The organism is Streptomyces sp. NPDC003032, assembly GCF_053591415.1.
In genome coordinates, this window is the sequence record NZ_JBSFTT010000007.1 from 282,796 (window position 1) to 332,481 (window position 49,686).

General features: G+C 72.5%; 43 protein-coding genes (1 of these 43 only partly in view). 27 read left to right on the forward strand and 16 right to left on the reverse strand.

Annotated features, from left to right (window positions below; translation table 11 throughout):
- Positions 1–636 carry the 3' portion of an SGNH/GDSL hydrolase family protein gene (locus ACWDZ7_RS13100; protein WP_451796740.1) on the forward strand. Its footprint begins 270 nt before the window's first position, so the window shows 636 of its 906 coding nt (coding positions 271–906); its start codon lies beyond the left edge, outside the window; it ends in the stop codon at positions 634–636.
- Here the strand turns inward: ACWDZ7_RS13100 and ACWDZ7_RS13105 are convergent.
- Positions 633–3,140 (reverse strand): beta-glucosidase H, encoded by a 2,508-nt coding sequence (locus ACWDZ7_RS13105; protein WP_451796741.1) that lies wholly within the window; start codon positions 3,138–3,140, stop codon positions 633–635. The genes ACWDZ7_RS13100 and ACWDZ7_RS13105 overlap by 4 nt on opposite strands.
- A gap of 194 nt (positions 3,141–3,334) precedes the next feature.
- Here ACWDZ7_RS13105 and ACWDZ7_RS13110 point away from each other — a divergent pair, with 194 nt between their 5' ends.
- Entirely contained in the window at positions 3,335–3,958 is a 624-nt protein-coding gene (locus tag ACWDZ7_RS13110) for a TetR/AcrR family transcriptional regulator (RefSeq protein WP_451796742.1), read from the forward strand.
- A gap of 34 nt (positions 3,959–3,992) precedes the next feature.
- Here ACWDZ7_RS13110 and ACWDZ7_RS13115 read toward each other — a convergent pair whose 3' ends face one another.
- Complete coding sequence (locus ACWDZ7_RS13115; protein ID WP_451796743.1) at positions 3,993–5,138, reverse strand: agmatine deiminase family protein; 1,146 nt, start codon at positions 5,136–5,138, stop codon at positions 3,993–3,995.
- A 127-nt stretch (positions 5,139–5,265) separates the two neighbouring features.
- Between ACWDZ7_RS13115 and ACWDZ7_RS13120 the strand changes: the two genes are divergently transcribed.
- The 3 genes from ACWDZ7_RS13120 (at position 5,266) to ACWDZ7_RS13130 (ending at position 7,470) form a co-directional block, all read left to right on the forward strand.
- Positions 5,266–5,841 (forward strand): TetR/AcrR family transcriptional regulator, encoded by a 576-nt coding sequence (locus ACWDZ7_RS13120; protein WP_451796797.1) that lies wholly within the window; start codon positions 5,266–5,268, stop codon positions 5,839–5,841.
- An 82-nt stretch (positions 5,842–5,923) separates the two neighbouring features.
- Entirely contained in the window at positions 5,924–6,061 is a 138-nt protein-coding gene (locus ACWDZ7_RS13125) for a hypothetical protein (protein ID WP_451796744.1), read from the forward strand.
- Positions 6,062–6,201: 140 nt separating this feature from the next.
- On the forward strand, positions 6,202–7,470 hold the full coding sequence (locus tag ACWDZ7_RS13130) for a pyroglutamyl peptidase (protein WP_451796745.1): 1,269 nt from the start codon (positions 6,202–6,204) through the stop codon (positions 7,468–7,470).
- On the opposite strand, the gene ACWDZ7_RS13135 is transcribed toward ACWDZ7_RS13130, so the two are convergent.
- On the reverse strand, positions 7,428–8,267 hold the full coding sequence (locus ACWDZ7_RS13135) for an EI24 domain-containing protein (protein WP_451796746.1): 840 nt from the start codon (positions 8,265–8,267) through the stop codon (positions 7,428–7,430). The genes ACWDZ7_RS13130 and ACWDZ7_RS13135 overlap by 43 nt on opposite strands.
- Positions 8,268–8,411: 144 nt before the next feature.
- Here ACWDZ7_RS13135 and ACWDZ7_RS13140 point away from each other — a divergent pair, with 144 nt between their 5' ends.
- Positions 8,412–11,027: a M14 family zinc carboxypeptidase gene (locus ACWDZ7_RS13140; RefSeq protein WP_451796747.1), complete on the forward strand. Its 2,616-nt coding sequence runs from the start codon at positions 8,412–8,414 to the stop codon at positions 11,025–11,027.
- Between the two features lie 43 nt (positions 11,028–11,070).
- Positions 11,071–12,231, forward strand: a complete 1,161-nt coding sequence (locus ACWDZ7_RS13145; protein ID WP_451796748.1) for a serine hydrolase domain-containing protein — start codon at positions 11,071–11,073, stop codon at positions 12,229–12,231.
- A 107-nt stretch (positions 12,232–12,338) separates the two neighbouring features.
- Here ACWDZ7_RS13145 and ACWDZ7_RS13150 read toward each other — a convergent pair whose 3' ends face one another.
- Both ACWDZ7_RS13150 and ACWDZ7_RS13155 read right to left on the reverse strand, forming a co-directional pair.
- A complete protein-coding gene (locus tag ACWDZ7_RS13150) occupies positions 12,339–12,767 on the reverse strand; it encodes an organic hydroperoxide resistance protein (RefSeq protein WP_219690957.1) in 429 nt (142 codons plus the stop codon).
- A 100-nt stretch (positions 12,768–12,867) separates the two neighbouring features.
- Positions 12,868–13,899: an NADP-dependent oxidoreductase gene (locus ACWDZ7_RS13155; protein ID WP_451796749.1), complete on the reverse strand. Its 1,032-nt coding sequence runs from the start codon at positions 13,897–13,899 to the stop codon at positions 12,868–12,870.
- A 122-nt stretch (positions 13,900–14,021) separates the two neighbouring features.
- On the opposite strand from ACWDZ7_RS13155, the gene ACWDZ7_RS13160 reads away from it, so the two are divergent.
- Positions 14,022–14,474, forward strand: a complete 453-nt coding sequence (locus tag ACWDZ7_RS13160) for a MarR family winged helix-turn-helix transcriptional regulator (protein WP_451796750.1) — start codon at positions 14,022–14,024, stop codon at positions 14,472–14,474.
- Between the two features lie 221 nt (positions 14,475–14,695).
- A complete protein-coding gene (locus tag ACWDZ7_RS13165) occupies positions 14,696–15,265 on the forward strand; it encodes a DUF4232 domain-containing protein (protein ID WP_451796751.1) in 570 nt (189 codons plus the stop codon).
- Between the two features lie 27 nt (positions 15,266–15,292).
- On the opposite strand, the gene ACWDZ7_RS13170 is transcribed toward ACWDZ7_RS13165, so the two are convergent.
- A complete protein-coding gene (locus ACWDZ7_RS13170) occupies positions 15,293–15,991 on the reverse strand; it encodes an SCO2400 family protein (RefSeq protein ID WP_451796752.1) in 699 nt (232 codons plus the stop codon).
- Positions 15,992–16,130: 139 nt separating this feature from the next.
- Here ACWDZ7_RS13170 and ACWDZ7_RS13175 point away from each other — a divergent pair, with 139 nt between their 5' ends.
- Positions 16,131–16,997 carry a YwqG family protein gene (locus ACWDZ7_RS13175; protein ID WP_451796753.1) on the forward strand — a complete coding sequence of 289 codons (867 nt, stop codon included), beginning with the start codon at positions 16,131–16,133 and terminating at the stop codon, positions 16,995–16,997.
- A gap of 35 nt (positions 16,998–17,032) precedes the next feature.
- Here the strand turns inward: ACWDZ7_RS13175 and ACWDZ7_RS13180 are convergent, their stop codons facing one another.
- On the reverse strand, positions 17,033–18,364 hold the full coding sequence (locus tag ACWDZ7_RS13180) for a PucR family transcriptional regulator (RefSeq protein WP_451796754.1): 1,332 nt from the start codon (positions 18,362–18,364) through the stop codon (positions 17,033–17,035).
- 6 nt (positions 18,365–18,370) lie between these two features.
- The gene (locus ACWDZ7_RS13185; protein ID WP_451512990.1) at positions 18,371–18,523 is read right to left on the reverse strand and encodes a hypothetical protein; all 153 of its coding nucleotides are present in this window, start codon (positions 18,521–18,523) and stop codon (positions 18,371–18,373) included.
- 189 nt (positions 18,524–18,712) lie between these two features.
- On the opposite strand from ACWDZ7_RS13185, the gene ACWDZ7_RS13190 reads away from it, so the two are divergent.
- The 10 genes from ACWDZ7_RS13190 (at position 18,713) to ACWDZ7_RS13235 (ending at position 31,092) form a co-directional block, all read left to right on the forward strand.
- A complete protein-coding gene (locus ACWDZ7_RS13190) occupies positions 18,713–19,747 on the forward strand; it encodes a DUF3068 domain-containing protein (protein ID WP_451796755.1) in 1,035 nt (344 codons plus the stop codon).
- Positions 19,748–20,047: 300 nt separating this feature from the next.
- A complete protein-coding gene (locus ACWDZ7_RS13195) occupies positions 20,048–21,232 on the forward strand; it encodes a glycosyltransferase family 4 protein (protein WP_451796756.1) in 1,185 nt (394 codons plus the stop codon).
- Positions 21,229–21,957: a class I SAM-dependent methyltransferase gene (locus ACWDZ7_RS13200; RefSeq protein ID WP_451796757.1), complete on the forward strand. Its 729-nt coding sequence runs from the start codon at positions 21,229–21,231 to the stop codon at positions 21,955–21,957. The genes ACWDZ7_RS13195 and ACWDZ7_RS13200 overlap by 4 nt, the downstream gene beginning before the upstream one ends.
- Positions 21,954–26,288, forward strand: a complete 4,335-nt coding sequence (locus tag ACWDZ7_RS13205) for an alpha-(1->3)-arabinofuranosyltransferase domain-containing protein (protein WP_451796798.1) — start codon at positions 21,954–21,956, stop codon at positions 26,286–26,288. Before ACWDZ7_RS13200 ends, ACWDZ7_RS13205 begins: the two co-directional genes overlap by 4 nt.
- Positions 26,285–27,721, forward strand: a complete 1,437-nt coding sequence (locus ACWDZ7_RS13210) for a condensation protein (protein ID WP_451796758.1) — start codon at positions 26,285–26,287, stop codon at positions 27,719–27,721. Before ACWDZ7_RS13205 ends, ACWDZ7_RS13210 begins: the two co-directional genes overlap by 4 nt.
- Complete coding sequence (locus ACWDZ7_RS13215; RefSeq protein WP_451796759.1) at positions 27,718–28,455, forward strand: class I SAM-dependent methyltransferase; 738 nt, start codon at positions 27,718–27,720, stop codon at positions 28,453–28,455. Before ACWDZ7_RS13210 ends, ACWDZ7_RS13215 begins: the two co-directional genes overlap by 4 nt.
- A gap of 17 nt (positions 28,456–28,472) precedes the next feature.
- Positions 28,473–29,381, forward strand: a complete 909-nt coding sequence (locus tag ACWDZ7_RS13220; RefSeq protein ID WP_451796799.1) for a hypothetical protein — start codon at positions 28,473–28,475, stop codon at positions 29,379–29,381.
- Positions 29,378–29,605, forward strand: a complete 228-nt coding sequence (locus ACWDZ7_RS13225) for a Trm112 family protein (RefSeq protein WP_451796760.1) — start codon at positions 29,378–29,380, stop codon at positions 29,603–29,605. Before ACWDZ7_RS13220 ends, ACWDZ7_RS13225 begins: the two co-directional genes overlap by 4 nt.
- A 13-nt stretch (positions 29,606–29,618) precedes the next feature.
- The gene (locus ACWDZ7_RS13230) at positions 29,619–30,422 is read left to right on the forward strand and encodes an FkbM family methyltransferase (RefSeq protein ID WP_451796761.1); all 804 of its coding nucleotides are present in this window, start codon (positions 29,619–29,621) and stop codon (positions 30,420–30,422) included.
- Positions 30,403–31,092 carry a hypothetical protein gene (locus ACWDZ7_RS13235; RefSeq protein WP_451796762.1) on the forward strand — a complete coding sequence of 230 codons (690 nt, stop codon included), beginning with the start codon at positions 30,403–30,405 and terminating at the stop codon, positions 31,090–31,092. The genes ACWDZ7_RS13230 and ACWDZ7_RS13235 overlap by 20 nt, the downstream gene beginning before the upstream one ends.
- On the opposite strand, the gene ACWDZ7_RS13240 is transcribed toward ACWDZ7_RS13235, so the two are convergent.
- A complete protein-coding gene (locus ACWDZ7_RS13240; RefSeq protein ID WP_451796763.1) occupies positions 31,076–31,954 on the reverse strand; it encodes an ATP-grasp domain-containing protein in 879 nt (292 codons plus the stop codon). The genes ACWDZ7_RS13235 and ACWDZ7_RS13240 overlap by 17 nt on opposite strands.
- Before the next feature lie 139 nt (positions 31,955–32,093).
- Here ACWDZ7_RS13240 and ACWDZ7_RS13245 point away from each other — a divergent pair, with 139 nt between their 5' ends.
- From ACWDZ7_RS13245 to ACWDZ7_RS13260, 4 genes are all read left to right on the forward strand, one after another.
- Positions 32,094–32,999 (forward strand): LysR family transcriptional regulator, encoded by a 906-nt coding sequence (locus ACWDZ7_RS13245; protein ID WP_451513001.1) that lies wholly within the window; start codon positions 32,094–32,096, stop codon positions 32,997–32,999.
- A gap of 138 nt (positions 33,000–33,137) precedes the next feature.
- Positions 33,138–33,707: a cysteine dioxygenase gene (locus tag ACWDZ7_RS13250; protein ID WP_451796764.1), complete on the forward strand. Its 570-nt coding sequence runs from the start codon at positions 33,138–33,140 to the stop codon at positions 33,705–33,707.
- Positions 33,707–34,789, forward strand: coding sequence for a YeiH family protein (locus tag ACWDZ7_RS13255; RefSeq protein ID WP_451796765.1), 1,083 nt, complete (start codon positions 33,707–33,709; stop codon positions 34,787–34,789). The genes ACWDZ7_RS13250 and ACWDZ7_RS13255 overlap by 1 nt, the downstream gene beginning before the upstream one ends.
- A 128-nt stretch (positions 34,790–34,917) precedes the next feature.
- Positions 34,918–36,429 (forward strand): acyl-CoA synthetase, encoded by a 1,512-nt coding sequence (locus ACWDZ7_RS13260; RefSeq protein WP_451796766.1) that lies wholly within the window; start codon positions 34,918–34,920, stop codon positions 36,427–36,429.
- 76 nt (positions 36,430–36,505) lie between these two features.
- Here ACWDZ7_RS13260 and ACWDZ7_RS13265 read toward each other — a convergent pair whose 3' ends face one another.
- A complete protein-coding gene (locus tag ACWDZ7_RS13265) occupies positions 36,506–40,189 on the reverse strand; it encodes a S8 family serine peptidase (protein WP_451796767.1) in 3,684 nt (1,227 codons plus the stop codon).
- A 344-nt stretch (positions 40,190–40,533) separates the two neighbouring features.
- Between ACWDZ7_RS13265 and ACWDZ7_RS13270 the strand changes: the two genes are divergently transcribed.
- Together ACWDZ7_RS13270 and ACWDZ7_RS13275 are read left to right on the forward strand one after the other, a co-directional pair.
- Positions 40,534–41,571 carry a rod shape-determining protein gene (locus ACWDZ7_RS13270; RefSeq protein WP_451796768.1) on the forward strand — a complete coding sequence of 346 codons (1,038 nt, stop codon included), beginning with the start codon at positions 40,534–40,536 and terminating at the stop codon, positions 41,569–41,571.
- A 67-nt stretch (positions 41,572–41,638) separates the two neighbouring features.
- On the forward strand, positions 41,639–43,237 hold the full coding sequence (locus ACWDZ7_RS13275; protein WP_451796769.1) for a sensor histidine kinase: 1,599 nt from the start codon (positions 41,639–41,641) through the stop codon (positions 43,235–43,237).
- An 11-nt stretch (positions 43,238–43,248) separates the two neighbouring features.
- On the opposite strand, the gene ACWDZ7_RS13280 is transcribed toward ACWDZ7_RS13275, so the two are convergent.
- The 3 genes from ACWDZ7_RS13280 to ACWDZ7_RS13290 all read right to left on the reverse strand — a co-directional run bounded on the left by ACWDZ7_RS13280 (position 43,249) and on the right by ACWDZ7_RS13290 (position 46,744).
- On the reverse strand, positions 43,249–45,318 hold the full coding sequence (locus tag ACWDZ7_RS13280) for an ABC transporter permease (RefSeq protein WP_451796770.1): 2,070 nt from the start codon (positions 45,316–45,318) through the stop codon (positions 43,249–43,251).
- Between the two features lie 160 nt (positions 45,319–45,478).
- Positions 45,479–46,324, reverse strand: a complete 846-nt coding sequence (modA, locus tag ACWDZ7_RS13285; protein WP_451796771.1) for a molybdate ABC transporter substrate-binding protein — start codon at positions 46,322–46,324, stop codon at positions 45,479–45,481.
- A 15-nt stretch (positions 46,325–46,339) separates the two neighbouring features.
- Positions 46,340–46,744 carry a TOBE domain-containing protein gene (locus ACWDZ7_RS13290; protein WP_451796772.1) on the reverse strand — a complete coding sequence of 135 codons (405 nt, stop codon included), beginning with the start codon at positions 46,742–46,744 and terminating at the stop codon, positions 46,340–46,342.
- 157 nt (positions 46,745–46,901) lie between these two features.
- Here ACWDZ7_RS13290 and ACWDZ7_RS13295 point away from each other — a divergent pair, with 157 nt between their 5' ends.
- Positions 46,902–47,945: a YihY/virulence factor BrkB family protein gene (locus ACWDZ7_RS13295; protein ID WP_451796773.1), complete on the forward strand. Its 1,044-nt coding sequence runs from the start codon at positions 46,902–46,904 to the stop codon at positions 47,943–47,945.
- Positions 47,946–47,990: 45 nt separating this feature from the next.
- Here the strand turns inward: ACWDZ7_RS13295 and ACWDZ7_RS13300 are convergent, their stop codons facing one another.
- The 3 genes from ACWDZ7_RS13300 to ACWDZ7_RS13310 are packed head-to-tail and all read right to left on the reverse strand — an operon-like array spanning position 47,991 to position 49,348.
- Positions 47,991–48,482: a hypothetical protein gene (locus ACWDZ7_RS13300; protein ID WP_451796774.1), complete on the reverse strand. Its 492-nt coding sequence runs from the start codon at positions 48,480–48,482 to the stop codon at positions 47,991–47,993.
- 54 nt (positions 48,483–48,536) lie between these two features.
- A complete protein-coding gene (locus ACWDZ7_RS13305) occupies positions 48,537–48,905 on the reverse strand; it encodes an ArsR/SmtB family transcription factor (RefSeq protein WP_451796775.1) in 369 nt (122 codons plus the stop codon).
- Positions 48,902–49,348: an SRPBCC family protein gene (locus ACWDZ7_RS13310; RefSeq protein ID WP_451796776.1), complete on the reverse strand. Its 447-nt coding sequence runs from the start codon at positions 49,346–49,348 to the stop codon at positions 48,902–48,904. The genes ACWDZ7_RS13305 and ACWDZ7_RS13310 overlap by 4 nt, the downstream gene beginning before the upstream one ends.
- Between the last annotated feature and the right edge of the window lie 338 nt (positions 49,349–49,686).

Genomic DNA, 49,686 nt, shown 5'->3' on the forward strand with positions numbered 1-49,686 from the left:
GCCCAGGTGCGGAGCCTCGCGACACGGCTGCTGGGAAAGAAGCGGGCCACCTCGCACAGTTGGAACCACGCGAAGACCGGCGCCCGCGTGGCCGATCTGACGGGGCAGGTCGAACAGGCCGTCACCGAGCGGCCCGAGCTGGTGACGGTCATGGTGGGCGCCAATGACGCCTGCCGTTCGACGGCCGCCGGGATGACACCCGTCGACGAGTTCCGCGCCGACTTCGAGCAGGCGATGCGGACGCTGCGCCGTTCGCTGCCGAAGGCGCAGGTGTATGTGGCGTCCGTGCCGGATCTCAAGCGGCTCTGGTCGCAGGGGCGCGCCAATCCGCTGGGCAAGCAGGTGTGGAAGCTGGGCATCTGCCCCTCGATGCTGGCCGACCCCGACGACCTGGGCGTCACGGCGTCCGAGCGGCGGGACTCCGTGCAGGACCGGGTGGCGGCGTACAACGCGGTACTCGAAGATGTGTGCGATGAGGATCGGCGGTGCCGGTACGACGGCGGGGCGGTCTTCGACTACCGATTCGACGGCGACCAGCTGAGCCACTGGGACTGGTTCCACCCCAGCAAGGACGGTCAGTCACGCCTCGCCGAGCTGGCCTACCGTCAGGTGACGTCGCGCGAGCCGGTGGGCTAGGAGTCCTCCGCGGTTCGCTCTCCTGCCGTCAGTGGATTGCTCAGGCGCAGATCCGCGATCGAACGGCCCGCCTGGACCACGTACGAACCCACCTGATACGCCCAGCAGTTGAGACCCTCGTCCCACGTCTCGAAGGCTCGGCGCGGGATTTCCACGGTCGCCTCGACGCTTTCGCCGGGGGCCGCCTCGACCGTCGCGAAGCCCGCGAGCCAGCGGGCGGGGCGCGCGGCGTCGGGCTCGGAGGGGGCCAGGTAGAGCTGGACGACCTCGCGGCCCGGGCGCCGGCCGGAGTTGCGGACGCGGACCGTGGCCGTGGTGCCCTCGACGGTGAGTGACTCGTACGTCCAGTCGGTGTAGCCGAGGCCGTGGCCGAACGCGTACGACGGGGTGGCGCCGGCCTTCTCCCAGGCGCGGTAGCCGGTGAACACGCCCTCCGAGTAAGGGAGTTCGCCGTCGGAGGGCGTCACTTGGGTGACGGGGGCGGCGGCGAGGTCGCCCCAGGTGGTGGGGAGCCGGCCGCCGGGCTCCTCTGCGCCCGACAGGACGTCGGCGAGGGCCACGCCGCCCTCCTGGCCGGGGAACCAGCCGAGCAGTATCGCGGCGACGTCGTCGCGCCAGGGCAGCTCCACCGGGGAGCCGGAGTTGACGACGACCACGGTGTTCGGGTTGGCGGCGGCCACCGCGCGGACCAGGTCGTCCTGGCGGCCCGGCAGCCTCAGGTCCTGGCGGTCGAATCCCTCGGACTCGACGCGCTCGGTGGTGGCGACGACCACGACCGCCGTGTCGGCGCCCCGCGCCGCCTCGACGGCCTCGTACATCAGTTCGTCGGCGGCTCGCCGCGGGCCGAGGTGGACGAAGGAGAACATGACGCCCGGCAGCGGGGCCGCGTACTCCCTGCTGAGGCGGTGGAGGAGGGAGACCTCGACGGGTTCGCCCGCCGTGAGCGCCACCTTGCCGCGCTCGACCGGGGAGCCGAAGAACGCCTCGAACGGGTCGGACTCGGAGCCCATTTCCTGCACGCCGTCGTAGAGCACCCGGCCGGCGACCGTGAGCCTGAAGGCGCCGAGGCCGCGCGTGCCGAAGGAGTGCTCGCCGCTCTCGCGCGGCGTGAACGTGCCGGTCACCTCGACGCTCGCCATGGTCTCGTGGGTGACGCCGGCGGGCAGGTCGTCACCGATCCACTGGACCTGTCCGGAGGGCAGGCTCCCCTCGCCCAGGGCGTTGCCGTCGGCGTCGCGGCAGATCGCACGCAGCTCGAAACCCTTGTCGGCGGGGGCCAGTTCTTCGCTGGGGTCGGCTCCGACGGCGTAGGTGAGCGCGCCCTCGGGGAGGGCGGCGGTCAGGCCGTCGAGCGGCGAGACGACGCGGGCGGGGAAGACGGTGGCGGAGCCGCCGCCGAGGACGCGGGCGTCGCGGGCGGCGGCGCCGATGAGGGCGATCTTGCCGGTGGCGGCGTTCAGCGGGAGGGCCTGGTTCTCGTTGCGTACGAGGACGAAGGCGCGGCGGGCGATCTCGCGGGCCAGGGCCTCGCCGTCGATGTCCGCCGGGGGTCGGGTGACGACCGGCTCGGCGCCTTCGAGGATGCCGACGCGGGCGGCGAGGCGCAGGACGTTGCGGACGGCCTCGTCGACGGTCTCCTCCTTGACCTCGCCCGCGCGGACGGCGGCGGCGAGCGGCTCGCCGTACACGGTGCGGGGGCCCGGCATGGCGACGTCGAGGCCGCCCTCGATGGCGCCGGTGGTGGAGCGGGCGGCCATCCAGTCGGAGACGTTGTAGCCGTCGAAGCCCCATTCGCCCCGCAGGATCTCGCCCACGAGGTAGCGGTGCTCGGTCATCGTCACGCCGTTGACCTGGTTGTACGCGGTCATGATGCCCCAGGGGTGGGCGTTGGCGACGATCGCCTCGAAGGGGGCGAGGTACAGCTCGCGCAGGGCGCGCGCGCCGACCTTGTTGTCCACCGTGAAGCGCTCGGTCTCGGCGTCGTTGGCGACGAAGTGCTTGACGGTCGTCCCGACGCCGCCGGACTGCACGCCCTGGACGTAGCCGGTACCGATCACGCCCGTCAGGTACGGGTCCTCGCTGTACGCCTCGAAGTGGCGGCCGCCGAGCGGGGAACGGTGGAGATTGACGGTCGGCGCGAGAAGCACGTGTACGCCCTTGCGGCGGGCCTCCTGCGCGAGGAGCGCGCCCGCGCGGCGGGCGAGGTCCTGGTCCCAGGTGGCGGCGAGCGCGGTCGGGGACGGCAGCGCGATGGACGGGTCGTCGGCGGTCCAGCGGACGCCGCGCACGCCGATCGGGCCGTCGGACATCACGAGGGACTTCAGGCCGATCTCCGGCAGGGCGTGCAGGGACCACATGTCACGGCCGCCGAGGAGGCGCGCCTTGGCATCCAGGCCGAGCTTGCGAAGAGCGGCCTCTACGGCTGCCTCGCGGGTCTGGTCCGCGTCCGTGGCCTCGGTGGGCCCTGTGGGCTCGATGGGCCCTGTGGGCTCGGATGCCGCCATGGGGTGCCTCCTTGATGAGTCCGGCCCGGCCGTCCCTGCCGTGCCGGTTCCCTCCATCCTGCATCGCGTACCTGTAGATCGGTAGGTTTCGTTATCTTGACGTTATATGTACGGCATGCGGTCCACGCAGATGTCGTACGGTCCTCCAGGGGGCAGGGTCGAGGGGCGAAGGGCGAGGGAAAGGCGTGGGGAGCATGGCGGCGGGCAAGGCGAGGCCCAGGGGCGAGGAGCGGCGCGCGGAGATCCTCCGGGCCGCCCTGGAGGTGATCGCCGAGCGCGGCTACCGGGGCGCGAGCCTGGGGGCGGTCGCCGAGCGGGTCGGCCTCACCCAGCAGGGCCTGCTGCACTACTTCCCCACGAAGGAGGCTCTGCTCGTGGCCGTCCTGGAGGCCCGCGACCAGTGGGACGCCGTGCCGGGCGGCGAGTGGCGGCTCGATCTGCTCGGCTCGCTCGTGGAGTACAACGCGATGCGGCCCGGCATCGTGCAGACCTTCTCCGCGCTGCTCGGCGAGAGCGTGACGGACGGGCACCCGGCGCGCGCCTTCTTCGCCGGGCGGTACGAGACGGTGCGCGGGAGCTTCGCGGCGGTGCTGCGCGCCGAGTACGGGGAGCGGCTGCCGGGCGGCCTCACGCCCGAGGCGGCGGCCCCGCTGATGGCGGCGGTGATGGACGGATTGCAGTACCAGTGGCTGCTGGACCCCGAGTCCGTGGACATGCCGGGGGCGTTCAGGGCCTTCCTGGCGCTACTGGACGGCGGCCTCGACGCCGGCCGGGCTCCCGGTGACGGGGACGGCCGCGACCACGTCGACCTCGATTAGCGCCTCGGCGGCGAGGGCCACGCCGCCGCGCCCCTCAAGGCGCCTTCGGCAGCTGCTGCGTCGCGCAGTGGATGCCGCCGCCACCCTCGCCGAGGGCGTTCACCGGGAGCTGGGTGACCTTGCGGCCCGGGTACAGGTCCCGGACGATCGAGGCCGCGGCGCTGTCGGCCTTCCTGTCGCCGAAGCGGGGCATGATCACGGCGCCGTTCGCCACGTAGTAGTTGGCGTAGCTCGCGAGGAAGTCGGGGCCTCGGCGGCCGATGTCCGTCGGTTCGGGGAGGTCGACGAGGTCGAGGGTCTTGCCGCGTGCGTCCCTCGCCGCGGAGAAGGTGTCGTAGGCCTGCCTGTAGGCCTTGGCCCAGACGTCCTCGGGGGCCGTCGGCGGCGGGGTGCTCATGACCACCACGCCCGGTTCGGCGAAGCGGGCCAGCGCGTCGATGTGGTAGTCCGTGATGTCCTCGCCCCTGACGCCGTCCACCCAGATGACCTCGGTCACGCCGAAGAGACTCTTGAGTGCGCGCTCGATGTCGTCGCGGGACTTGCCGGGGTTGCGGTTGGCGTTGACCAGGGAGCTCTCCGTCGCGAGCAGCGTGCCCGCGCCGTCGACCTCGATCGCTCCGCCCTCGCCGACGATCGGCGCCCGGACCCGGGGGACGCGCCGGTCGGACAGGATCCGCCGGGCCACCTCACTGTCACGGTCGTGCGGCTGCTTGTCGCCCCAGCCGTTGAAGTTGAGGTCGACGCCCGCGATGCCGTCGGGGCCGAACACGAAGCTCGGGCCGGTGTCCCGCATCCACAGGTCGTCCACCGGCACCGGCAGGATCTCGACCCCCGCGCCGCAGGCCCGCCGGGCCGCCTTCGCGTCCCGCTCGTCCGCGAGCAGCGTCACCGGTTCGAACTCGGCGATCGTCCGGGCGATGCGCGCGATGTCCTCCCGTACGGCATGGACGTACGACTTCCAGACACGGCGGCTCGGCCAGGACATGTACGTCAGCTCATGCGGCCCCGCCTCGTCCGGCATTCGGCGGGTGCCGGACGCCGCCCCCGCGGGCTCCGGTCCGCCGCTGCCACCGCAGGCGCTCAGCGCCGCCGTCCCTGAGGCCGCGAGGGCGGCGCCTGCCCCTGCCTTGAGGGCCCGGCGTCTGGACAGGCCCGTGCCGGACCCGGTGATGGACCTCATGGACCTCATGGACCGCATAGACCTCGTGAACCTCATGGTTATCTCCTGACTGAAAATTTAGTCAGTTCGATCGTAAGGCATGATCGAGCACCGGACCCAGTCGAACCTTCAGGCAGTGGAGTACGCGATGCCGGACAGGCCCAGCCAGATCCTCGAAGCCGCCGCCCGGCTGATCGCCCGGCGCGGGGTGCGCGGGCTGCGCGTCGAGGAGGTCTCCGCGGAGGCCGGGGTGTCGACCGCGCTGATCTACTACCACTTCAAGGACCGCGCGGGGCTGCTCCGCCGCACCCTGGAGTTCATCAACCGCCGCGCCGTCCGCTACACCGACGCCGCGCTCGACACCTCCGCCGATCCCCGTACCCGCCTCACCGACCTGCTGCTCCTGGAGCTCCAGGACACTCCCCGCGTACGGGAGAACAGCGCCGCCTGGGGCGAGCTGCGCGCCACCGCGGTCTTCGACCCGGACCTGCGGGAACCGCTGGCCGTCTCCACCGAGGAGTGGGCCGACGACCTGGCGCACCTCGTCCGGCAGGCCCAGTCCGCCGGACAGGTCGCGGCCGACGTCGACCCGCGTGCCGCCGCCGAGCGGCTCACCGCGCTCGTCGAGGGCGTGAGCGAACGGTGGCTGAGCGGCACGACGACACTGGACCGGGCGCACGAGCTGCTGCGCGGGGCCGTCGCCCTGGAGCTGGGGCGCACCTGAGCCGGGGCGGGCCGACCGACCGACTGGCTGGGCCGGCGGGCGGGCTGGCCGACGGGCTGGCGGACTGGCCGCGGACGACGCGATGTGGGCGCGTGGACGGGGCTGGGCCCTCACGGTCGCCCTCGCCGAGCTCTGCTGCTACCGCGAGACGAACCCGGCGATGGCGGGCACCGCGCGCCGCGTCATCGACCGCCTGACCGACGCGTCACCGGTCGTCTGACCGAGGAGACCGAGCAGCGCTTCCGCCGGCCGGCGCCTCAACCCCCCGGCGTGGACGGACCTGGAGGGGAACACACCGTAGCGCCGGCCCCATCCGCCCCGCGATACTTCCGCCACCCCACCGGTTACGGAAGGACTCGCGTGCGTTCTCGACCTCATGTGCTGTCTCGTCTCGGCGCCCTCGGCGTCGCCGCTCTGCTGGCCGGGCTCGGCGTCCCGGCGCCCGCCTCCGCCTCCCCGGGCACTGGCGGCCGTGCCGCCGCCACCGTCGAGGAGCAGCGGCTCGACCGCGCCGCTCCGCGGGAGATCCTGCGGCGCAGCGGTTTCGACTCCCTCACGCCCGAGTTGGCGCGTGCGCTCGGCAAGGCCCGCTCCTATGACCAGGCCCGCCGTCTCGTCGTACGCGAAGGAAGGGCGCTGTGGCGCCGCGCCGTCGACCGGGCGCAGGGACGCGGGCCCGCCGGAGGGGATCTGAGCCGGGACGACGACCGGCCGCTGTACTGGGCCCGGCTGGGGATGACGCGGGAGCTGCGGCAGTGGGAGCCGACGCGGTTCTCCCTCGGGGAAGCCGAACGCGCCCGGCTCATAGGAAGCTTGGAGAGGACATCGCGCGGGCAGGACGCCGTCCGTTATCCGGGGCGCCACCACGCCAAGCGCGTTCTCGTCACCGGCTTCGACCCCTTCACCCTCGACCGTGACGTCCGTATCAGCAATCCGTCCGGCGCGACCGCTCTGGCCCTGGACGGCACGACGATCCGCACCGCCGAGGGGCCCGCCCGCGTCGAGGCGGTCACCTTCCCCGTCCGCTGGCGGGACTTCGGCGACGGCGCGGTGGAGCGGGCGCTGCGCCCGTACCTGCCCCGCGTCGACCTCTTCACCACCATCAGCCAGGGGCGGGTGGGCCGCTTCGACGTCGAGCGGACCAACGGGGCCTGGCGCGGCGGCTTCCCCGACAACGAGAACGTCTCCAGGACGGGGACCGTGCCGGTGAGCGACCCGGCCGTACAGCCCCAGTGGACGTCGACGACCCTCCGGTACAAGGAGATCGTGGAGGCCGGGACGGGGCGCTTTCCCGTGTACGACAACACGTCCGTGACGGAGATCCCGGCGGGCGGCACCGAGCCCGTGGTCCGGCCCGAGGGGCCCACCGCGGGGTCGACGGCCCGGGCGGGCGGCGGCGGGGACTACCTGTCGAACGAGATCGCCTACCGGGCGACGCTGCTGCGGGACCGGCTCGGGCTGCGCGACCGGCTGCCCGGCGGCCATGTGCACACGCCCGTGCTGCGGTTCGGAGCGGGCAACACCGACCCGGCGACGGGCGCCGTCACCGATGCCGAGTTCGTGCGGAACCGGCTCGACATCATCGCTCAGGTGCGGGGCATCCTGCGGGTGGCCGCGTCGGCGTCCTGACCGTCGGCGCCCTCGGCGCCCGCGGAACCCGGAGAAGCGCCGCCGCCGTCGTCCGAGCCGTTCTCGCCCAGCAGGTCCCGTGCCATCAGCGTCGCGCCCGCGACCGCGCCCGGCATCAGGAACACCGCGACGAACGGCACCAGGAAGGCGACGGCGAGCGGCGTCCCGAAGCCCCAGGCGAGCCCCTTGCGCGAGCGCAACAGGGCGAGGCGGTCGCGCAGTTCGACGCCGCGGCGCTGGAGGGCGACCGCGGTGAGCTCCTCGACCAGGAAGAAGCCGGTCACGGCGAAGCCGATCACCGGGACGACGGTCTGGCCGACGACCGGGATGAAGCCGAGCCCGAAGAGCAGGACGCCCCAGAGCGCCGCGCGCACGACGATGCGCAGGCTGTCCCGTGCCGAGATCCACAGGTCGCGCCAGAGCGGCAGCCCCGACTCGGGAGCGTGGCCCGACTCGGCGATGTCGACCTTCTCGGACAGCGACTCGTAGAAGGGCTGCCCGATCAGGAGCGTCACCGCGGTGAAGGTGAGGACGGAGAGCAGCAGCGCGAGGGCGAAGAGCAGCGCCGTCAGGAAGCCGCGGAAGAGGCCCTGCCAGGGCGAGGACCAGTCGTCGGCGAAGGGCGTGGCCCAGCCGACGGCGTCGGCGCCCCAGAGGGCGAGCGCGACGAGTGCCGCCGCGTAGAGGACGAGCGTGAGGAGGCCGGGCAGCAGTCCCATCCCGTACTGCCTGCCGTGCTGGGCGACCCAGCGCTGCCCCTTCATCAAGTAGCCGAAGCCCACACCCAGATCGCGCATGCGGCACACCTTAGCCGCAGGTGGGGGGTGGCTGAGCCGCAGGTCGGGAGCGTCTCGCGGCTGGTGCCTCCGGGATGTGAATACCCTCTTGTTGTACGGGTGTTGAACCGGTAGACCTCCCTTATCGATCTCCCGGAGGTACGTATGGGTATATCCCGGCCATCCAGACCCGTTCTGCTCACCACCGCCGCCACGGCCGGCGCGCTGGTCCTCACCGCGCTCGCCCCGGGCAGCGCGACGGCCGATCCGACGCCGCGCCCGGCCATCCGCGAGGGATCTCCGCTGGGCGCCGCCGACCGGGCGGCCAAGGCGCCTCAAGCCGCCGCTGAGCGCGCCCTCGCCGGTACGGGCACCGCCGGGCTCGGCGGTTCAGCGGGGAACATGGGCGACAAGGGCCGCGGCTATCCGCGCGAGCGGAAGCTCACCGCACCTCCGGAGAACCCTGCCGACAAGTCGATAAAGCTGGGGCTCACGCCGTACCACGGCATAGCCCCCGAGCTGAACCGGCTCCAGCGGCTCGGTGACCGCGTGAGCGTGGAGATCGCGGGCCGCTCGGCGGGCGGGCACCCGCTCTACCTGGTGACGGTCACGGCCCCCGAGTCCGCGCGTGAGACGGCCCGGCAGGAGCGGATGCGCGAGCGCATCGAGAACGCTCCCTCGGCCGCCGCCGAGGACAAGGCGATCAGGGCGTCGTACAAGACGCCCGTCTTCATCAACAACAACATCCACGGCAATGAGTGGGAGGGCACCGACGCCGCCCTGAAGCTCATCGAGAAGCTGGCGAAGGCGAAGGACAAGAAGAGCCGGTCCCTGCTCGCGCACAACCGCCTCTACTTCAACGTCACCACCAATCCGGACGGCCGCATCGCCGGGACCCGCGCGAACGCCAACGGCTTCGACCTCAACCGCGACTTCATCACCGCCTCGCAGCCCGAGACCCGCGCGGTCCGGCGGATCGCCATCGCCAAGCAGCCCGCCGTGATGATCGACCTGCACGGCTATGTGAACGGCACACTGATCGAGCCGACCACTCCCCCGCACGGTGAGAACTACGAGTACGACCTCTTCCTCAAGAACTCCTACGCCAACGCCCTCGGCATGGAGGCCGCCGTCAACGGCCTCGGGTACACGCAGGAGAAGGACGGCGTGCGGCCCGCCGTCATCCCCTTCCGCGACCAGGAGGAGGGCTGGGACGACTGGCCGCCCGTCTTCACCCCGCAGTACATGCCCTTCCACGGCGCGGTCGCCACGCACACCATCGAGTTCCCGATGCAGGTGAACAACGCGGCGTACGAGACGCAGCCGGTCGCCGAGCTGCGGCGCAGGGCCGGCATCAACGTCGACATCGCGGGCGCGGCCATGCGGGCGAGCATCGACTACGCCGACAGCCACCGCACATCGCTGATCGCCGACCAGATCGAGGTCTTCCGGCGCGGCGCGACCGGCGCGAAGCAGGTGCCGGTGTCGGAGGAGACCGTGCCGGGCGTGCCCGGGATCGGTCCGGAGGACGTGTACACGACCGAGTTCCCGCGCGCGTACGTGATTCCGGCGGGCTCCTCGTCGGGCGGGCGCGGCCAGCGGTCGGCGACGGCGGCGGCGCGGCTCGTGGACCATCTGCTCGCCAACGACGTACGCGTCGAGCGCGCGAGCCACGGCTTCCGGCTCGGCGGACGGACGTACGCGAAGGGCTCGTACGTCGTCGACATGCACCAGCCCAAGCGGGGCCTGGCCAACGTGATGCTGGCCGACGGGCGCGACATCAGCGACAAGGTGTCGACCATGTACGACATCTCGGGGTGGAGCCTCGGGCGGCTGTGGGGCGCGAGCGTCGACTCCGTCAAGGGCGGCGACCTGGACGGTGTCCGGGCGCGTGAGGTGCGCGCCGCGTCCCGCGTCGGGTACGTGGCGCCGCGCGGCGGCCTGAAACTGCGGCTCGACGACCCTCGGGAGATCGCGGCCGTCAACCACCTCCTCGGCCATGGGGTTTCGGTACGACGTGACCGGGACGGCGGCGCGATCGTGCCGTCGTCGTCTTCCGCGCGCCGGGCGGCCTCGGTGGCCGCGAAGAAGTACGACGTCGCGTTCGACGCCACGAAGGCCAAGGGCGGTGCCGCGCTGCACCGTACGCGGGTCGCGGCGGCCGTCACGCCGGGTGAGCTGTTCGCGCTGCGGGAGATGAACTTCGACGTGGTGCCCGTGTCGACCGCCGTGCTGAACGCCGGCTTCGACTGGCAGAAGACGGACGCGCTGTTCGTGTCGGCCGGGCTCGACCGCGCCAAGCTGAACGCGGCCGCGAAGGCCGGACTCGACCGGTTCCTCACCAAGGGCGGCGGTCTCGTCGGGCGTGGCGCGACCGGCGCCGCACTGAACGCCGACGCCGAGCTGCTCGCCGCGAAGCCGGTCGAGGGCAACGGCGACGCCAACGGCGTGGTGCGCGTGGCGAACGCGGGCGGCGCGGTCACGGGCGGCGCCCCGGACCACAGCTTCGTCTACTCGCCGATGTGGTTCACCGGCCTCGGCTCCGGCGTGCGCGTGGAGCAGAAGTACGGAACCGGGAACCCCCTGGTCTCCGGGCACTGGCGGGCCATGGAGGACGGCACCGGCGGCCCCGCGGCCGCCGCGGGACGGGCCTCGGTCGTCAGCGGAACCGCGCGGGGCGCGGACGTGGTCCTGTTCGGCACCGAGCCGCTCTTCCGTGACCACCCGAAGGGAGTGTTCCCGCAGGTCGGGCGGGCACTGCTGAGCGTAGGCCGAGACTGAGGCCCCTCCCTGCAGGGGCCCGTATCCTTTGGAGGCATTCCGCATGACCCGTGAGATCAGAGTGCAGGGCACCGTCGCCGACGGATTCGAGGCCGTGCGCGAGGAGTTCACCGCCGTCCTCGCGGGCGAGCTGCCCGACTACGAGGGGCAGCTCGCCGCGTACGTCGGCGGGCACAAGGTCGTCGACCTGTGGGCGGGCCCGGAGGTCAAAGGCGACACCCTCTACGGCGTGTACTCGTCCACCAAGGGCGCCGCCCACCTCGTCGTGGCGCTGCTCGTGCAGGACGGCGTCCTCGACCTGGACCGCGAAGTGGCCCATTACTGGCCGGAGTTCGCCGCCGAGGGCAAGGGCGCGGTGACCCTGCGCGACCTGCTCGCGCACCGGGCGGGCGTCGCGGGCGCCGAATCGGGCTTCACCCCCGAGGAGATCGCCGACGACCGGGCCATCGCCGAGCGCCTGGCCGCGCAGCGCCCGTACTGGCGGCCGGGCACCGCCTTCGGCTACCACGCCCTGTCCGTCGGGGCGCTCGCCGGCGAGGTCGTGGTCCGCGCCACCGGGCTGACCCTCCGTGAGGTGTACGAGGAGCGGGTGCGCGCCCCGCACGGGCTCGACTTCTTCCTGGGCCTGCCCGAGGAGCACGAGGGGCGCTTCCGCTCCGTCCAGCCGATGAGCCCGGCGCCCGACCAGGCGGCTCTCCTCGCCTCGCTGCCGGCCCAGCCGCAGAGCCTGGACTCCGTCGCCTTCAACCGCAACGCCGCCGAACCCACCGACCTGGAGGCGCTGCCCAACTCGCGCCTGGTGCGCGCCAAGGGGCCCGCCTCGGTCGGCGGTGTGGCGTCCGCGCGCGGTCTCGCCGGGATGTACGCGGCGGCGGTCACCGGTGTCGACGGCCGCGACGCGCTCCTCAAGGACGCCACCGTCGCCGAGTTCGGGCAGATCCAGTCGGTCGGGTACGACCTGGTGGCGCGCGCCCACAAGGCGTTCGCGGTCGGCTTCCAGGCCACGTCCGTGGTCCTGTACCCGTTCCTGGGCGTGGGCACCATCGGGCACAGCGGCGTGGGCGGCTCGCAGGCCTTCGCCGATCCGCGCGGCGGGCTGGCCTACGGGTACACGCGGCGGCGGTTCGCCTTCCCCGGCGGCCCCGCGGTGGAGAACGAGCGGCTGGCGCGGGCGGTGCACGAGGCGGCGCTCGCGCGGGGCTGACCCGGGGCACGCCCGCGGCACTTCTGCGGCACTTCTGCGGCACTCCCACGGCACGACTGAGGGCCGCACCCCGGCTTCGGGGTGCGGCCCTTACGTACGTACATACGTCAGGCGACCGCGAGCTCGACCTTGATGTTGCCGCGCGTGGCGTTCGAGTAGGGGCACACCTGGTGGGCCTTCTCGATCAGGGACTGCGCGGTGGCCGCGTCCACGTTCGGAATGGAGGCGGTGATGGCCACCTCCAGGCCGAAGCCGCCGGACTCGTTCTGGCCGATGCCGACCTTGGCCGTCACGGTCGAGCCGGAGATGTCCGCGTTCTCCTTGCGGGCGACCACGCCGAGGGCGCCCTGGAAGCAGGCGCTGTAGCCGGCCGCGAACAGCTGCTCGGGGTTGGTGCCCGCGCCGCTGCCGCCCATCTCCTTCGGCGGGTTCACGACGACGTCGAGCTTGCCGTCGTCACTGGCCACACGGCCGTCGCGGCCGTTCTCGGCGGTGGCGACCGCGGTGTACTTGACGTCGATCTTCTGGATGGACATAAGTGCCGATTCCTCCTGAGACGTGCCGCGGTGCGCGCCCACAGCCGCGGCCAAGTGGAATTAGGTTATCGGATGCCGGAAGGATGGGAGCCGTGCCGTCTCAGACGAGGGAGACGATCATCTTTCCGGTGTTCTCGCCGCGGAGCATGCCGAGGAAGGCGTCCACGCCGTTCTCGACGCCCTCGACGACCGTCTCACGGTACTTGAGCTCGCCGGAGCGGATCCAGCCGCCGACCTCGCGGACGAACTCCGGCTGGAGCGCGGCGTGGTCCTGCACGAGCATGCCCTGCAGACGCAGGCGCTTGCCGATGACCATGGCGAGGTTGCGCGGGGCCGGGCTCGGCTCCTTGTCGTTGTAGCTGGAGATCATGCCGCAGATGGTGGCGCGGCCATGCACGTTCAGGCGGCTGATCGCGGCCTCCAGGTGCTCGCCGCCGACGTTGTCGAAGTAGACGTCGATGCCGTCGGGGGCGGCCTCCTTGAGCTGCTCGACGACCGGCTTGTCATCCTTGTAGTTGAAGGCGGCGTCGAAGCCGTACTCCTCGACGAGCAGCTTCACCTTGTCGTCCGAGCCCGCCGATCCCACGACGCGCGAGGCGCCCTTCAGCTTGGCGATCTGGCCGACCTGGCTGCCGACGGCGCCCGCGGCACCGGACACGAAGACGGCGTCGCCCTCCTTGAAGGAGGCCACTTCGAGCAGCCCGGCGTACGCGGTCAGGCCCGTCATGCCGAGCACGCCGAGGTAGGCGGAGAGCGGCGCGGCCTGCGCGTCGACCTTGGTGGCGTGCTGGGCGGGCACGGAGGCGTACTCGCGCCATCCCGCGAAGTGCAGCACGTGGTCGCCCACCGCGAAGCCCTCGGCGTTCGAGGCGACGACCTCGCCGACCGCGCCGCCCTCCATGGGGCGGTCGAGCTGGAACGGCGGGGAGTACGACTTCACGTCATTCATCCGGCCCCGCATGTACGGGTCCACGGAGAAGTGGAGGTTGCGGACCAGGACGCGGCCCTCGGCCGGGGCCGCGACGGGGGCCTCGCGCAGCGCGAAGTCCTCGGGGACCGGCCAGCCGTCCGGGCGCCGCACGAGGTGCCATTCACGGCTGACGGAGGGAAGCTGCTCGGGGGTGACGGACATGGGGGGCGTCCTCCTGTTGCGTACGTGACGGAGTCAGAAATGCTTCACGTGGTGAAACAACCATGCTCATTGATATTTGATGATGTCAAGTAAACGCGGGTACTGCGGGTAATCTCGTGAGCATGGCCACCAGCAGCTCGCGTACCCCTGCTCCCCGCGCCGACCCGCTGACGCTCGAAGTCGTCGAGCTGATCGGCGCGGTCGTCGGGCGCTACCACGAGGAGTACGAGGAAGCGGCGGCCGAGCACTCACTGACCGGAGCGCAGGCGCGCGTCCTCGGGCTCCTCTTTCACGAACCTATGCCCATGCGCCGCATCGCGCAGAAGCTGAAGTGCGAGCCGTCGAACATCACCGGCATCGTCGACCGTCTGGAGGCGCGCGGCCTCGTCGAGCGGCGGCCCGACCCGGCCGACCGGCGCGTGAAGCTGGCGGCGCCCACGGCCTCCGGTTCCGAGGTCGCCCACAGTCTCCGTGACTCCCTGGACTTCGCGCGCGAGCCGCTGGCCGAGCTCTCGCGCGAGGAGCGGCTCGCGCTGCGGGGGCTGCTGCGACGGATGCTGGGTGAGGCGGGCTAGGTCCGTGTCAGGGGCCGTCCGCTCCAGTCGCCCGTTCCAGTCGCCCGTTCCAGCCGCCCGTTCCAGGGTGTCGGCGTCTGTGCTGGTCAGCGTCCATTCCAGCGTTCCAGCGTCCCGGAACACCTGCCCGTTGTGGCGGGCGGGACGGATCGCGGCGCACGGTGTGGTCCGTCCAAGCAGCTCGCTGGACGGTCCCGCTTTCCGCACCCATGGAGTTCTCGATGCGCTCGCGTCTCACGACCCGTTCCACCCGTTCCGCCCGTTCCACCCGTTCCGCCCGTTCGGCTCGTTTCGTCCTGACCGCCGTCGCCGCCGCGGCCCTCACCACCACCGCGGCCGGCACCGCCCTCGCCGTCGGTGGGCAGAGCAAGGCCCCCGCCGTGGAGCAGCTCTGCGGGACCAACGATCTGACCTTCAAGGTCACCGAGAAGACGCAGGCGGGCGGCTACCTCCTCGTCACGGCCAAGGCCAGGCCCGGCATCACCTGCTACCTGGAGGGCACCTTCCCCTCCGCCGCCTTCGGCTCCGCCCCCGACACGCACGTGTCCCCCGCCGAGCAGGGTGTCACCGAGACCGTCAGGCTCTCCGGTCCCACCGCCGCCTACGCCGGCATCAACCCCAAGTCGACCGACAACGACTACGGCAGGGAATTCGACCACCTGATCATCGCCGTCGCCGGTGACGAGACCGGCGCCGTCAGCCTCGACCTGCCCAGCACCACCCTGGTCGACAAGCCCCTCGCCACCAACTGGCACGCGGACCCGGCCGACGCCGTGCCCTTCATGAGCTGACGAGCCGCGTACCTCAGAGGGTCCGCGTCACCTGCACCACCACAGGAAGCGGTCGCACGTCTCGGTCGGTTCCGGTTCCGGTTTCGGTTCCGGGGTGGGGTCCGGGTTCCCGGAGGTCGGCGGGGGCGTGGTGGGGCGGGGTGTGCCGGGAGTGTCGTCCGGGGCGTCGGGGGCGGTGGGCGAGGAGGGGCCGGGGTGTTCGTCACCGCCCGGCGCCTCTTCGCGCTCTTCCCGTCCCGCCCGCTCCTTCTTCCGCTTCTCTTTCCTCGCCTCGGCCTTCTTCTCCTCTTCGGCCGCGGTGGACGCCTCCGCCGAGGTGGCCGCCGCGTCCGCCGCCGACGCGCTGCCGTCCGGGGTCGCGGTCCGGCTCGGGGACGCGGTCCCCTGGGCCTCGCCGTCCGGGGCGGACGCGGCGGTGGGGTCCTCGGAGGGGCCCTCAGTGCCCAGTTCGGCCAGGCTCAGGCCGCCGACCGCGAGCGCGAGGCCCGCGGTGGCGAGCAGGACCTTGCGGCGCCTGCGCCGGTGCGCCCTGCGGCCGCGTTCCTTGCGGCGGGCGCGGCCGCGGACGCGGGGGGACTCCTCGTCGTACGCGCTGTCCTGGCCGCCCGGTTCCTCCCGCGCGGCGACGGACGTCGCGTACTCCCGGCAGGCTTCGGCCGGGGTTCCGCACCCCGGGCAGGCGAGGGCGCCGTTGAGGTGCCTGCGGCACGGGTGGCAGTAGTCCATGAGGCATGGAGGCTAGGTGCCGCGCCGCCGACTGCGGAAGCCACCGCTGTGAAAGTTGTGTGCGGAATCGGAAACTCCGGCGCGGCGGCGTTGCCGGGCCGGCGCGGCGTTGTCAGTGGCAGGGGGCATGATCGAGGGCATGACGCGGAACTCCTCGGGCGTGCTGCACGCCCTTGCCCATGAACTCCTTCCCTCCGACGTGGCCGAGCGGTGGCTCGGGCTGCTGCGGCCCGGCATCCGGCTCGCCCCGGCGGCCGGAGACGAGGCGGTGGTGGGGCAGTTGGGCGGGGAGCCCCGGCTTCCGGATGATGTGGAGTGGCCGGAGTGGGAGGGGAACGGGCCGCTGTCGTTCGTCGCCTCGGTGGACTGCGCCGCGCTGCCCGCGGGGGCGCTCGACGTGCCGTTCCCCGCGGCGGGCACGCTCGCCTTCTTCTACTTCGACGGCCAACTGGACGACGGCGACGCCCTGGTGGACGTGGACGACGTGCCGTCCAGGGCGGGCGCGCGAGTGGTGTACGTGCCCGCGGGAGTGCGGGTCGCCGAGCGCGCCACGCCGGAGGAGCTGGAGGCCTACCCCCATGTCCCGCTGGCCGCGCGCGTGGAGCTGACGGTGGCGGAGCCGACGCATCCGCAGATCCAGCGGGCTTTCGCGCCGGACGCGGAGCCCTTCCAGGAGTACGAACACCCGGTGTGCTCCGACGCGTTCGTGCACGCCCTGTGGGACTACGACGACGAGGCGGGCCACCAGCTCGGCGGCACCCCGCAGCCGGTGCAGGGGCCCGTCGAGCTGGAGGTGGCCCGCGCGGCGCTGGGCCCGGGGACGGACTGGCACGACCCCCGGCTCGTCGAAGAGATGAACGAGTGGGTGCTGCTCGCGCAGTTCGACTCCGATGAGGCGGCGGACATGATGTGGGGCGACGGGGGCTGCCTCTACTGGCTCATACGCCCCGCCGACCTGGCGGAACTCCGCTTCGACCGGGCGCTGTTCACCTGGCAGTGCTGCTGAGCCGGGGCGCCGGGGGCCGCTGGGTCGCGTCCGGCCTAGGCCCTGCCCAGCAACCCCCTCAACCGCCTCGCGCGCAGCACCAGTTCCAGTTCGAAGCGGCGGTCCGGGTCGTCGACCTCGTCGCCCCACAGCTCCCTGATCTGACGCAGGCGGTAGCGGACCGTCTGGGGGTGGACGCCCAGGCGGGCCGCGACCTCGGGGGCGCCGCCGCGCGTCTCCAGCCAGGCCAGGAGGGTCTCGGCGAGGCGGCGGCCGTGGGCGGGGCCGCAGTGGTCCAGGGGGGCGAGGCAGCGGCGGGCCAGGTCCTCGATGAGCTCCTCGGGCTGGAGGAGCACCAGCGCTTCGGTGTGCTCGGTGCAGTGCAGGACTTCACCGGAGGGCAGCAGTCCGCGTTCCATGAGCCGTACCGCCGCCTCCGCCCAGCGCAGCGACTTCGCGGCGTCGGCGAGCGGCACGGGCGGGCCGATGGCGCCCGACCAGCCCGTCATGGCGCGCCGCAGCAGCTCGGGGCGTCCGGCGGCGTCGGGGTCGGGTACGACCATGCGGGGCTGTTCGGCCTCCATGTCGAGCAGGACGCCCGCGCCGACGGCGGGCGCCACGGCTTCCGGCGCGGGGCGCAGCAGGACGCCCACGGCGACGCGTTCGGGCAGCTGCCAGCCGACGCGGGCGGCCCGCTCCCCTAGGGCGCTGCCGAAGCGGGCGGCGCCCTTGCCGCCCTTGCCGGACGACGGGCCCGGACCGGTGCCGGCGTGGTGCGCCGTGCCGCCGGTGGATTCGGCGCGCCGCTCGGAAAGGAGGAGTTCCATCAGCTTCCGCTGGAGCCGCAGCCGCTCGCCCGCCTCCCGGGCCGCCGCCTCGGCGTATCCGCGTACGGACTGGTCGACCAGGCCGTCCAGATACTCGAAGCCCGACTCGGCGAGTTCGTACATGGCCGGTGGCGGGATCTCGATCTGCTGGCCGATCTCGGCGAGGCGGCGCCAGGCGAGCCGTACGCCCAGGCGGTAGATGGCCTGGAGCGAGTCGAGGCTGCGGCCGTGCAGGCCCTCGCCGCGGCCGAATTCCTGGAAGACCTCCAGGTGGTAGCGGGGCCGTCCCTCCTGGGACGCCAGCTGCTGGACGAAGCCTTCGAGGGCGCGGCGGATGCCCACCAGCGCCATGGGCTCGCCCGAGTCGTCGAGGACGACGGGCAGCCCGGGGTACTCGGCGCGGATCTCGCGCAGTATGTCCTGGGCGAGGGCGGGCACCTCCTCCAGGGCGAGCGCGGCGAACCGCCGCACCTGCCGGGGCGGCACGTCCCGCCAGGCGGAGCGCGCCGGCGAGGAGCTGCCTGCGGCGGCCCCGGTGGGCTGGATCTCGGTCACGGCCACGGTCGCTCACTGCCCCCGTGATGGCGCGTCGTAGTGCACCAGCGGCGTGTTCGGCTGGTCCGGCGTGGCGTCGAGGAGCGCGACGATGCCGAGGGCCGCGCCCACGGCGAGGAGCGCCCCGGCGGCGACGGTGAGTGATGCGGCGAGCAGTCGGTGCATGGCGCGGGCCAGCCTCTCTGTCGGAGGTCGTCCCCACCCTGGGTCACACAGTCCAGTCCCCGCCGGCCCCGTCCGGCGAGTGCCCAGTCTCTGCATGCATTGACACCTAGTCAAGGGTGCGCCTACGGTTCCCGGCCCATACGTACGGCTCGGTAACACTTCTCCCGTTCTTAGCCCAGGAGTGCCCCCATGCGCCGCAGCACCTCGCCATTTTCCCTGGTCATCCTCGGTCTTGGCGCGTTTCTTCTGGTCCTGGCACCGATGCTGGCCTGGTATGTCGAGCCACGCGCGAAACGCACGCCGATCGATATCGACACCATCACGGTTTTCAAGGGCAAGGGAAGCTACTTCGACACCGAGAAGATCAAGACGGTCCACGACAAGAACCTCACCGTCACCCGCCAGGTCCGCGGCGACGTCGCCGACAGCGAGAAGAGCGGGCGGGCGGTCTGGGACGTGTCCACGTCCGTCGACCCGGACAAGTCGCTGCCCGCCGCCGACCCGCACGACTCGCTCCAGTGGACGGTGGAGCGCTGGGTCACCGACCGGAAGACGAACAAGCCGGTGCACTGCTGCGGCGAGGAGCCGTATTTCGAGGGCGAGGCGTATCTGAAGTTCCCCTTCGGCGTGGAGAAGCGGTCCTACCGCTGGTGGGACAACACGCTGGGGGCGACCGTGCCGCTCACCTACCGGGGCACCAAGAAGATCCAGGGGTACGAGGGCCTGCGCTTCACGGCGACGGTGAAGGCCACCAGGACCGGCACGCGTCAGGTGCCGGGGCGGATGGTCGGTCAGCCAAAGAAGAGCCAGGTGATGGCCGAGGAGTACTACGCCAACCACGGCATCGAGCTCGTCGCCGATCAGCGCACCGGCCGGATCATCTACGCCGCGATCGGGCCCCGCAAGACGCTGCGCGCGCCCGGCTCGGACAAGGACGCGACGGTGCTCCTGGAGAGCAAGCGCGTCGCCTTCACCCCGGCCACGCAGAAAGCCCAGGTCAAGCTGGCCAAGGACGACAGCGGCCGGCTGAAGCTGGTCGGCGAGACGCTCCCGGTGGTCTCCGGGGCGCTGGGCGCGGTACTCGCGCTGGCGGGAGCCGTGCTGGTCGTACGGGGGCGCCGGGAGGACGGGGCGAACGGCCCCGGAGGGCGTGACGGATCAGCGGATCCGGGGAGTCCGAATCCTGGGACGTCCCCAAGCGCCCTGCAGTCCACCACGATGTGATGTCACGTCAGCTCCGAAAAGCCCGGAAATTGTCACCTCGGTGAGTAGACCCGCGGTAAGGGGCGGCGAAAACTAACCACCCCCACCCGAACACAGTCCTCGCACCACCCCCGCACAGGCCGAGCACAGCACCTCCGCAGAACGACCCCACCGTCCCGCGTGCCCGGCCCGCTCCACCCCCGCGGTACCCGAGCACCAGCTCGGCACACCACCCCGTACCACCCCGCACCACCCCAGCAGGACCGTTTCGCCCGACCGGTCCCCCCACAGTTCCGCACCCTGAGACGAGTTGGAGCACGCATGCCCCAGCACGTACCGTCCTCGCTCCGCGCGGCCGCCCCACGCCGCGCGGAGCGGCTTCCGGCGCCTCCCCCACAGCCGCGCCGGATCGTCTTCCTCGCCCACCGCGACCTCGGCAATCCGGCCGCGGGGGGCTCCGAACTCCTCGTCGACCGGCTGGCCGACGGGCTCAGCAAGCTGGGCCACCAGGTCACGCTGCTCTGCGGCGGACCCGCGGCCTACCGCGACTACCGCGTGGTCTCCGCCGGTGGCGACCTCGGTCACTACCTGCGGGCGCGCTCCGCCTTCACCCGGCAGGTCGGCGACTGCGATCTGCTGGTGGAGGTCTGCAACGGCATGCCGTACCTGGCGCCGCTGTGGCACCGCGGGCCGACGCTGTGCCTGGTCAACCACGTCCACACCGATCTGTGGGGGATGCGCTTCCAAGGCGCGCTCGCCCCCGCGGCCCGGCTCGGGCGAAGACTTGAGCACTGGGCCCTTTCGGGTGCCCAGCGCGGCAATCTGCTGGTGGCCGTCTCGCCGTCGACGGCCACGGCGCTGCGGGCGATCGGTGTGGAGCGCGAGCGCATCCGCATCGTCCACAACGGCGTCGAGGAGCCGGGTCCGCTGCACGCCCGCTCGGACGAGCCGCTGTTCCTGGCGATGGGGCGCCTCGTCGAGTACAAGCGGATCGATCTGCTCCTTCGCCTGTGGGAGCGCGTCAGGCCCGTCACGGGCGGCCGGCTCGTGATCGTGGGCGACGGCCCCGAGCGGGCGCGCCTGGAACAGCTCGCCGGTCCCGGCGTGGAGTTGCGGGGCCATGTCTCCGAGGCGGAGAAGCACCGGCTGCTCTGCGAGGCATGGATGCTGCTGCATCCCTCGGCCGTGGAGGGCTGGGGCCTGGTCATCACCGAGGCGGCGACCCGCTCGACGCCCTCGGTCGGCTTCGACGTCCCCGGCGTCCGCGACTCCATAGAGGACAGCGTGACCGGCCTCCTCGCGCGCGGCGAGAGTTCCTTCGCCGCGGCCTGGTGCACGCTGGCGCTCAGCGCCGAGCGCCGCAGGTCGCTGGGGAAGGCCGCCGGAGAGCGGGCCGCGCAGTTCCGCTGGGGCAACACCGTGCGGCAGTTCCAGGCGGTGGCGGCCGAAGCGGTCGCCGCCCACCACGCGCCCACCGGGCCTTTGACCGCACAGGGGACTACGTGAAAGACCCGTCCCTGCGCCGCTCCGCCACACTCTTCCGCGCCTTCCTGCGCGAACAGCGGGAGCCGCAGCGCTGCTACACCCTCCTCGCCAAGGACGCCGCCGACCAGGTGGAGGCGTACGTATCCGTCAAGGACCGCGTCGTCGTCGACATCGGCGGCGGGGGCGGCTACTTCACCGAGGAGTTCCGGCGGCGCGGCGCGCAGAGCTATCTCTTCGAGCCGGATCTCGCGGAGATGACGGCGTCGGGCACCAAGCCCCCGGAGGGCTCGGTCCTGGCCGACGGCTATCTGCTGCCGCTGGCGGACGGCGTCGCCGACGTCACGTTCTCCTCGAACGTCCTGGAGCACGTCGACGACCCGCAGACGTTCCTGAGCGAAATGGTCCGGGTCACCAGACCCGGCGGGCTCATCTATGTCTCGTTCACCAACTGGTTCTCCCCCTGGGGCGGCCACGAGTGGGCGCCCTGGCACTACCTGGGCGCCGACCGGGCCCGCGCCCGCTATGAAAGACGTACCGGAAAAGCCGCGAAACACACGCTCGGCGAGAACCTCTTCGCCCACCACGTCGGAGCGACCCTGCGCCAGGTGCGGGGCCGCTCCGACGTGGACGTGGTGTCGGCACGCTCACGCTACTGGCCGTTCCTGGCCGGAGCGATCACCAAGGTGCCGGGTGTGCGCGAGGTCGCGACCTGGAACCTCCTCCTCATCCTCAGGCGGTGTCCATGACCACGGTCCAGGCCCCACCCCCGGCCACCGTGCGGCCCACGACCGACGCCCCTGAACCCTCGCGGGGGCCGCGCTCGCGGCGCTGGCTGCTGGGGTTCTGGGCCGTGGTGTTCGTGCTGTTCCTCGCGGTGAGACCGGGGCGCATGACGTTCGACACCAAGCTCGGTGTCACCGTCGACCCCTGGCAGTTCCTCTCCGACCTCGGCCAGCTCTGGCACGACCGGGGCGGCTTCGGCGGAATCCAGGACCAGTACGTCGGCTACGCGTTCCCGATGCTGCCGTTCTACGGCCTCGCCGATCTCGTGCAGCTCCCGGTCTGGCTCGCCGAGCGGCTGTGGCTGTCGCTGATCGTGACGGCGGCCTTCTGGGGCGCGCTGCGCCTCGCCGAACGCTTGGACATCGGCAGCCGTCACAGCCGGCTGCTCGGCGCGGTGGTGTACGCGCTGTGGCCGACGTTCACCGTGGTCGTCGGGTCGACGTCGGCGGCGGCGCTGCCCGGCGCGTTCCTGCCGTGGGTGCTGCTGCCGCTGACGAACGAGCGGATCAGCGCGCGCCTGGCCGCCTGCCGCTCGGCGCTGATCATCCCTTTCATGGGCGGTGTGAACGCGGCGGCGACCCTCGCCTCCCTGCTCCCGGTCGCCCTGTATCTCCTCTCCCGCCCGAACGGCCCGCGCAAGCGGAAGCTGATCACCTGGTGGGTGCCGGGCGTCGTCCTGGCCACCGCCTGGTGGATCGTGCCGCTCCTCATGCTCGGCATATACGGCGAGAACTTCCTCCCCTACGTGGAGAACTCGGCGACCACGACCGGCACCATGTCGGCGACCGAGACGCTGCGCGGCGCCGGCAACTGGGTTGCGTACCTCCACTTCGGTGAGGCCTGGCTGCCCGCCGGCTGGACGGTGGCGACGGCCGTCGTGACCATCGTCTGCTCGGCGCTTGCCGCCGCACTCGGCCTCGCCGGGCTCGCCCGGCGCGATCTGCCCGAGCGGCGCTGGCTGGTCCTGACCGTCCTGTCGGTCGTCCTGATCACGCTGGCCGGGTACGGCGGCGCGTTCGGCGCGCCCTTCCACGAGACCGTCCAGTCCTGGCTGAACGGCGGGCTCGTCCCGTTCCGCAACATCTACAAGTTCCAGACGGGCCTCGCCCTCGCGCTCGCCTTCGGCCTGATGCATCTGGCGGGCGTCGCCGCGCGGGCACGCGGGGCGCGGCCGGTGCGCGGCAGACGGTACGCGCCGCTGATCGCGGCGGTCCTCGTGCTGCCCGGTCTGGCCTGGCCGTACCTGAACGGCTCGATCCTCCAGCCCGGCTCGTTCCAGAAGCTGCCCACCTACTGGCAGACGACGGCCGACTGGCTGGAGAAGTACTCCCCCGACTCCCGTGCCCTCGTCGTCCCGGCGACCGCGCACGGCATCTACACCTGGGGCTCCCCCATCGACCAGCCCCTCGACGTGCTGGCCGACTCGCGCTGGGCGCAGCGCGACTACGTGCCGTTCGGCACGGCGGGCAACCGCCGCGCGATGGACGCCGTCGAGCAGGCGCTGATGACCGGCGGTGAAGTGCCGGGCCTGAGCGACTATCTGACCCGCGCAGGGCTCTACTACGTCGTCGTACGCAATGACCTCGACCCCGACCAGGTCGGCCACGTCCCGACGGCGACGGTCAAGCGCACCCTGGAGGAGTCCGGCTTCAGCCGCGTCACCGGCTTCGGCCCGCAGACCACCGGCGGCACGATCCCCGACGACACGCCCCTCCAGGTGGAGGGCCTCTACCCGCGCCAGCGCGCCGTGGAGATCTACGCCCCCGGCGACAGCGCCGAGCGCCCCGGCCAGGCGGGCCTGAAGCCCGTCTCCAACACGGCGGTCGTCAGCGGCGGCCCGGAGTCCCTGCTTCCGCTCTCCGCCGATCCCTCGATGCGGGACCGCCCGGCCGTTCTGACCGGCGACAACCACCCGGGCGTCGGGACGCCGGGGCTGCTGGCGGTCGGTGACGGCCTGCGCCGCGCCGACACCCGCTTCGGCCTGGTCAACTCCAATACGTCGTACACGTACGGCCCCGACGAACGGAACGCCGCCGACGCGGTCCAGGACCCGGGCAAGAAGCCGCACCAGATCCTGCCGTCGAAGGGCGCCGAGCACCAGACGACGGCGGAGCTGCGCGGCGCCAAGTCGGTGACCGCCTCCTCCTATGGCAACTGGCTCTTCCACCTGCCGCAGTACGACCCGGTGAACGCCTTCGACGGCAACCCGGCCACGGCCTGGGCGGAGGGCGACGCCGACTCGGCGAACGGGGAGTGGATCAAGGCGGACTTCAGTTCCGAGATCACCGTCCCGTCCTCCTTCCGTGTCACCCCGCTGCCGCAGAACGGCGTGCGGGCGGCGCCCACCCGGGTGCGCGTGGAGACCGAGCAGGGCTCCGTCACCAGCTCGCTCCAGCCCAACGGCATGGCGCAGCGCGTCAAGGCCCGCGCGGGCGTCACCGACTGGGTCAAGATCACCATCGTGGACACGCAGGAGCCGCGCCCCGGCCTGACGGGCGCGGGCTTCTCGGAGATCACCATCCCGGAGGTGCGGATCACCAAGCTCCTCCAGCTGCCCGCCGACGCCAGGAAGACGACGGGCGCCGACGCGACGACGTACTCCCTGCACCGCTCCTCCGACCCGAGCGCTCTCTCGCCGGTGAACGCCGAGTCCGGCCTGCACCGCCGCTTCACGACCACGGGCAGCGGTGAGTACGAGATGAAGGCGAGCGCGGTGGCCGTGCCGGGCCGCGAACTCGACGAACTGCTCTACAAGGTGGCCCCCGAGCAGGAGCAGCAGATCATCGCGACGGCCGACTCCACGGCGGGGCTCGGCAACGGCCTGTCGCCGCGCAACCTCACCGACGGCGATCTGACCACGGCGTGGATCGCGGGCACCGGCAACCGCCCGGTGATCCACCTCAAGTGGCCGGGCAAGCAGCCGGTGGGCGAGATCGTGCTGCCCGCCGCGGGCGGCCTGTCCACGCGTCCGCAGAAGATCGAGATCAGCTCGCCGGACGGCGCGGCGACCGCGGGCGTCGACGAGCACGGCAACGCGCGCTTCGCCCCGATCACCACGGACCGGATGGACATCACCATCACGGAGACGGCGCCGCTGACCGTCCACAACCCGGTGGCGGACGACAACCTCCAGCTGCCGGTGGGCCTCACCGAGGTCTATGTCCCCGCGCTCGACACGTACCGCACGCCGCAGCCCAAGGCCTCCAAGAGCTTCTCCCTCCCCTGCGGCCAGGGCCCGACGATGTCGATCGACGGCGAGCTGTACGAGACGAGCGCCAAGGGCAAGGTCCGGGACCTCACCGAGCGCCGCCCGGTCGAGATCGGCCTCTGCCAGCGGGGCGAGAAGGACACGGCGGTCCGGCTCGACGCGGGAGCGCACAGCGTCGAGACCGGGGACGCGGGCCCGCTCGCCGTCATGGACGCGTCCCTCACCCGGGGCACCCCCGGCGCCGTGGACGAGACCGCCCGTGAACTGAAGATCAAGGACTGGCTGGGCGACCGCCGCGAGGTGAGCGTCGGCGCGGGAGCGGCCTCGTACCTGACGACGTACGAGAACGTGAACGACGGCTGGAAGGCGACCCTCAACGGCAAGGAGCTGACCTCGCTGCGGCTCGACGGCTGGCAGCAGGGCTGGCTCGTGCCCAAGGGCGAGGGCGGCACGGTCAAGCTGACGTACGAGCCGTCGCAGGTCTACGAGATCGGCCTGATCGCGGCCGGAGTCGGCGTCCTGGCGCTGATCGCGCTGGTCCTGGTCCGGCGCCGCGAGCCCAACGCGGACGCCCTCCTGCCCGCGCCGCCCGCGCCGGGTCCGATCCTCGGCACGGTGGCGCTGACGCTGGTGGCCGCGGTGATCGCGGGCCCGTTCGCCCTGCTCGTCCCGGCGCTCGCCCTGCTGGCCTGGTGGCGTCACGCGCTGCTCGTGCCGATCGCGTTCCTGGCGATGGCGGGAGCGGGCATCGCGGCGGCGACCGGCGCCGGGGAGGCGGTGGGCGCCGACGAGGGAGCGTTCAGCCCGGTGGCTCAACTCCTCGCGCTCATCGCGCTGTTCGCGGCGCTGGTGACCGTACGGGAGCGTTACGCGCATCCGGACGCCGGCGATACGTTGGTGTACGGACCGGACGGCGGCCCCGCCCCGCGGCAGCCGGCGCAGCCTCCGGCGCCTCCGCTGCCGCACCGCGGGCCTGACGGCGACAACCACCCGGCCGGGCCCGAGCCCGCGCCGCGAAGCGATGCGACGGTCCGCTTCCCGCGGCACAAGCGCACGCCCACCACAGAAGAAGGCACGCAGCGATGACCGCACTGGAACACCCGGCACGGCGTGCGGACGGCCCCGGCCGGCCGCCCGCGCGCGTGCCGTTCCCCGTCGTCGACGAGGTCTCCCGGCACTGCCTCCAGGAGGAGGAGCCGGAGACCGTGCACATCGAGGTGCACCTGCCGGGCACCCCGGACCCGGCCCGTTTCCGGGCCGCGTTCACCGAGGCCCTGCGCCGCCATCCCCGCATCCTGATGCGGGAGGCACGGGGCCCTTGGTACCGCCGCCGTTACGAGTGGGAACTGACCGCGGACCCCGACGTGGACGTGGTGACGTTCCCGGCCCCGGAACGGGACGCCCTCAAACGGGCCCGCGAACGGGCGCTGGCCGAGGCGCCTGAGCTGTCGGCCTCGCCGCCCATCCGTCTGGAGGTGGTGGCGGCCGAACCCGGCCCCGCCTCCCCCAGGGGCGCGGACGCGTCGGAGGACCCCGGCTCGGTCCTGTTCCTGACCATCAATCACACCGCCCTCGACGGCCCCGCCTGCCTCCGCGTCCTCGCGACGGCCGCCGAGATCTACGGCGGCCGGGACAACTCCCCCGCGGCGCCGCCCACCCGCACGCCGGACAGCAGCGGAGCTGCCCCGCAGCCTCCGCCGGACGCGCCCTCCGGGTGGGCGCCGCCGGCCAGGGTCTCCCGGGGTGCCCCGGAGCCCTCGCCCGGCAACGGGATGCTGATCGCGGAGCTGCCCGTGCCGCGCCGTGCCAAGGGCTCACCGTTCACCGTGAACGACCAGCTCATGGTGGCGACCGCGCTGATGATCGCCCACTGGAACCGCGAGCACGGCGCCCCGCCGCGGCCCCTGCGCATCACGATGCCGGTGGACGACCGCCCCCGCGACGCGACCATGCCGATCGGCAACGGCACCCGGCTCGTCGAAGTTCCCTTCGGCACGGCCGAGTTGTGCCACCGCGACTGGACGTCGGACGCCATCCACGACCTGCTGCGCCGCACCTCCGACCGCACCCGCGCCCTCAAGGCCCTGGCCCGCCCCCAACTGGGCCGGGGCGCGGCCCTGCTGACCGCACCGGTACTCCCGGTCACGCTCAGGGCGGCCGTCACGCGGGGTCTGCGCCGGGCCGCCGCACCCTGGACGTCGACCACGCTCCTGAGCAACATCGGCCGCATCCCGTACGCCCTGGACTTCGGCGACGCGGGCCGCGCGCACGCCGTGTGGTTCTCCGCGCCGGCCCGTCTGCCGCGCGGACTCACCGTGACCACGGCGTCCACGGCGGGCCGGCTGCACCTCGCCCTGCGCTGGTCGAAGACACTGCTCAGCCACGGTGACGGCGCCCATCTGCGGGACCTGTTCGAGCACTATCTGCACGCGACGGAGCACACGGAGCACGCGCAGCACACGCGGACCCGAGAGACCGGAGAGACCGGAGAGACCGGAGAGACCGGAGGGCCCAAGTGACCGCCACTACCACCCGGCGCCCCGCCGGGCTCCGCGACTTCTACGAGGACCCCGCCGTTCCGGTCGCGTCGGGCGACGCCCGCAGCCTGCGCCAGGCCCGCGTCCTCGCGGACGCCCTGGGCCCCGCCACCTCCCGTACGGCCACGGTCCTGGACATCGGCTGCGGCGACGGCACGGCCGCCGCGACCGCGGCACCGCTCCTGGCGGGCCACCGCGTGATCGGCGTGGACTGGTCGCAGGACGCGCTCAAGCGCGCCCACGCCCGGCTTCCGTACGTCGTACGCGGTGAACTCACCGACGGCGGCCTGCCGTTCGCCGACGGGGCGGCCGACGCCGTCCTGTTCAGCGAGGTCATCGAGCACCTGGTGGACCCGGACGGCGCGCTGGACGAGCTGCGAAGGGTCCTCAGGCCAGGGGGGCACCTCATGCTGTCCACCCCCAACCTCGCGGCCTGGTACAACCGCGGTCTGCTCCTCGCCGGGGTGCAGCCCGTCTTCTCCGAGGTGAGCCTGCGCGGCATCCACGGCCGTCCGGGCAAGGAGGTCGTGGGCCATCTGCGGCTGTACACGGCGCGCGCGCTGCGGGAGTTCGTCGCGGCGAGCGGCTTCACGGTCGTACGCCTGTCCGGCGCGCCCTTCCACGGCGTGCCACGCCCGCTGCGCGCCCTGGACCGGCTCGCCTGCGCCGTGCCGAGCGCCTCCTCGATCCTGCTGCTGCACGCCCGAAGGACTTGAGTCCCATGTGGTGGGGTGTGGCCGCGGCGCTGCTCGCGAACGTGCTCTACAGCACCGGGTTCGTCCTGGAGAAGCGGGCGTTGACGGCCATGCCGTCGGTCAGCGTCCGCAACCCGGCTCGGCTGCTCAGGCAGGTTCTCGGCAGCCCGCTCTGGATCGGCGGCTCGCTCGCCCTCGCGGCGGGCTTCGGCGCCCAGCTCGCCGTGTACCGGACGCTGCCGATCGCCGCCGCGCAGGGCATCTTCGTATCCGGCCTGGTCCTCCTGCTGCTCCTGTCCTCGGCCCTGCTCGGCGAGCGGACCTCCGGACGCGAGCGGTACGCGGTCGCCGCGATCCTCGTGGCGCTGCTCATGGTCGTCCTGTCGCTCAGCGAGAACTCCGACACGGTGAGCCGCGGCGCGCCCGCGCCACTGGTCCTCACCGTCTGCCTGCCGTCGCTCGCCGCGGGGCTGTGGCTGTACGGCGCCGCCGAGCGCCGGGCCAAGCACCGCCACCGCCAGCCGACGACGGGCGTCGAGTACGGCGTCGCCGTCGGCCTGCTGTACGGCGTCAGCTCGCTGGCCATCAAGGGCGTCTCCAGCCATCTGACGACGCAGGGCATCGGCGGCGCGCTCGTGGACCTGCTCCGCTCGCCGTACCCGTATCTGCTCCTGTTCACCGGCGCCTTCGGCCTGATCATGTCGCAGGCGGCGCTCCAGCGGTGCCGGGCCTCACTGATCGTTCCCGTGTGTACGACGGTGACGGCGCTGTTCACCGCGGTGCTCGGGACGCTGGCGTTCGGCGAGGCGCTGCCGCACGAGCCGGTGCGCCTCGCGCTGCGCATCGCGGGCACGGTGCTCGCCGTGTCCGTACTCCTCGCCATGCCCAAGCACGACGGCCCCCCGTCCCGGACACCACCGCCCACCAAGGAGTTGACGAGCGGATGAACCCCGACGACCCACTGTTGAAGATCCTCGCCTGCCCGCTGGACAAGGGGCCGCTCCATCTGCTCGCCCCGGCGGAGCCCCTCGTGCCGGAAGAGGCGCTCTACAACCCGCGCCTGCGCCGCCGCTACCCGGTCGTCGACGGCATCCCACAGCTGCTGCCCTCCTCCGGCGAGCAGGTCACCGAGGACGAACACGAGCAGCTGCTCAAGCGGATAACCCCGTGACGGGGGGCCGCCCATGACGCTCGCCGCGCGCCTCGCGCCCTATGTCCCGGACCGTCTCATCGCCTCTCTGGCCCGCCTCGTCTACCCGCGCTTCGAGCCGGAGCTGGCCCGTCTCGGCGACCTCTGCCCGCCGGACTGCGGCACCGCCGTGGACGTCGGCGGCTGGTACGGCCCCTGGTCGCGCCGCCTCGCCTCGCGCGCACGCCGCGTGGTGACCGTCGAGCCGGTGCCCCACCTGGCCCGCCTTCTCGCCTCCAGCACCCCCGGCAACGTCCGTGTCGTCCAGGCCGCGGCCACCGACCGTCCCGGCACGGCCCGGCTCTGGCTGCCGCACGGGGACCACGGCGAGCGGGGCGTGTCGTCCCTGATCCGCCGCGACATCCACGCCACCGCCGTCGACGTGCCATGTCTGACCCTGGACGGGCTCGGCCTGCGGGACGTCCACTTCATCAAGATCGACGTGGACGGCAATGAACTCCCGGTGCTGCACGGCGCGCGCGAGCTGCTCGTCCGCGACCGTCCGGCGCTCTTCATCGAGCTGGAGTCCCGCATCCAGCCCATCGCCCCCATCGTGGACCTCCTCACCCGCGACCACGGCTACCGGGGCTGGGTCCTGCCGCACGACACCTGGCTGCCGCTGGCCGCCTTCGACCTGGAGGCGCATCAGCGCGACACGTCGTACGTCGTATCGCAGGGCCTGCTGCGCCGGGTGCTCACGCCCAGGCACCCGCGCTACGTCAACTCGGTGCTGTTCCTCCCGGAAGGCCGCCGCCCGGGAGAGCGCGCGGTGCGCGACGATGGGGCGCATGCCCGCTAGCTCCTCGTCGCCCGCCGCCCCCTTCACCCCGCTGGACTTCCAGCTGGTCCTGCTGCGCCGCATGGCCGACCACAACCCGGGCCTGGTGGAGGCCGCCCGCCATGAACTCGGCGTCTCCGTCGCCGAGATGCGCGAGGCCAACCGCCGCTGGCAGGCGATGACCCGGGGGCCGCGCTCCCGGGGCGCCGCGGCGCGCTACCGCTCGGTCCTCGGCGTCCCCGAGTCGACCGCCCGCCGGACGATCGGCGACCTGGAGTACGAGGCGCTTCTCTGGCCGGTGCCGCTCTGGCCCGATCTGCGCTTCGAGGTGCTGCGCGCGCCGAACGGGGCGGGGTGGAATGTGGGGGCACCTCCCATGCTTTTCGAGCTATGGGGGAGGTTGGTGCGTGCGCCTGGGGCGCCTGGCCCCGATCTGCGCACCCTCGCCGACCTCGCCCCGTGGTCGTGCACGGTCGACGAGGCGGCGCGGGCCTTCGCTCCGGCGAGGCCCATGGAGGGAACGGCGCCGACGCGGTGGCGCCTGGCGTTCACGGCGCCGGACGCGGGCGGGGAGCGGCGGCGCTGCGTGGCGGAGTTCACGTGGGGGCTGCTGCAGCGGGTGGAGTTCCCGGGCGGGGACACGGGCACGGGCGCCGGCGGGGCCGGCGGTGGGGTCACACCGCCGCCTTGAGGATCCCTTCCACCACGCGGGGCAGCGAGCCGGGGTGCAGGCCGAGGAAGAGGTTGGGCTCGACGAGTTCGAGCTCCATGACGCACGGACCGCCGTCGGGGCCCTCCCCGTCGACGAGATCCACGCGCGCGTAGAGCAACTCGGGCAGCCCCGGAACGACGTCCAAGGCCCTCCTCGCGACATCGAGTTCGGCGGCCGTCGGCTCCCAGGGCCGCAGATCGGGGTGCGGCATCTTGTCGGCGTCGTACGCCGTGCCGGGCGCGAGCACCGCGCCCTTCTGTATCGCGTGCAGGAACTCCCCGCCGAGGAAGACGAGCGCGCGCTCACCGGTGGTGTCGATCCGCCGCATATAGGGCTGCGCCATGGCGGTGAACCCCTCGTCGTGCATGCGGGCGATCTGAGCGAGTGCGGTCCCGCGCTCGTCGGCGCGGTAGCGGGCGGCGTACCGGGCCCCGGCCCCGGAGGCAGGCTTGACGACGAACTCCTCGTAGTCCGGCGGCAGTTCGACGTTCTCCCCGGGCGCACAGTAGTACGTCGGCACGACGGGGACGCCCGCAGCGGCCAGCTCGCCGAGGTAGCGCTTGTCGGTGTTCCACCGCACGACGTCCGCCGGGTTGGCGAGCCGCGTGAGCCGGCCGCACCGCTCGGCCCACGCCACATACTCGTCGGTGCGCCAGCTGTAGTCCCACGTGGACCGGATCACCGCGAGGTCGAACCCGGCCCAGTCGACGTCCGGGTCGTCCCATCCGACGACGCGGACGCCGGCCCCCGCCTCGCCGAGGGATCGCGCCAGGACCGGCAGATCGTGGTCGTAGTCCGGTTGCGGCCGGCGGGTCACCAGGGCTATGCGGGGGCTGAGCACGGGGGCTCCTCTTCGTACGCGGTTCGGGCCGGTCGGGGCCGGTGCGGGCCCCCGCAGGCTAACAACCGCGCCGGAGCGGGCTCAGAGACCGGTCCGGCACCCATGTTCGGTCCTCCCAACATCTGCTTATGATTCAGCGGTGTTCGATTCACGGCACATCAAGACGTTCCACGAAGTGGTCCGGGCCGGGTCGTACTCGGCGGCCGCCCGCTCCCTCGGGTATACGCAGCCCGCGATCACCCAGCAGATGAAGGCCCTTGAGCGGTCCGTCGGCACTCCGCTGTTCACCCGTGTCGGGCGCCGCATGCGGCTGACGGAGGCCGGGGAGGCGCTGTCGCGGCACGCGGGGATCATCCTGGACGACATTTCCGCCGCCCAGCAGCAGATGAACGCGATCACGCGGCTGCGGTCGGGGCGGGTGCGGGTCTGCGCCTTTCCCAGCGCCAACGCCACCCTCATCCCGGAGGCCCTGGCCCGGCTCGCCTCGGGGCATCCGGGGGTGCGGGTGGAGCTTCTGGAGGACGAGCCGCCGGAGTCGCTGCGGCGCGTGGTGCGCGGCGAGTGTGACATCACGCTCGCCTTCACCTATCCCGGCCTGCACGAAGAGGTGCCCGAGGAGCTGGCGGAGATCCCGCTGATGGAGGACCAGCTGACCGTACTGCTGCCGACCGGGCACCCGATGGCACGCCGGCGGTCGGTCAAGCTCGCGGAGCTGGCGGAGGAGCGGTGGATAGCGGGGTGTCCGCGCTGCCGCGCCAACTTTCTGCACGAGTGCGCCGAGTTGGGCTTCGCGCCCGACATCGCCTTCACGACCGACGACAATCTGGTCGTACAGAGCCTGGTCGCCGAGGGGCTCGGCATCGCGATGATGCCGGGACTCGTCCTGAACTTCCTGTGCCACCGCAAGGTGACGGGCCGCGCCCTGGACCCCGCCTCGCGGCGCAAGGTGTCCGCGTACGTCCTCAAGGACCATCTCCGCATCCCGGCGACCGCCCTGGTCCTGGACGAGCTGAGAACCGTGGCCGCGAACCGCGTCGGCTGCTGAACCCCGGCCGCTGCCCACCACCCGCTACCGCTTCGGACGGCGCGCGGTCCATAAGCGCCCGATCCATAAGCGGAAGTTGCGGGGACGCCAAAGAACTGTCGTTGGACGTGATGGATCGGGCGGCGCCACGCTGCCCGTATGACCACACCGACCACGTACCGGGCCGCCCGGACCACAGAGCGCCTCGACGCCCTCGTCGCCGACGTGCGCGAGGCCGTCGGGCGCGGCCTGCCTCCCGACCTGACCGCGTACCTGGTCGGCGAGCGGCTCGCCCCCCACCTGGGCGCCGCCGATCTGCTCACCGGCGAGCAGTGCGAGGGCGACCCCGACCGCTACCGCCAGCACGTCCTGCACGCCGAGCACGACGGCAGCTTCTCCCTCGTGGCCCTGGTCTGGCTGCCGGGGCAGCGGACCTCCGTGCACGACCACGTGTCGTGGTGCGTCACCGGCGTGCACGAGGGCCAGGAGCACGAGCGCCGCTACCGCCTGGTGCCCGCCACCGGAACCGGCGGCGCCGCCCGCCTCGTCGCCACGGAGGACGTGGTCAATCCGCAGGGCGCGGTCTGCGGCTTCGCGCCGCCCGGCGACATCCACCGGGTGTGGAACGCGTGCGGCACACGCGCGATATCGATCCACATCTACGGCGCCGACATAGCCCGCCTGGGCAGCAGCGTCCGCCGGGTGTACGAGCTTCCGGCCGACCGGTAATGGCACTGCTCGGCGAACGCCCCAAGTCCCGTACCGGCGGCCCCGAGACCTCACGTACCGCACGGTCGCGGTCGCGCGGCAAACTGCCCGGACTCGCCCTCGCCGCCGCCGGCGTCGCCGTGGCCTTGGGCGTGCACCTGCTGGTGCCCGGCGTCCCGATGCTCACCGCCGCCGTGGTGCTCGGCATCGCGGCGGCCCATCTGCCCGGCGCCGCGCGTCTCTTCGTACGCGGACCCGGCAAGGCGGGACTGACGTTCGCGGCCAAGCGGCTGATGCGCGTCGGCATCGTGCTGCTCGGCCTGAAGCTGAGCCTGGACGACGTGCTCGGGCTCGGCTGGAGCTCGGTCGTGATGGTGCTCGGCGTGGTCGCCGTCACCTTCTTCGGCACCTGGTGGCTCGGCCGCCGCATGGGCCTGCGCGGCGACCAGCCGCTGCTCATCGCCACCGGCTACTCGATCTGCGGGGCGTCCGCGATCGGCGCGGTCAGCGAGGTCTCCGAGAGCGACGAGCGGGACACGGCCACCTCGGTGGCCCTGGTGACGCTGTGCGGGACGCTCGCGATCGCCGTACTGCCACTGCTCCAGCACCCGCTGGGCCTGACCGACGCGGAGTTCGGACGCTGGGTCGGGGCGAGCGTGCACGACGTGGGCCAGGTCGTGGCGACCGCGCAGACGGCCGGTTCCGGTGCGCTCGGTGACGCGGTCCTGGTCAAGCTGATGCGGGTGGCGCTGCTCGCGCCGCTGGTCGCGGCCGTCGCGCTGTCGGTGCGGGCGCGGTCGAGGGCGGGCGCCGCCGACCGGGCCGGGTCCGGGGGCAGCCGGCGTCCGCCCCTCGTGCCGCTCTTCGTCGTCGGCTTCCTCGCCATGGTCGCCCTGCGCACCACCGGCCTGCTGCCGGGCGGCGCGATCGACGCCGCGCAGACGGCGCAGGAACTCCTGCTGGCCGCCGCCCTGTTCGGCCTCGGCAGCGCGGTCGACCTGCCGTCGCTGACCCGCACGGGCGGCCGGGTCGCGGCGCTGGGCCTCGTGGCGTGGGGTGTGATCGCCGGGTTCTCGTACGTGGGGGTGGTCCTGACGTACTGAACCCCGGAGCCCGATCGTCGCCGACTACCGGTGAGGCCGGCCGCCCGTGGTGGACTGGTGCGGTACGGGGCCTGTGCGGCAGAAGGCACAGGCCAAGAAGGCCGAGCAGACTTCGAGGAGTACGAGACGTGGATCCCCTCTTCCCGACCCTGTCCGCCCCGCACGCACGGGCTTCCGGCGAGGCCCTGAGGTTCGGCGACCGCACGCTGAGCCATGCCGGACTCGCCGTGGTGGCCGGAGCCTTGGCGGGCCGCCTGAGCGGGGCGGGCCGCGTCGCCGTCTGGGCCACGCCCTCCCTGGAGACCGCCGTGGGCGTGGTCGCCGCCCTGCTCGCCGGGGTGCCGGCCGTGCCGCTCAACCCGAAGTCGGGCGGGAGCGAGCTGGCGCACATCGTGGCGGACAGCGCGCCGTCGCTGGTACTGGCCGGGCCGGGGGCCGAACTGCCTGCCGCCTTGGCGGACTTGGCGCGGGTCGACGTCGACATCGACGTGGACGTGGACGTGGATGATGTGCGAGGGGCCGCGATCACGGACCCGCCGCACACCCCCGAGGACCCCGCCCTCATCGTCTACACCTCCGGCACCACCGGCCCGCCCAAGGGCGCCGTCCTGCCGCGCCGCGCGATCGCCACCACGCTGGACGCCCTGGCGGACGCCTGGCAGTGGACCGCCGACGACGTCCTCGTGCACGGCCTGCCGCTGTTCCACGTGCACGGCCTGATCCTCGGCACGCTGGGCCCGCTGCGGCGCGGCGGCTCGGTGCGTCACCTCGGCCGGTTCAGCACGGAGGGCGTGGCGCGCGAGCTGGGCTCGGGGGCGACCATGCTGTTCGGGGTGCCGACGATGTACCACCGGATCGCAGAAGCCCTCCCCGAGGACCCGGAGTTGGCGAAGGCGCTGGCCGGTGCGCGGCTCCTGGTGTCCGGCTCGGCCGCGCTCCCGGTCCACGACCACGAGCGCATCGCGGCTGCCACGGGCCGCCGCGTCATCGAGCGGTACGGCATGACGGAGACGCTCATGAACACCAGCGTCCGCGCGGACGGCGAGCCGCGCGCGGGCGCGGTCGGGGTGCCGCTGCCGGGCGTCGACCTGCGCCTGGTCGACGAGGCGGGCGAGCCGATCGCGGCGGACGGCCCGGAGGCGGTCGGTGAGATCCAGGTGCGCGGCCCGAACCTTTTCACCGAGTATCTGAACCGTCCGGACGCGACCGCTGCCGCCTTCGCCCCGGGCGGCTGGTTCCGCACCGGTGACATGGCGGTGCGGGACCCCGACGGGTACGTACGGATCGTCGGCCGCAAGGCCACCGACCTCATCAAGAGCGGCGGTTACAAGATCGGCGCGGGCGAGATCGAGAACGCGCTCCTCGAACACGCGGGGGTCCGGGAGGCCGCGGTCACCGGGGAGCCGGATCCCGACCTGGGTGAACGGATCGTGGCGTGGATCGTCCCCGCCGACCCGCGGCTCCCGCCGCCCGCCGAGGAGTTGGCGGGCCATGTGGCGGGCCGGCTGGCCCCGCACAAGCGGCCGCGGGTCGTGCGGTACCTGGAGTCGCTGCCCCGCAATGACATGGGCAAGATCATGAAGCGGGCGCTGCCGGAGAGCGGAGAGACCGGAGAGACCGGAGAGCGGACCAGCCCCTGACACGGGGCTCCGCCCGGACCCCGCTCCTCGAACGCCGGAGGGGCTGATTCCGCCCCTCCGGCCGGGCCCTGAGGAGCTACCTCACCCCCACCGCCCGAATGATCTCCTGGGACACCGAACCACCCCGGTCATCGCTGACCGATGCCCGCAACGACACGGACGCGGCGCCACCCGGCACCTTCAACTTCCCTTGCCACGCCGCCTTCCTGCCGTCCCGCCGCCCCAGCGTGACGTCCCGCCACGACTCGCCCTCGTCGTACGACACGGACAGCTCGCCGCCGCGGATCGTCCCGGTGTCCGCCGCCCCCACGACGTACTCGGAGAAGATCCCCACCGGAATGGCGCGCCCGCCCCGTACATCGCCCGAGAGGGACGTGTCGACGTCGAAGCCGAGGTTGAGCAGCGGCAGGAACGTCTTGCGGTCCGCCGGGGTCTGCTTCGACCTGAACGTCCACTCGGAGTGGCCCTTCGTGGCGAGCCGCCACCGCTCCGCGTCGAGGGTCGTGTCGGTGACGACCTTGTATGTGCGCTCGGCGGGGTCCGCGTCCCACACGTACACGCCGGAGCTCTTGCGCCGGTCGACGCTGACGCCGTCCACGAAGACCTCGCTGACCTGCGTCATCGACTCCTCGTTCCACACGTCGCCGAAGCCGGTGTGGTCGGGGCCGGAGTCGCCCCAGCCGGGCACGTTGAACTCCAGGCTGTCGGCGCGCCGGGTCTGGCCCCAGCCGAGGCCGGTGCCGAGCCACGGGTGCAGGACCGGTCTGAACCAGTTCAGGCCGGTCCGCTCGCCGCCCTTGTAGGGGACGAGGCCGCCGCGCTCCTCCAGGGCGCCGGGCCCGGTGGACGCGGACTCGTGCCACAGCTGTCCCGCGCCCGTGGAGACGTACTCCGTCCGCTCGGCCGGGTAGTCGACCTTCTCCTGGAAGCCGATGCCGACCGGGAAGGTGTCGGTGATCGAGTAGCGGAACTCGCCGCCCGGCGCGGGCTTCACCGCGTGGAACTCCGTGTCGAGTACCGCAAGTTCGCGCTTCTCCGGCCGGTACGTGAGGTCCTTCGGTACGGCTCCCTCATGCCCCTCGGAGAGGTCATAGATGTAAGGGGTGTCGACGGTGCCGGTGCTCTCGACCCTCTTCCCCGCCTTGGCCGCCGCGATGAGCCGGGCGCCGTCGGCGGTGTCGACGGTGGCGATCTGAAGGGGCCGGTCGGCGTTGTCGTCCGTGCCGAACCAGGCGTTGAGCCGCCCCGCCTTTCTGTCGGTCACGAACAGCGCCTCCGCTCCCGCGTCCTGCGCGGCCTGCCCGAGCAGCGCCGGGGTGACCGCGTCCGTACGGCGTACGACGACGGCCTTGCCCCGCACATCCTTGCCCGCGTACGCGGCCGGGGCGCCGTCGCCCGCGTCCACCAGCGCCCACTTGTGCCGCCCCTCGGCGATCGTCCCGCCGGGCTGGGCGACGGCCTCGCCCAGGCCCTTCACATCCACGAGGGGCTTGCCGAGCCGCCAGACCGTGCGGTACTCGAAGCTGCCCTCGGTGACCTCGGTGGTCGGGGCGGCGAAGACACTGTCGTACTTGACGGGCACCTGGACGGCGCCCTGCAGCCCGGCACCGCCGGCCTTCCTGTCGTACTCCATCAACAGCTGCCGCGTCTCGGTACGCCGATCGACCTCGACCCTGACCGGACGCAACTCCTCACCGTCCAAGGTGACTTCGCGGTCCCGGTCGAGGCGGATCTGCGGGTCGGCGAGGAAGTCGAGGCCGAGCGAGTCCTCGCCCTTGGCCCCGCGTACGTCGAGGAACGAAGTGAGGGCGTACGTCCCCGGCTTCAGGCGCAGCTTCAGGGTGCCGGAGTCATCGACGGCGGCCGGGAACGGGTCGACCCCCTCGGTGAGCCTCTGCACCACGAGGTCCGCCGGGGCGGCGGCTCCCTCACGGTCCTTGACGTGCACGGTCAGGGTGTACCGCTCCTCCTCCTTGACCAGCCCGAACGCGGTACGCGCGACCTCCTCGCCGCCGGCGCTCGCGACGACACCGCCACTGGTGTTCCCGACGGGCGCTTTCGCCCCGTCGCCGGTGACGGTGGTCGAGGCGGTGCCGTGCGCCGGGACGGTGAGGGTGGTGTCGCGCAGCTCGACGACACCGTCGGCGACGCCGTGCACGCGGAGATCCAACTCCACGCGGGTGTCGGACGAGTTGACATAGGCAATGGTCTTGCGGACCGGTTCATTGTCGCCGTACGGCCATCCGTGGAAGCCGAGATCGACGCTGCCGCTGGCGGTGACGTCGGCGTCGACGGCATCGGGCACGCTGACGCGCCCGCCCCCCACCTCATACACACTTTCTTCGAGACGCCGGGAGCTGGACATCAGGGCGTCCTTGAGCCGGGTGCCCGTCCAGTCGGGGTGCTTCTCGGCGAGGAGGGCGGCGACGCCCGCGATGTGCGGGGTCGCCATCGACGTACCGCTCATCTCGGTGTAGAAGCCGTCGCCGCCGGTGAGTCCGGAGCGGGCCGCGAGGATGCCGACGCCGGGGGCCGACAGGTCGGGCTTGAGCGCGTGGTCGCCGGCGCGGGGCCCCTGGCTGGTGAAGTGGGCGGCCTTGTCGCCGGAGTCGACGGCGCCGACGGTCAGCGCTGCGTCGGCGGCGCCGGGCGAGCCGATGGAGGAGGGCGCGCCGGTGTTCCCGGCGGCGATGACGAAGAGGGCGCCGGTGTCCTTGGAGAGCGAGTTCACGGCGGTGGCCATCGGGTCGGTGCCGTCACTGGGCTCCTGCGAACCGAGGCTCATGGACACGATGTCGGCGTCGACGTCCTTGGCGGCCCACTCCATGCCGGCGATGATCTCCGACTCGCTCCCGAAGCCCTCGTCGCTGAGGACCTTCCCGATGGCGAGGGAGACGCCGGGCGCGACGCCCCTCTCCTTCTCCCCCTCCGAGGCGGCACCGCTGCCGCCGACGGTGGAGGCCACGTGGGTGCCGTGCCCGTTGCGATCGGCGACCTCCTCCCCCGGCACGAAACTTCTGCTCTCTCCGACACGCCCCGTGAGATCCGGGTGGTCACCGTCGACCCCTGTGTCGAGGACGGCGACCTTCACACCCTTCCCCGTGAGTCCGGCCTCCCAGGCCTTGGGGGTGCCTATCTGCTCATTGCTCCGCGCCATGTCGGCCTCGACACGGCCGTCGAGCCAGACCTTCTCGATGCCGGACGCCTCGTCGCGTACGGAGGGCCAGAGGGCGCCGGGCTTCTCGGCGGTCACGGCGAGGCCCGCGACGCTGGGCAGGGACCGCACCTTTTCGGTGCCGCGGGGCAGACGGGGCGCTCCTCCGTTCCCGTCGCCCTTTCCGTACATGACGATGAGCGGAAGCGAGGTGGCTCCGCCTCGCCGCTCGGCGACCCCCTGCCTGATCAGCCCGGTGACGTCGAACAGCCGCTCGTCCAGCGCGCCGGAGCGCAGATACGGCCGTGCCTCGTCCGGTACGACGGTGATGTGCCCGCCCGAAATCAGACTCCGCACGGCCCCGCTCGCTCCTGCGGGCCGCTTGACGGTGACGGTCTGTTTGCCGCCGGGGAGCGGGGTGACGGTGACTTCGTCACCGGTGATCAGAGTGACGGTGTGGGCGGCGGCGCGTGTGGTGCGTGCGTCGGGGCCGGCAGGGGCCGGATCATCATCGGCGGCGGCGCTCTGCCCGGCGGGAAGCAGGGCGAACACGAGACCAACGGCGACGCCGAGCCCGGCTCTTCGCGAAGCGGGGGCTCTGCTCATGGGGGCTGCCTCTCTTCGTCGGACCCGGGCGGGGGGGTGCCCGAGTGCTGCGAAAAGTGTCAGGCGCCGTGTGTTGCAGGGGAGTTGACGCGACGTGGCGGAAAGCCGCCAGGGGTACTACCCGCCAGAGCGGCCGGTGCGGGGAGCCCCCACGGGGTCCCCGGGGACGACCCGCCCAGCCCCGACGAACCCGCAGAGCCCACGAACGCCCACGAACACAACCCATCCGGCCGCACCCCACCCGGCTCAGCCCAGCGCGCGCGCCCCCGCAATCCCCCCGCACGATGCGAAACAGGACCGCCGACCGACGGTCCGTACGGTCTGCGCTCTCGGGAGGACCTGCCATGACCGTCAGACTGGAGCAGCTGCGCCGCTGTCATATCGCCGTCGACCTCGGAGCCGCGAGGACCCGGGTGTACGTGAAGGGCGCCGGACTCGTCGTGGACGAGCCGAGCGTCGCCGCGGTGAACACGCAGACAGGCGCACTCATCGCGGTCGGCCACCTCGCCGAGCAGATGACGGGCCGTACGCCCGGATACATCCGCGTGGCCCGCCCCGTCTCCGGCGGCAGCGTCGTCGACATCGAGATGGCACAACGGATGCTGCGCCAACTGCTCGGCGAGAAGCTCCGCCGCACCCTGCGCCGCAAGCCGAGGCTGCGCGCCGCCGCCTGCACCCCGCACGACGCGGACCCGCTGGCGCAGCGCGCGGCGGTGGAGACGATGGTCGGCCTCGGCGCCCGCCGGGTCGAACTGGTGGACACCCTCATCGCGGCGGCGGTCGGCTGCGGCCTCCCCGTGGAGCGCGCCGAGGCGACGATGATCCTTGTCTGCGGCGCCGCCACCACACAGGTCGCGGTCCTCTCCATGGGCTCGATCGTGACGGCCGAACGGATCCCGGTGGGCGGCGAGGCCATCGACAACGCGATCGTGCAGCACCTGCGCCACCAGCACGAACTGATGCTGCCCTCGCAGTCCGTACGCCCCCTCCAGCTCGCCCTGAGCGGCAACGGCCTCACTCCGCACGGCCCGGAGTCCACGGAGATCCACGGCAGGGACGTCGCGACGGGCCTGGCCCGCTCCGTCCACGTCGACACCGCCGCCGTCCGCGACGCGATCCACACGCCGCTCACGGCCGTGCTCGACGGCATCGGCAAGGTGCTGCGCGACTGCCCGCCGGATCTGGTGGCCGACCTCGCGGACCGCGGGATCATGATGGTCGGCGGCAGCGCGCGGCTGCCGGGCCTGGACCAGATGCTGCGGGACGCGACGGGGATGCCCGTGCAGATCGCGGAACGGCCTGATGTCTGCGCCGTGCTGGGGCTCGGTGCGATGCTTGAGGGCAAGATCCAGCCACTGGTCCTGGACCCGCTGTCCGGCTGACCGACACGGGCCCGACACGGCGCGCCAGGGCGCTACAGCGACACGGCGACACAGCGACACGGAGTGCATGACGGATATGCCCGACGGAGCGGACGCACCGCTGCCCTCGATGCCGCTGCTGGAGGCGGTCCTCTGCGTCGGCACGGACCTCGAACTGCGCGCCACGCTCCAGCACATCGTGGACAGCGCGGCGCGGCTGACGGGGGCGGGGTACGGCACGCTCGCCGTCACCGCGCCCTCCCAAGGGGGTCAGGCCGAGACATTCGTGGCGGGCGGCGACGGCACACCGCCGCTCCGCGCCGAGACGGACGACGACGTCATCCACGTACCGATCCACGTCCACGACGAGGCGTTCGGCGACCTCCTGCTCACGGACAAGACGGAGGGGCCGTTCACCGAAGAGGACCGGCAGCTCCTGAAGGTCCTGGCGAGCCAGGCGGGCATCGCGATCGGCAACGCCCGCCTGTTCGAGGCAGCCCGCCAACGGGAGCGCTGGATCGAGGGAGCCGCGGCGGTCACCACGGCCCTGCTCACGGGCGAGGCGGCGGCCGACGCCCTGATGACGGTCGCGCACCGGGCAAGAATCCTCGCGGACGCGGCAGCGGGCGTGATCCTGCAGCCCACGAAGACAGGCGGCATGCGCATCGTCGCCGCCTCCACAGACGGCACTCCCCCTGGCCGGGACGCCTCCAGCACCGAGGCCCCTACGGGGGGACGGCCGCCGGGCGCCACCGGGTCCCCTGGCCCGGCAGCTACCACCGGGTCGGCCGGATCGCCCGCGCTCGACACCGCCCAAACCCCAGCCCCACCCCCTACCCACAACGACCTCATCGGCACCACCATCGAACCCGGCAGCACAGTCCTCACGCAACTGCTCGGTGGAGAGCCCGTGTTCATCGAGGACTCCGCGACCGACCCCCGGATGACGACCCACGTACGCGCCCGTTTCGGGCCGAGCATGATGTTGCCGCTCCAGGCCGGCGGGCGGCTCATCGGGACGCTCGCGCTGCCCCGCAGACGCGGCGCGCCCGCCTACACCGCGGCCGAGCGGCAGCTCGCCACCCAGTTCGCCTCGCAGGCCGCCCTGGCCCTCGTACTCGCCGACGCCCAGCAGAGCCGGCAGCGCCTCGCGGTCTTCGAGGACCGCGACCGCATCGCCCGCGACCTGCACGACCTCGTGGTCCAGCGCCTCTTCGCGACCGGCATGATGCTGGAGTCGACCCGCCGCAAGGCCCGCTCCACGGAGGTGGAGTCCACGCTCGGCCAAGCCGTCGACGAGCTGGAGTCCACCATCCAGGAGGTCCGCACGGCCATCTTCGCCCTCCAGCAGCCGCCCGCCGACGCCCCGACCACCTTCCGCGGCAAGGTGCTGCGCGAGACGGCGGGCGCCGCCGCGGTCCTCGGCATCCAGCCGTCCGTGCACTTCGCCGGCGCCGTCGACACCCGGATCACGGACTCGGCGGCGGGCCACCTCCTCGCCGCCCTGCGCCGCGCGCTGGCCGCCGTGTCACGCCGCACCGGCGTCACACGCGTCGACGTCGCGGTCGACGCGCGGGCGACGCTTCCCGACGGCCGGGAGGGCGTACGCCTGACGGTGTACGACGACGGGACCACGGACGGCGTGGAGCCGGGCACGACGGTGGCGTGGCAGGCCCCCCTGCAGTAGCCGACGGCACGTCAGAGCTCCACCACCGAAACCTCCGTCGCCTTCACGCTCGTCCACACCTCGGCACCGTCCGCGAGCCCCAGCTCCACCGCCGCCTGCGGAGTGATCTCGGCGACGAGGTCGGGCGCCTCGCCCGAAGCGATCAGTACGCGCAGTCTGCTCCCGGCGGTCGTGACCTCCCGCACGGTCCCCCGCCACACGTTGCGCGGACTCCCCCCGGGCCTCTCGCGGTGCACGGACACCGCCTCCGGCGCGATGACGGCCAGCGCCCGCGTGCCCGCGGCCGGTGGATCGGCGACGACCAGACGGCCCTGCCCGGCCAGGACGAGCGTGCCGTCCGCGTCGGCCGTGCCCGGCCAGGCGTTGCGCCCGAGCATGCGCGCCACCCAGGGCGAACGCGGGTGACGGGTGACTTCGGCGGGCGACGCGTCCTGCAACGTACGCCCTTCGTCGAGTACGAGGACCCGGTCGGCCAGCGACACGGCCTCCACGGGATCGTGCGTGACGATGAGGCACACCCCGCCGAAGCCGTCGAGATGGCGCCGCAGGGTGTGCCGGACGTGCGCGCGGGTGGTCTGGTCGAGGGCGGCGAGCGGCTCGTCAAGGAGCAGCAGCCGGGGCCGGGCCGCGAGCGCCCGGGCCAGGGCGACCCGCTGGGCCTGCCCGCCGGACAGCTGGGCGGGCCTGCGGTGCGCGAGGTGCCCGACGCCGAGCCGGTCGAGCCAGGCCTGCGCCTCACGGCGGGCCCGCGCGCGCCGGACACCCTGGGCGCGCAGCCCGTACGCGGTGTTGCCGAGCGCGTTCACATGCGGGAAGAGCGCACCCTCCTGGGGCACCCAGGCGACCCCGCGGCGGTGCGGCGGCAGCGCGGTGACGTCGCGTTCACCGAGCAGCAGCCGCGCGTGGGCGCGCGGCGTCAGGCCGAGGAGGGCGCGCAGGAGGGTGGTCTTGCCCGCGCCGTTGGGCCCGACGACGGCGATGGTGGTGCCGGGCCCGGCGTCGAGAGTCAGCTCGTTGAAACCGGTGACGTCGGCGTGCAGCGCCCATTTCGCCTCCGGGGCGGGGCCTTCGGCGAGCGGCGGCTCGCACCTGGCGGCCGCCACCCCGTCCCCCACACCCCCGGCACCCCCGGCACCCCCCGCAACGCCCCCGAAGCCCGCCCCGTCCCCCACATCCCCGGAGGCCGCCCCCTCGCCATCCGCCGACGGCGCACGCACCCGCACGGACGCCCCGGCCGACCACCGCCCCCGCAACCCCACCAGCACGGCCATGGCGATGGCGAGCAGCAGCAGCGACAAGGAGGTCGCGGCCTCCGGGGAGTCCTGGAGGAGCAGGTAGACCTGGAGCGGCAGGGTCTGCGTGGTGCCGGGAAGGTTGCCCGCGAAGGTGATCGTCGCGCCGAACTCCCCCAACGCCCGCGCCCACGTCAGCGCGGCGCCCGCGACGAGCCCGGGGGCGACCATCGGCAGCGTGACGGTGAAGAACACCCGTACGGGAGAAGCCCCCAGCGACGCCGCGGTCTCCTCGAAGCCGGGCCGCAGCCCGCCGAGCGCGCCCTCCAGGCTGATCACGAGGAACGGCATCGACACGAACGTCGCCGCGACCACCGCACCCGAGGTGTGGAAGGGCAGCACGATCCCGAAGGTGCCCTCCAGCCAGGGCCCGAGCACCCCGCGCCGCCCGAAGCCGAGCAGGAGCGCGACGCCGCCGACGGTCGGCGGCAGCACCATCGGCAGCAGCACGAGGGAACGTACGAACGCCTTCCCTGGAAAGTCCACGCGCGCCAGCAGCCACGCCAGCGGCACCCCGAGCAGCAGGGAGAGCCCGAGCGCCCAGCAGGACACGAGCAGGGACAGTTTCAACGCCTGGGTGACACCGGGCGCGGACAGATGCCCCGCCAGCTCCCCCCACTCGGTGCGGGCGAGGATGCCGATCAGCGGCATCAACAGGAACGCGATCGCCAGCAGCGCGGGCAGCGCGAGCGCGACGGGCGTCCGGGGACGGCCCGTAGAACGGTCACGGAGACGGAGACGGAGACGGAGACGGAGACGGGGGCGGGAGCGGAGACGGGGGCGGCTCATCGGCGGTCCTGGGGGTTCGGTGGTGGTGACGCGTACGACCGGGCGCCCGCTGCGGGGAGGCGTCGGGCGCCCGGAAGTCGATGGCCCGCGGGCGTACTCGCGTTACTCGCGTTACTCGCGTACTCGCGTTACTCGCGTTACTCGCGTACTCGCGTACTCGCTACGGCTTCTGGAAGCCCGCGTCCCGCAGCAGCTTCTGCGCCTCCGGCGAGCCGAGCCACTTCACGAACGCGGCCGCCGCCTCCCCGTGCCCGGAACCCTTGAGGGTCGCCGCCGGATAGGAGGCCACGGCGTTCTGTGCGTCGGGGATCTCGACGGCGTCGACCTTGCCGGGCGCGGTCGCGGCGTCCGTCTTGTAGACGATGCCGGCGTCCGCCTCACCGAGTTCGACCTTGCTCAGCACGGACCGGACGTTCGCCTCCTTGGAGACGGGCTCCACGGCGACGTGCTGCTTGTCGAGGACCTGCTTGCTGTACCGCCCGACCGGCACGGTGTCATCGGCGAGTACGACCTTCAGCCCGCCGTCGGCGAGATCCTTCAGCCCTTTGACCCCCTCCGGGTTCCCCTCACGGGTGACGATCACGAGGCGGTTCCTGGCGATCACGCTGGGAGCCCCGGTCTCCGCCTTGAGGTCGTCCATGGTCCTGGTGTCGGCGGTGACCAGCACATCGGCGGGCGCCCCCTGCCTGACCTGGGCGGCGAGCTCCTGCGACCCGGCGGCGGAGACCGTCAGCTCCGTGCCCGGGTGCTCCTTCTCGTACGCCTTCTCGGCGGTGGCGAAGACATCGGTGAGGGAGGAGGCGGCGAGGACGGTGAGCTCGACGTTCTTGCCGCCGCCCTTCTTGCCGCCGCCCTTCCTGCCCGCGCTGTCGTCGTCGCTGCCACATGCGGCGAGCGGCACGAGCAGCGCGGCGGTCACGACCGCGGCGGCGGCCCGGCGGACCACGGGTACGGGGAACTGCGGAGATCGCGGGGACTGCGGAGACTGAGGGGACTTCGAGAACATGAGCGGGCTCCTGGCTCAGGCGCGGTCGATGTGCACGCTGGTGGACTTGACCCGGGCGGTGGCCTGCATACCGACCTCAAGGCCGAGCTCCTCCACCGCCTCACGGGTCAGCAGCGAGACCAGGCGGTGCGGGCCCGCCTGGATCTCCACCTGGGCGGCCACGTCACCGAGCTTCACGGCGGTGACGATGCCGGGAAAGGCGTTGCGGGCGGAGGTGTACGAAGCGTCCTCCTCGCCCGCGCCACCGCCCGCGCTCTGCGCGACCTCGACGGAGAAGGCGGCCAGATCCCGGCCGTCGATGAGCCGCCGCCCGCCCTCGTCGCGGTGCGTGGCGACCCGCCCGGCGTCCGCCCAGCGGCGGGCGGTGTCGGGACTGACCCCGAGCAGACGCGCGGCCTGCCCAATCGTGTAGGACTGCATGTGCGACAAGATATCGCCATTCTCCTCGCATCTGAAATATTTAAGACGAATCTCCATGGCAGATGCGCGACTGAATGGAGGAACCCCCAATCGTCGGGACCAACACCCCCGTACGGGAGCAGGATTACGTCGGCGAAGTCGGCCAACTCGCCACCCCATGGCACTCTTCGGCAAGCACAAGCGCGACGACGGCACAGACCCCGGTCCCGACCCCGGCCCCGGCCCCGGCCCAGAGGTCGAGGAGGCCGCTCCCGACGAACCCACCCAGCTGCCCGGCCGCTCCTGGTGGTCGGTCCTGCGGCGCACCGGCAAGGAGTTCATGGACGACGACCTGCCCGACCGGGCCGCCGCGCTGACCTACTACGGCGTGCTGTCGCTCTTCCCCGCGCTGCTCGTCCTGGTGTCGGTCCTCGGGGTGATCGGGAAGAAGGCCACCGACTCGGTCCTGAACAACCTGGAGAAGCTGGCGCCGGGCCCGGTGCGCGACCTGTTGAGCGACGCCGTACGGCAGTTGGAGGACAGCGGGAGCACCAGCGGCGCGGTGGCGATCGCGGGCCTGCTCCTCGCGGTCTGGTCCGCCTCCGGCTACGTGGGCGCCTTCATCCGTGCCTCCAACGCCGTCTACGACCTTCCCGAGGGCCGCCCGGTGTGGAAGCTGACCCCGCTGCGGATCGCCCTGACCGTGGCCCTGATGATCCTGCTGGCCGTCAGCGCGCTGCTCGTGGTCTTCACGGGGCCGCTCGCCGAGCGCGCGGGCGACGCCATCGGCGTGGGCGACGCGGCGGTCACCGCCTGGTCCATCGCGAAGTGGCCGGTGCTGCTGCTCATCGTCGTCTCGATGATCGCCCTGCTCTTCTGGCGGGCCCCGAACGTCCACGGCCCGGGCTTCCGCTGGCTGAGCCCCGGCAGCGTGCTGGCGGTGCTCCTGTGGCTGGTGGCCTCCGGCGGATTCGCGCTGTACGTCGCGGGCTTCGCCTCGTACAACAAGACGTACGGCACCCTGGCGGGCGTCGTCATCTTCCTGGTCTGGCTCTGGCTGTCGAACCTGGCGATCCTGCTCGGCCTGGAATTCGACGCGGAGCTGGCCCGCCAGCGCGCGATAGCCGGCGGCATGCCCGCGGAGGAGGAGCCGTACGTAGAACCGCGGGACACCCGCAAATGGCCCCGCCGCCGCGGTTCCCAGCCGGGCCCGGCGTCCTGATCCTGGACCCTGCTCGACTCTGCTTGTTCGGGACCGGTGGACCGGTCAGGCACTCGCCATCTGCCCGGAGACGGCGACGCGGAGATCGAGGAGTTGTCGCGTGTGGACGGGCACGTGGTCTTCGGCGAGGCCGTCGATGAGGCTCGCCAGCGACATCGGCCGGTCCAGGACGAGTACGTCATTGGACAGGAGGAGCGACGGCACCAGTACCGAGGCGGCTTTCTCGTTGAGCTGCTCGGCGATGTCACTCAGGATGGCGGCCTGGCTCCGGACGTGGTCGATCAGTTCCGTCCGGCCCGAGTGCTCGGCGATGATCCGGTCGAGATTCCAGGTGTCGAGGGAGATCCGGTTGTCGAAGGTGGGCCGGGAGCCGGCCATGACGCCCAGGGCGACCGCTGAGATCGAGGCGTCGACGCTGAGGACGTGAGCCAGGATCTGGTCGGCGTTCCATCCTCCGTCGTCCGCGTCGCCGAGGTCGGGGGTGGCCGCCGCATCGAACAACCGGTCGTAGGCGCTGCGAAGTGCCGTCGTATCCATCGTGTGCTTCCCTTCAGTCGGGGCGTGCCGGTCAGTTCGGTCAGGGCGTGCCGGTCAGTCGGGGCGTATCAGACTCGAATCGCGCTCCGCCGCCTCAGCGACGCGTTTGATGTTCGCCAACCGCCGGTCCCAGTCGGCCGCGAGCGAGGCCATCCACTGCGCCGCGGCGTCCAGCGACGCGGGCCGCACCGCGTACCGCACCTCGCGTCCGACCCGGTCGCCGGAGACCAGCCCGGCGGCGTCCAGGACGGCGAGGTGCTTGACCACCGCCTGCCGTGAGACGGGAAGTCCCGCGGCGAGCGTCGTGGCAGTGGCCTCGCCCTGTGCGGCGAGCAGATCGAGCAGCCGACGCCTCGTCGGGTCGGCCAGCGCGCTCAGGACGCTGTCGACGGCCTCGCCTGCGCCGGGATGTTCCTCCCTCACGTGGAGGGCTGTTCGGCGCGCTTCTTGAGCGCGTCGAGCTCCAGGGGCCAGCCCTGGCTGTGGTCCCTGAGGTTCTCACCGCGCAGTTCCTCGGATGCCGCCAGCGCCGAGAATCCGCTCTCGACGACGCGGAGCCGTGTCTTGCCGCCTTCCTGGGTCAGCGTGAACTCGACGAGGGTGCTGTTGTTCTCGCGCAGTTCCTCTCCAGGGAACGCGCTGGTCCAGCGGTATGCCAGGTAGGTCGGCGGCTCGACCTTCTCCACACGCACCGGGAAGTCCCCGTGCTCGGCGTGCTTCGCCACCATCGACTCGCCCTCCCTGGCCACGGTGCCGGGCAGACTCGCTTTGTCGGCCACCCAGAACCCGGGCTGAGCCACCAGTGCCCACACTCGCTCCAGGGGCGCGGCGATCAGGGTTTCGCGTTCGATCCGGTCGTCATTCATGGGGACTCCGCACGCTGCCGCCATCAGATGCAACTCCAGGGTTGCACATGAATCCCTCAAGGTGCAACCAGCGGGTTGCACTCGGGTCGCACCTTGCGGGCCGCACCTTGGTGGGCATCACTGCACAGTGGGCATCACCGCACAGTCGGGCGCCAACGATCTCCGGCGTGTCGCTGCAAAGAGAGCGACCGTCGCGGGCGCACAGTTGACGCAGGTGGAATCGTTCCTGCGCCCTGACGCCTGGGTGGGGCGGGTGGGACTCGAACCCACGGCCGACGGATTATGAGTCTGCGGGAGTCCCGTAAGGTTTCGTTGCGTTAAGTTGCCTCGCGTTGTGC

Bases quoted from the DNA above. Each gene is read 5' to 3' on its own strand.
- ACWDZ7_RS13105 (WP_451796741.1), bottom strand. From the start codon at position 3,140: ATGGCGGCATCCGAGCCCACAGGGCCCATCGAGCCCACAGGGCCCACC.
- ACWDZ7_RS13110 (WP_451796742.1), top strand. From the start codon at position 3,335: ATGGCGGCGGGCAAGGCGAGGCCCAGGGGCGAGGAGCGGCGCGCGGAG.
- ACWDZ7_RS13115 (WP_451796743.1), bottom strand. From the start codon at position 5,138: ATGAGGTCCATCACCGGGTCCGGCACGGGCCTGTCCAGACGCCGGGCC.
- ACWDZ7_RS13120 (WP_451796797.1), top strand. From the start codon at position 5,266: ATGCCGGACAGGCCCAGCCAGATCCTCGAAGCCGCCGCCCGGCTGATC.
- ACWDZ7_RS13125 (WP_451796744.1), top strand. From the start codon at position 5,924: ATGTGGGCGCGTGGACGGGGCTGGGCCCTCACGGTCGCCCTCGCCGAG.
- ACWDZ7_RS13135 (WP_451796746.1), bottom strand. From the start codon at position 8,267: ATGCGCGATCTGGGTGTGGGCTTCGGCTACTTGATGAAGGGGCAGCGC.
- ACWDZ7_RS13140 (WP_451796747.1), top strand. From the start codon at position 8,412: ATGGGTATATCCCGGCCATCCAGACCCGTTCTGCTCACCACCGCCGCC.
- ACWDZ7_RS13145 (WP_451796748.1), top strand. From the start codon at position 11,071: ATGACCCGTGAGATCAGAGTGCAGGGCACCGTCGCCGACGGATTCGAG.
- ACWDZ7_RS13150 (WP_219690957.1), bottom strand. From the start codon at position 12,767: ATGTCCATCCAGAAGATCGACGTCAAGTACACCGCGGTCGCCACCGCC.
- ACWDZ7_RS13155 (WP_451796749.1), bottom strand. From the start codon at position 13,899: ATGTCCGTCACCCCCGAGCAGCTTCCCTCCGTCAGCCGTGAATGGCAC.
- ACWDZ7_RS13160 (WP_451796750.1), top strand. From the start codon at position 14,022: ATGGCCACCAGCAGCTCGCGTACCCCTGCTCCCCGCGCCGACCCGCTG.
- ACWDZ7_RS13165 (WP_451796751.1), top strand. From the start codon at position 14,696: ATGCGCTCGCGTCTCACGACCCGTTCCACCCGTTCCGCCCGTTCCACC.
- ACWDZ7_RS13170 (WP_451796752.1), bottom strand. From the start codon at position 15,991: ATGGACTACTGCCACCCGTGCCGCAGGCACCTCAACGGCGCCCTCGCC.
- ACWDZ7_RS13175 (WP_451796753.1), top strand. From the start codon at position 16,131: ATGACGCGGAACTCCTCGGGCGTGCTGCACGCCCTTGCCCATGAACTC.
- ACWDZ7_RS13185 (WP_451512990.1), bottom strand. From the start codon at position 18,523: ATGCACCGACTGCTCGCCGCATCACTCACCGTCGCCGCCGGGGCGCTC.
- ACWDZ7_RS13190 (WP_451796755.1), top strand. From the start codon at position 18,713: ATGCGCCGCAGCACCTCGCCATTTTCCCTGGTCATCCTCGGTCTTGGC.
- ACWDZ7_RS13195 (WP_451796756.1), top strand. From the start codon at position 20,048: ATGCCCCAGCACGTACCGTCCTCGCTCCGCGCGGCCGCCCCACGCCGC.
- ACWDZ7_RS13205 (WP_451796798.1), top strand. From the start codon at position 21,954: ATGACCACGGTCCAGGCCCCACCCCCGGCCACCGTGCGGCCCACGACC.
- ACWDZ7_RS13210 (WP_451796758.1), top strand. From the start codon at position 26,285: ATGACCGCACTGGAACACCCGGCACGGCGTGCGGACGGCCCCGGCCGG.
- ACWDZ7_RS13225 (WP_451796760.1), top strand. From the start codon at position 29,378: ATGAACCCCGACGACCCACTGTTGAAGATCCTCGCCTGCCCGCTGGAC.
- ACWDZ7_RS13230 (WP_451796761.1), top strand. From the start codon at position 29,619: ATGACGCTCGCCGCGCGCCTCGCGCCCTATGTCCCGGACCGTCTCATC.
- ACWDZ7_RS13235 (WP_451796762.1), top strand. From the start codon at position 30,403: ATGGGGCGCATGCCCGCTAGCTCCTCGTCGCCCGCCGCCCCCTTCACC.
- ACWDZ7_RS13250 (WP_451796764.1), top strand. From the start codon at position 33,138: ATGACCACACCGACCACGTACCGGGCCGCCCGGACCACAGAGCGCCTC.
- ACWDZ7_RS13255 (WP_451796765.1), top strand. From the start codon at position 33,707: ATGGCACTGCTCGGCGAACGCCCCAAGTCCCGTACCGGCGGCCCCGAG.
- ACWDZ7_RS13265 (WP_451796767.1), bottom strand. From the start codon at position 40,189: ATGAGCAGAGCCCCCGCTTCGCGAAGAGCCGGGCTCGGCGTCGCCGTT.
- ACWDZ7_RS13270 (WP_451796768.1), top strand. From the start codon at position 40,534: ATGACCGTCAGACTGGAGCAGCTGCGCCGCTGTCATATCGCCGTCGAC.
- ACWDZ7_RS13275 (WP_451796769.1), top strand. From the start codon at position 41,639: ATGACGGATATGCCCGACGGAGCGGACGCACCGCTGCCCTCGATGCCG.
- ACWDZ7_RS13280 (WP_451796770.1), bottom strand. From the start codon at position 45,318: ATGAGCCGCCCCCGTCTCCGCTCCCGCCCCCGTCTCCGTCTCCGTCTC.
- modA (WP_451796771.1), bottom strand. From the start codon at position 46,324: ATGTTCTCGAAGTCCCCTCAGTCTCCGCAGTCCCCGCGATCTCCGCAG.
- ACWDZ7_RS13290 (WP_451796772.1), bottom strand. From the start codon at position 46,744: ATGCAGTCCTACACGATTGGGCAGGCCGCGCGTCTGCTCGGGGTCAGT.
- ACWDZ7_RS13295 (WP_451796773.1), top strand. From the start codon at position 46,902: ATGGCACTCTTCGGCAAGCACAAGCGCGACGACGGCACAGACCCCGGT.
- ACWDZ7_RS13300 (WP_451796774.1), bottom strand. From the start codon at position 48,482: ATGGATACGACGGCACTTCGCAGCGCCTACGACCGGTTGTTCGATGCG.
- ACWDZ7_RS13310 (WP_451796776.1), bottom strand. From the start codon at position 49,348: ATGAATGACGACCGGATCGAACGCGAAACCCTGATCGCCGCGCCCCTG.